Source organism: Pseudomonas algeriensis (genome assembly GCF_048847255.1).
In the GTDB taxonomy this organism is placed as follows: domain Bacteria; phylum Pseudomonadota; class Gammaproteobacteria; order Pseudomonadales; family Pseudomonadaceae; genus Aquipseudomonas.
Window position 1 is genome coordinate 57,672 of the sequence record NZ_JBKKRK010000009.1, and the last position, 57,671, is coordinate 115,342.

At 61.7% G+C, this 57,671-nt stretch carries 48 protein-coding genes, 2 tRNA genes and 1 pseudogene (2 of these 51 cut by a window edge); 39 read left to right on the top strand and 12 right to left on the bottom strand.

Features of this window, described 5'->3' with window-relative positions; genetic code table 11:
* Both thiC and cytX read left to right on the top strand, forming a co-directional pair.
* Window positions 1-877 carry the final stretch of a phosphomethylpyrimidine synthase ThiC gene (thiC, locus tag ACLK1G_RS15285; RefSeq protein WP_420766165.1) on the top strand. Its footprint begins 1,013 nt before the window's first position, so only the last 877 of its 1,890 coding nucleotides appear in the window; its start codon lies beyond the left edge, outside the window; it ends in the stop codon at window positions 875-877.
* A gap of 172 nt (window positions 878-1,049) precedes the next feature.
* Window positions 1,050-2,342 (top strand): putative hydroxymethylpyrimidine transporter CytX, encoded by a 1,293-nt coding sequence (gene cytX / locus ACLK1G_RS15290; RefSeq protein ID WP_420766166.1) that lies wholly within the window; start codon window positions 1,050-1,052, stop codon window positions 2,340-2,342.
* Here the strand turns inward: cytX and ACLK1G_RS15295 are convergent.
* Complete coding sequence (locus ACLK1G_RS15295; protein WP_420766167.1) at window positions 2,311-3,057, bottom strand: DUF3298 domain-containing protein; 747 nt, start codon at window positions 3,055-3,057, stop codon at window positions 2,311-2,313. The genes cytX and ACLK1G_RS15295 overlap by 32 nt on opposite strands.
* Window positions 3,058-3,271: 214 nt before the next feature.
* On the opposite strand from ACLK1G_RS15295, the gene ACLK1G_RS15300 reads away from it, so the two are divergent.
* The 8 genes from ACLK1G_RS15300 to ACLK1G_RS15335 all read left to right on the top strand — a co-directional run bounded on the left by ACLK1G_RS15300 (window position 3,272) and on the right by ACLK1G_RS15335 (window position 13,135).
* Window positions 3,272-3,889: an NUDIX domain-containing protein gene (locus ACLK1G_RS15300; protein ID WP_420766168.1), complete on the top strand. Its 618-nt coding sequence runs from the start codon at window positions 3,272-3,274 to the stop codon at window positions 3,887-3,889.
* Window positions 3,880-4,332 (top strand): DUF1249 domain-containing protein, encoded by a 453-nt coding sequence (locus tag ACLK1G_RS15305; protein ID WP_003186471.1) that lies wholly within the window; start codon window positions 3,880-3,882, stop codon window positions 4,330-4,332. Before ACLK1G_RS15300 ends, ACLK1G_RS15305 begins: the two co-directional genes overlap by 10 nt.
* A gap of 99 nt (window positions 4,333-4,431) precedes the next feature.
* Window positions 4,432-5,247: a 3',5'-cyclic-AMP phosphodiesterase gene (cpdA, locus tag ACLK1G_RS15310; RefSeq protein WP_420766169.1), complete on the top strand. Its 816-nt coding sequence runs from the start codon at window positions 4,432-4,434 to the stop codon at window positions 5,245-5,247.
* Window positions 5,248-6,345: 1,098 nt separating this feature from the next.
* Window positions 6,346-6,954, top strand: coding sequence for a YqiA/YcfP family alpha/beta fold hydrolase (locus ACLK1G_RS15315; RefSeq protein ID WP_420766170.1), 609 nt, complete (start codon window positions 6,346-6,348; stop codon window positions 6,952-6,954).
* A gap of 42 nt (window positions 6,955-6,996) precedes the next feature.
* Window positions 6,997-8,901: a DNA topoisomerase IV subunit B gene (gene parE, locus ACLK1G_RS15320; RefSeq protein WP_420766171.1), complete on the top strand. Its 1,905-nt coding sequence runs from the start codon at window positions 6,997-6,999 to the stop codon at window positions 8,899-8,901.
* A complete protein-coding gene (locus ACLK1G_RS15325; protein ID WP_420766172.1) occupies window positions 8,901-9,887 on the top strand; it encodes an esterase-like activity of phytase family protein in 987 nt (328 codons plus the stop codon). The genes parE and ACLK1G_RS15325 overlap by 1 nt, the downstream gene beginning before the upstream one ends.
* Window positions 9,888-9,986: 99 nt before the next feature.
* Window positions 9,987-12,251, top strand: coding sequence for a DNA topoisomerase IV subunit A (gene parC, locus ACLK1G_RS15330; protein WP_420766173.1), 2,265 nt, complete (start codon window positions 9,987-9,989; stop codon window positions 12,249-12,251).
* Between the two features lie 179 nt (window positions 12,252-12,430).
* Window positions 12,431-13,135: a PqiC family protein gene (locus ACLK1G_RS15335; protein WP_420766174.1), complete on the top strand. Its 705-nt coding sequence runs from the start codon at window positions 12,431-12,433 to the stop codon at window positions 13,133-13,135.
* A gap of 234 nt (window positions 13,136-13,369) precedes the next feature.
* Here ACLK1G_RS15335 and ACLK1G_RS15340 read toward each other — a convergent pair whose 3' ends face one another.
* Window positions 13,370-14,884, bottom strand: a complete 1,515-nt coding sequence (locus ACLK1G_RS15340; protein WP_420766175.1) for an AhpA/YtjB family protein — start codon at window positions 14,882-14,884, stop codon at window positions 13,370-13,372.
* Window positions 14,885-15,017: 133 nt separating this feature from the next.
* Between ACLK1G_RS15340 and serB the strand changes: the two genes are divergently transcribed.
* Window positions 15,018-16,232, top strand: coding sequence for a phosphoserine phosphatase SerB (serB, locus tag ACLK1G_RS15345; RefSeq protein ID WP_420766176.1), 1,215 nt, complete (start codon window positions 15,018-15,020; stop codon window positions 16,230-16,232).
* A 170-nt stretch (window positions 16,233-16,402) separates the two neighbouring features.
* On the opposite strand, the gene ACLK1G_RS15350 is transcribed toward serB, so the two are convergent.
* The 4 genes from ACLK1G_RS15350 to ACLK1G_RS15365 form a co-directional block, all read right to left on the bottom strand.
* On the bottom strand, window positions 16,403-18,163 hold the full coding sequence (locus ACLK1G_RS15350; protein ID WP_420766177.1) for a molecular chaperone: 1,761 nt from the start codon (window positions 18,161-18,163) through the stop codon (window positions 16,403-16,405).
* Between the two features lie 130 nt (window positions 18,164-18,293).
* Window positions 18,294-19,154 carry an archaetidylserine decarboxylase gene (asd, locus tag ACLK1G_RS15355; RefSeq protein WP_420766178.1) on the bottom strand — a complete coding sequence of 287 codons (861 nt, stop codon included), beginning with the start codon at window positions 19,152-19,154 and terminating at the stop codon, window positions 18,294-18,296.
* Between the two features lie 17 nt (window positions 19,155-19,171).
* Window positions 19,172-19,987, bottom strand: coding sequence for a rhodanese-like domain-containing protein (locus tag ACLK1G_RS15360; RefSeq protein WP_420766179.1), 816 nt, complete (start codon window positions 19,985-19,987; stop codon window positions 19,172-19,174).
* A gap of 42 nt (window positions 19,988-20,029) precedes the next feature.
* Entirely contained in the window at window positions 20,030-21,568 is a 1,539-nt protein-coding gene (locus tag ACLK1G_RS15365; RefSeq protein ID WP_420766180.1) for an HDOD domain-containing protein, read from the bottom strand.
* Window positions 21,569-21,734: 166 nt separating this feature from the next.
* On the opposite strand from ACLK1G_RS15365, the gene motA reads away from it, so the two are divergent.
* Window positions 21,735-22,586, top strand: coding sequence for a flagellar motor stator protein MotA (motA, locus tag ACLK1G_RS15370; RefSeq protein WP_198797221.1), 852 nt, complete (start codon window positions 21,735-21,737; stop codon window positions 22,584-22,586).
* A 3-nt stretch (window positions 22,587-22,589) separates the two neighbouring features.
* Window positions 22,590-23,648, top strand: a complete 1,059-nt coding sequence (gene motB / locus ACLK1G_RS15375; protein ID WP_420766181.1) for a flagellar motor protein MotB — start codon at window positions 22,590-22,592, stop codon at window positions 23,646-23,648.
* An 80-nt stretch (window positions 23,649-23,728) separates the two neighbouring features.
* On the opposite strand, the gene rsgA is transcribed toward motB, so the two are convergent.
* On the bottom strand, window positions 23,729-24,760 hold the full coding sequence (rsgA, locus tag ACLK1G_RS15380; RefSeq protein ID WP_053117887.1) for a small ribosomal subunit biogenesis GTPase RsgA: 1,032 nt from the start codon (window positions 24,758-24,760) through the stop codon (window positions 23,729-23,731).
* A gap of 118 nt (window positions 24,761-24,878) precedes the next feature.
* On the opposite strand from rsgA, the gene orn reads away from it, so the two are divergent.
* Window positions 24,879-25,421, top strand: coding sequence for an oligoribonuclease (gene orn / locus ACLK1G_RS15385; protein WP_420766315.1), 543 nt, complete (start codon window positions 24,879-24,881; stop codon window positions 25,419-25,421).
* Window positions 25,422-25,669: 248 nt separating this feature from the next.
* A complete protein-coding gene (locus tag ACLK1G_RS15390) occupies window positions 25,670-26,281 on the top strand; it encodes a trimeric intracellular cation channel family protein (protein WP_420766182.1) in 612 nt (203 codons plus the stop codon).
* Here the strand turns inward: ACLK1G_RS15390 and queG are convergent.
* Window positions 26,263-27,342, bottom strand: coding sequence for a tRNA epoxyqueuosine(34) reductase QueG (gene queG / locus ACLK1G_RS15395; RefSeq protein WP_420766183.1), 1,080 nt, complete (start codon window positions 27,340-27,342; stop codon window positions 26,263-26,265). The two genes, ACLK1G_RS15390 and queG, sit on opposite strands and share 19 nt — an antisense overlap.
* A gap of 63 nt (window positions 27,343-27,405) precedes the next feature.
* Here queG and ACLK1G_RS15400 point away from each other — a divergent pair, with 63 nt between their 5' ends.
* The 13 genes and pseudogenes from ACLK1G_RS15400 to ACLK1G_RS15460 all read left to right on the top strand — a co-directional run bounded on the left by ACLK1G_RS15400 (window position 27,406) and on the right by ACLK1G_RS15460 (window position 42,416).
* A complete protein-coding gene (locus ACLK1G_RS15400; protein WP_420766184.1) occupies window positions 27,406-28,905 on the top strand; it encodes an NAD(P)H-hydrate dehydratase in 1,500 nt (499 codons plus the stop codon).
* Window positions 28,893-29,363 (top strand): tRNA (adenosine(37)-N6)-threonylcarbamoyltransferase complex ATPase subunit type 1 TsaE, encoded by a 471-nt coding sequence (gene tsaE, locus ACLK1G_RS15405; RefSeq protein ID WP_420766185.1) that lies wholly within the window; start codon window positions 28,893-28,895, stop codon window positions 29,361-29,363. The genes ACLK1G_RS15400 and tsaE overlap by 13 nt, the downstream gene beginning before the upstream one ends.
* Window positions 29,364-30,794 carry an N-acetylmuramoyl-L-alanine amidase gene (locus ACLK1G_RS15410; protein ID WP_420766186.1) on the top strand — a complete coding sequence of 477 codons (1,431 nt, stop codon included), beginning with the start codon at window positions 29,364-29,366 and terminating at the stop codon, window positions 30,792-30,794.
* The gene (gene mutL, locus ACLK1G_RS15415; RefSeq protein WP_420766187.1) at window positions 30,791-32,704 is read left to right on the top strand and encodes a DNA mismatch repair endonuclease MutL; all 1,914 of its coding nucleotides are present in this window, start codon (window positions 30,791-30,793) and stop codon (window positions 32,702-32,704) included. The genes ACLK1G_RS15410 and mutL overlap by 4 nt, the downstream gene beginning before the upstream one ends.
* Window positions 32,704-33,675, top strand: coding sequence for a tRNA (adenosine(37)-N6)-dimethylallyltransferase MiaA (miaA, locus tag ACLK1G_RS15420; protein WP_420766188.1), 972 nt, complete (start codon window positions 32,704-32,706; stop codon window positions 33,673-33,675). Before mutL ends, miaA begins: the two co-directional genes overlap by 1 nt.
* Before the next feature lie 92 nt (window positions 33,676-33,767).
* Entirely contained in the window at window positions 33,768-34,028 is a 261-nt protein-coding gene (gene hfq, locus ACLK1G_RS15425; RefSeq protein ID WP_003186419.1) for an RNA chaperone Hfq, read from the top strand.
* A 12-nt stretch (window positions 34,029-34,040) separates the two neighbouring features.
* On the top strand, window positions 34,041-35,342 hold the full coding sequence (hflX, locus tag ACLK1G_RS15430) for a ribosome rescue GTPase HflX (RefSeq protein WP_420766189.1): 1,302 nt from the start codon (window positions 34,041-34,043) through the stop codon (window positions 35,340-35,342).
* An 85-nt stretch (window positions 35,343-35,427) separates the two neighbouring features.
* Window positions 35,428-36,603: an FtsH protease activity modulator HflK gene (hflK, locus tag ACLK1G_RS15435; RefSeq protein WP_420766190.1), complete on the top strand. Its 1,176-nt coding sequence runs from the start codon at window positions 35,428-35,430 to the stop codon at window positions 36,601-36,603.
* The gene (gene hflC / locus ACLK1G_RS15440; RefSeq protein WP_420766191.1) at window positions 36,603-37,472 is read left to right on the top strand and encodes a protease modulator HflC; all 870 of its coding nucleotides are present in this window, start codon (window positions 36,603-36,605) and stop codon (window positions 37,470-37,472) included. The genes hflK and hflC overlap by 1 nt, the downstream gene beginning before the upstream one ends.
* Before the next feature lie 323 nt (window positions 37,473-37,795).
* Complete coding sequence (locus ACLK1G_RS15445; RefSeq protein WP_420766192.1) at window positions 37,796-38,983, top strand: ATP phosphoribosyltransferase regulatory subunit; 1,188 nt, start codon at window positions 37,796-37,798, stop codon at window positions 38,981-38,983.
* 55 nt (window positions 38,984-39,038) lie between these two features.
* The gene (locus tag ACLK1G_RS15450) at window positions 39,039-40,331 is read left to right on the top strand and encodes an adenylosuccinate synthase (protein WP_003186407.1); all 1,293 of its coding nucleotides are present in this window, start codon (window positions 39,039-39,041) and stop codon (window positions 40,329-40,331) included.
* Window positions 40,332-41,456: 1,125 nt separating this feature from the next.
* Window positions 41,457-41,510: pseudogene (locus ACLK1G_RS15455) on the top strand (hypothetical protein); the annotation flags it as partial.
* Between the two features lie 201 nt (window positions 41,511-41,711).
* Entirely contained in the window at window positions 41,712-42,416 is a 705-nt protein-coding gene (locus ACLK1G_RS15460) for a methyl-accepting chemotaxis protein (protein WP_420766316.1), read from the top strand.
* A gap of 115 nt (window positions 42,417-42,531) precedes the next feature.
* On the opposite strand, the gene ACLK1G_RS15465 is transcribed toward ACLK1G_RS15460, so the two are convergent.
* The 4 genes from ACLK1G_RS15465 to ACLK1G_RS15480 all read right to left on the bottom strand — a co-directional run bounded on the left by ACLK1G_RS15465 (window position 42,532) and on the right by ACLK1G_RS15480 (window position 45,620).
* Complete coding sequence (locus ACLK1G_RS15465) at window positions 42,532-44,097, bottom strand: ABC transporter permease (RefSeq protein WP_420766193.1); 1,566 nt, start codon at window positions 44,095-44,097, stop codon at window positions 42,532-42,534.
* The gene (locus tag ACLK1G_RS15470) at window positions 44,097-45,107 is read right to left on the bottom strand and encodes an extracellular solute-binding protein (RefSeq protein ID WP_420766194.1); all 1,011 of its coding nucleotides are present in this window, start codon (window positions 45,105-45,107) and stop codon (window positions 44,097-44,099) included. The genes ACLK1G_RS15465 and ACLK1G_RS15470 overlap by 1 nt, the downstream gene beginning before the upstream one ends.
* Window positions 45,108-45,271: 164 nt before the next feature.
* Window positions 45,272-45,358: transfer RNA gene (locus tag ACLK1G_RS15475), tRNA-Leu, on the bottom strand.
* Between the two features lie 175 nt (window positions 45,359-45,533).
* Window positions 45,534-45,620 (bottom strand) — tRNA-Leu (locus ACLK1G_RS15480).
* A gap of 226 nt (window positions 45,621-45,846) precedes the next feature.
* On the opposite strand from ACLK1G_RS15480, the gene rnr reads away from it, so the two are divergent.
* The 11 genes from rnr to ACLK1G_RS15535 all read left to right on the top strand — a co-directional run.
* A complete protein-coding gene (rnr, locus tag ACLK1G_RS15485; RefSeq protein ID WP_420766195.1) occupies window positions 45,847-48,465 on the top strand; it encodes a ribonuclease R in 2,619 nt (872 codons plus the stop codon).
* Window positions 48,462-49,223, top strand: coding sequence for a 23S rRNA (guanosine(2251)-2'-O)-methyltransferase RlmB (gene rlmB / locus ACLK1G_RS15490; RefSeq protein ID WP_420766196.1), 762 nt, complete (start codon window positions 48,462-48,464; stop codon window positions 49,221-49,223). The genes rnr and rlmB overlap by 4 nt, the downstream gene beginning before the upstream one ends.
* Window positions 49,224-49,526: 303 nt before the next feature.
* A complete protein-coding gene (gene rpsF, locus ACLK1G_RS15495; protein WP_420766197.1) occupies window positions 49,527-49,955 on the top strand; it encodes a 30S ribosomal protein S6 in 429 nt (142 codons plus the stop codon).
* Window positions 49,956-49,983: 28 nt separating this feature from the next.
* On the top strand, window positions 49,984-50,214 hold the full coding sequence (rpsR, locus tag ACLK1G_RS15500) for a 30S ribosomal protein S18 (protein WP_002551829.1): 231 nt from the start codon (window positions 49,984-49,986) through the stop codon (window positions 50,212-50,214).
* Between the two features lie 36 nt (window positions 50,215-50,250).
* Window positions 50,251-51,144 carry a YybS family protein gene (locus ACLK1G_RS15505; protein ID WP_420766198.1) on the top strand — a complete coding sequence of 298 codons (894 nt, stop codon included), beginning with the start codon at window positions 50,251-50,253 and terminating at the stop codon, window positions 51,142-51,144.
* An 18-nt stretch (window positions 51,145-51,162) separates the two neighbouring features.
* Window positions 51,163-51,609 (top strand): 50S ribosomal protein L9, encoded by a 447-nt coding sequence (gene rplI / locus ACLK1G_RS15510; protein ID WP_003186385.1) that lies wholly within the window; start codon window positions 51,163-51,165, stop codon window positions 51,607-51,609.
* Between the two features lie 117 nt (window positions 51,610-51,726).
* Window positions 51,727-53,124, top strand: coding sequence for a replicative DNA helicase (gene dnaB / locus ACLK1G_RS15515; protein ID WP_420766199.1), 1,398 nt, complete (start codon window positions 51,727-51,729; stop codon window positions 53,122-53,124).
* A gap of 203 nt (window positions 53,125-53,327) precedes the next feature.
* Window positions 53,328-55,628, top strand: a complete 2,301-nt coding sequence (locus ACLK1G_RS15520) for a YgiQ family radical SAM protein (protein ID WP_420766200.1) — start codon at window positions 53,328-53,330, stop codon at window positions 55,626-55,628.
* 301 nt (window positions 55,629-55,929) lie between these two features.
* The gene (gene ssp4 / locus ACLK1G_RS15525; RefSeq protein ID WP_420766201.1) at window positions 55,930-56,856 is read left to right on the top strand and encodes an Ssp4 family T6SS effector; all 927 of its coding nucleotides are present in this window, start codon (window positions 55,930-55,932) and stop codon (window positions 56,854-56,856) included.
* On the top strand, window positions 56,853-57,314 hold the full coding sequence (locus ACLK1G_RS15530; protein WP_420766202.1) for a hypothetical protein: 462 nt from the start codon (window positions 56,853-56,855) through the stop codon (window positions 57,312-57,314). Before ssp4 ends, ACLK1G_RS15530 begins: the two co-directional genes overlap by 4 nt.
* Window positions 57,315-57,489: 175 nt before the next feature.
* Window positions 57,490-57,671, top strand: partial view of a transglutaminase family protein gene (locus ACLK1G_RS15535; protein WP_420766203.1) — the start only. The gene runs 3,112 nt beyond the window's last position; only the first 182 of its 3,294 coding nucleotides appear in the window; its start codon is at window positions 57,490-57,492; its stop codon lies beyond the right edge, outside the window.

Here is a 57,671-nt window from a genome sequence, read left to right on the forward strand (position 1 = left end):
CGCCAAGCGCGTCACCGGTATCGTCAGCCGTGGCGGTTCGATCATGGCCAAGTGGTGCCTGGCGCACCACAAGGAAAACTTCCTCTACACCCACTTCGAAGACATCTGCGAAATCATGAAGGCCTACGACGTCAGCTTCTCGCTGGGCGATGGCCTGCGTCCGGGCTCGATTGCCGACGCCAACGATGAAGCGCAGTTCGGCGAGCTGGAAACCCTTGGCGAGCTGACCAAGATCGCCTGGAAGCACGACGTCCAGTGCATGATCGAAGGCCCCGGCCATGTGCCGATGCAGTTGATCAAAGAGAACATGGACAAGCAGCTCGAGTGCTGCGACGAGGCGCCGTTCTACACCCTCGGCCCGCTGACCACCGACATCGCGCCGGGCTACGACCACATCACGTCCGGTATCGGTGCGGCGATGATCGGCTGGTTCGGTTGCGCCATGCTTTGCTACGTCACGCCGAAGGAGCACCTCGGCTTGCCGAACAAGGATGACGTGAAGACCGGGATCATCACCTACAAGATCGCCGCCCACGCCGCCGACCTTGCCAAGGGTCACCCGGGCGCGCAGATCCGCGACAACGCCTTGAGCAAGGCGCGTTTCGAGTTCCGCTGGGAAGACCAGTTCAACCTCGGCCTGGACCCGGACACCGCCCGTTCGTACCACGATGAAACCCTGCCGAAGGACTCGGCCAAGGTGGCGCATTTCTGCTCGATGTGCGGGCCGAAATTCTGCTCGATGAAAATCACCCAGGAAGTGCGTGAGTACGCGGCGAACCAGCGCATTGAAGCGGTGGACGTCGAAGTCGCCCAGGGGATGGCCGAGCAGGCGGAGCGGTTCAAGCAGGAAGGTAGTCAGCTTTACAAGAAAGTGTGATTTGAGCTGAAGAGGGCGGTGTTTTCACTGCCCTCATCGCGAGCAAGCTCGCTCCCACAGTGGGTTTCTGTTGTTCACAAGATTTGTGCACGCAGCAGGCCCCCCTGTGGGAGCGAGCTTGCTCGCGATAGCGGCCAAAAAAACAACAAATATTCCTCTGAGATAACCACCCTTGAACATCCAACCCAGCACCTACTCCCCCGACGCCGCAGTCCCCCTGGACAAACGCGTCTTCGGCGCTCGCGATCTTTTTTCCCTGTGGTTCTCCCTCGGCATCGGCCTGATGGTCTTGCAGGTCGGCGCCCTGCTCGCGCCGGGCCTGGGCCTGAGCGGTTCGTTGCTGGCGATTTTCCTCGGCACGCTGGTGGGCGTCCTGCTGCTGGCGGCGGTCGGGGTGATCGGCAGCGACACTGGCCTGTCGGCCATGGCCGCGCTGAAGCTCAGCCTTGGCGGCAAGGGCGCGAGCGTGCCGGCGTTATTGAACCTGCTGCAGCTGATCGGTTGGGGGTCGTTCGAAATCATCGTCATGCGCGACGCCGCCAGCCTGCTCGGTGCCCGGGCCTTCAGCGAAGGCAGCCTGGGCTCCAACCCACTGCTGTGGACGCTGTTCTTCGGCGCCCTGGCGACCCTGCTTGCCGTCAGCGGGCCGCTGACCTTTGTGCGTAAGGTGCTGCGTAAATGGGGCATCTGGCTGCTGTTGGCCGCGTGCATCTGGCTGACTTGGAACCTGTTCGCCAAGGCTGACCTGGCGGCACTCTGGGCCCAGGCGGGCGACGGCTCGATGCCGCTGGCGGTGGGGTTCGATATCGCCATCGCGATGCCGTTGTCGTGGTTGCCGCTGATCGCCGACTACTCGCGCTTCGGCAAACGCGCCAAGAATGTCTTCGGCGGTACGGCCGTGGGCTTCTTCATCGGTAACTTCTGGCTGATGAGCCTGGGCGTCGCCTACACTCTGGCATTCGCGCCGAGCGGCGAAGTCAACGCATTGCTGCTGGCCCTGGCCGGCGCCGGACTGGGCATCCCACTGCTGCTGATTCTGTTGGACGAGTCGGAAAACGCTTTCGCCGACATCCACTCGGCGGCGGTATCGACGGGTATGTTGTCGGGGTTGAAGGTCGAGCACCTGGCCTTGGCGATTGGCGTCATCTGCACCTTGATCGCCTGCTTCGCGCCGTTGGCGCAGTATCAGAACTTCCTGTTGCTGATCGGCTCGGTGTTCGCGCCGCTGTTCGGCGTGGTGCTGGTGGACCACTTCATCCTGCGCAAGCGCAGCAGCCAAGTGGTGTCAGCCGCGTTGCGCTGGCCGGCCCTGTTGGCCTGGTTGGGTGGGGTGAGCACTTATCACCTGCTGGCCAACTTCTACCCGGACATCGGTGCAACCCTGCCATCGTTGATCCTGGCAGGGTTGCTGCAACTGTTGCTGGGCCGGGCCTTCAGCTACGGCCGGGAAACAGCTCGGGCTTGAGGATGCCGTTGAGGCGTGGGTAGGCGATCTTCAATTCGATGTGGCCCAGGGCGTACGGCGCGATGGTGCTCACTTCGTACTTGAGGATCACCCCGCCGTAGGTCAGCGCGATGTGTGGGGTTTTCTGGAAGGACCACTGTTTCAGGAACTCGGGTTCCTGATCCAGCTTGGTACTGATCAGCCAGCTGTTGTGAGCCACTTGCGCGGCTTTCCAAAAGGCTTCCTCCTGGCCCGGCAGCAGCATGTCCGACAGCGTCAGCACTTTGTGCTGCTGGCGCGAATAGTTGATGAAACCGCGACCCGGCGTGCCATGGGCGCCGCCAGTGTCCAGATAGCTGGACAATTCGATAATCACCAAGCCGTCATGCTGCTCGCGTACCTTGGCCTGCAAATAGCTGCTGTTGCGCGGTGCGGCGCTGCGCAGGAACTGCTCGCGATAGGCGGCCAGCGTCGGAGCCGCAGGGGCGTCCGGGCTGGTGCGGGTCATTTGCAACAGGCGTTTTTCGATGATGCCGTCCAGGGCCGGCTCGGCGGGAAAGCGCAGGGTGTCGATGTTCACCAGCGGGCAGTCGGCACTGGCGCAACCGGGCTGCAATTGCTCCGACGCATCGCGAGTCGTCTCCAGGGGCGCTCGGTAATTGGGTTGGAAGAGGCTTTGGCAAGCACCCAGGGTCAGGGCGATGGCGGCCAGGGAAGCGATTCTAAAAAGCGACATGGGCGTCCTTCGTGGAACAGGGAAAGGCAAAAAGTTACCCGCTTCGACTGTCGGCAGGGCAATCAGTTCGCCACTAAGCTCATTAGAGTAATTTTAAAGGCAGCCGTCTATCCCGATGACCGGAAAGGGGCTGCATCAAACGGTACGGGCGCGTTAGGATGGCGCGAAGCCGAGGTTGGAACCTCGTACTGGATCACCGCACACGAGGATTGTCATGACTGATTTCGCCAACGCCACACCGAGCGCCGTGGAGATCGTCAAGCGCGAAAATTGCTTCAAGGGTTTCTACAAACTTGATCGCGTGCACCTGCGCCACGAATTGTTCGCCGGTGGCATGAGCCGCGAAATCAGCCGCGAGCTGTTCGTTCGCCATGACGCGGTGTGCGTGCTGCCCTACGACCCACAGCGCGATGAGGTGGTGCTTATCGAACAGTTCCGCGTCGGTGCCATGGGCAAGACTGCCAATCCCTGGCTGGTGGAACTGGTGGCCGGCCTGATCGACAAGGACGAGCAGCCGGAAGAAGTTGCTCATCGTGAGGCGCAGGAGGAAGCTGGGCTTGTCTTCGCCGCGCTCTGGCCGATGACTCAATATTTCCCATCGCCGGGCGGCAGTGACGAGTACGTGCATCTTTTTTTGGGGCGTTGCGACAGCTCGGGGGCGGGCGGCCTGCATGGCCTGCTGGAAGAGGCTGAAGATATCCGCGTGAAGGCCTGGGCTTTTGAAGATGCCCTTCAAGCGGTGCGCGACGGGCGAATTTGCAACGCGGCCAGCATCATTGCCTTGCAATGGCTGGCCTTGAACCGTGATGAAGTGAGGGGGCTATGGTCCTGAACAAGTTGCGCGATCGTTATCGCGTCGATCTGGTGGGGTTGCAGGCCGCCTGCGAGGCCAACTACGCCCGCCTGATGCGCTTGTTGCCGGACATGCGCAACGATCCGGCACCGCGCCGCATCGCTGTAACCCACGGCGACCAGATGCTGGGTGTATTGGCCCTGGAAGTGCTGCAAACCTGTCCTTACACCACCACTTTGCAGGTGCGCCAGGAACACAGCTTGCCCTGGCTGCCGGTGCCGCAGTTGGAAGTGCAGGTCTATCACGATGCGCGCATGGCCGAAGTCGTCAGCGCCGAACATGCACGACGCTTTCGCGGCATCTATCCTTATCCCAATGCGTCGATGCACCAGCCAGATGAAAAAGCCCAGTTGAACCTGTTCCTGGGGGAATGGCTGAGTCATTGCCTGGCGCTGGGCCACGAGTTCGAAGTCGTACGGTAGTTGTGAACCGGTTCCGGTTCGCGGGTTTCCCCTTTCGATCATCCCCCAGCATAATTGCCGCTTCATGCAACGGCGTGATTGCGCCTGGGAGAGAGCGATTTGCCGAGCGTATCCAGCTTGACCACGGCCGATGCGGTGCTGTTGGTCCAACTGTCTGACAGCCATTTGTTCGCCGATGCCGATGCATCGTTGCTGGGCATGAACACCCGTGACAGCTTGCGGTCGGTCATCGATTTGGTGCTCAAGCAACAGCCGGCCATCGACCTGATGCTCGCCACCGGCGACCTGTCCCAGGACGGCACGTTGCAATCCTACGAGTCGTTTCGACAACTGACAGCGCGTATCGATGCGCCGACGCGGTGGATTCCCGGCAACCATGATGAGCCGCAGGTGATGCTTGAGGCGGCGGTCAAGAGTACGTTGCTCGATCCGGTGGTGGACATCGGAAACTGGCGGGTAACGATGCTCGATTCCGCCGTGCCAGGTTCGGTGCCGGGTTTCTTGGCCGAGGAGCAATTGATTCTGTTGGCCAATGCCTTGAGCGAAGCGCCGGAGCGGCATCATCTGGTGTGTCTGCACCACCATCCGGTGTCGATTGGGTGCGCGTGGATGGAACCGATCGGGTTGCGTAATCCCGAGGCTTTGTTTGCGGTACTGGATCGCTTTCCCCAGGTGCGAGCGGTGCTGTGGGGGCATGTGCATCAGGAGATTGACGAGGTGCGCGAGGGGGTTCGTTTGTTGGCTTCGCCTTCGACCTGTATTCAATTCGAACCGGGCAGCGAGGATTTTGCGGTGGGCTCGCAGGCGCCGGGGTATCGGTGGTTGCGGCTATTGCCGGATGGGCGGTTGGAGACGGGGGTAGAGCGGGTGGTTGGGTTTGCTTTCACTCCGGACTATGGCTCCAACGGATATTGAGGACGAGGCGGCCTGACAGCCTGCCCATTTCTCACTGCTGTACTCCGATCCAATTGTGGGAGCGAGCCTGCTCGCGATGGCGGCTTGACGGAGTACATATCCGTTTCTGCGGTAATAGCGGCTTATGGTTCCGCCCTTACGGCGGCTCACTTTTTTTTCAAACGCCGAAAAAAAGTAAGCAAAAAAGGCTTGGCCCCACCACTCGGTGCCTCGCCAAGGCTCGGCATGCCCTCACTCCGGCATTGCTCCGTGGGCCCGCCGCGAAGGACCATCCAGGGTCCAGCGCGGCTATCCCGGCATCCATGCCGGGATGCCCACTCCACAATGCCTGCGTTCGGCCATCGTGGTTAACGGGGCCCCTAGATCAAAAGCCAAGCCGAGGCGGCCTTAGGGCCGACCTGGCTCTCGGTGGGACCGCGTTTCCCCTGTGGGAGCGAGCCTGCTCGCGAAGACGGCGGCACATACAACATGGATGCAAGCTGACCCACCGCCATCGCGAGCAAGCTCGGCTCCCACAGCAATCGGCAGTGGACACTGATCTTATGAACGACCAAAAACCTGTGTGGGAGCGAGCTTGCTCGCGATGACTGCCTGACAGTCGGCCTTGTTGACCGGGTAAATATCCGTTTCTGCGGTAACGGCGACTTAGGGTTCCGCCCTTACGGCGGCTCACTTTTTTTCAAACGCCAAAAAAAGTAAGCAAAAAAGGCTTGGGGTATGACTCACCCACATGGGTTACAAATCAGTTCACGCACATAGGTAACAGTTTTTAACTGGCAGGCTCGGCTCCCACTGCAATCGGCGGTGGACACTGATCTTATAAACGACCAAAAACCTTCGTCGAGCCGAGACTATGAGGATTCAAGGCTGACAAAGCCCCCGTGGCGAGGGAGCTTGCTCCCGCTGGCCTGCGGAGCAGGCCCCAGACCAGGCACAGCGTTCTGTCAGCCAGATGGGGCATTACCAGTTTGGGGCTACTGCGTAGCCCAGCGGGAGCAAGCTCCCTCGCCACTAAGGCGAAGTGTTATCGAAATCACCCCAAACCCCCACAAACTCCCTGTAAACTCCGGCCTTTGCCCAGCACCCAGGGAGTCGGCAATGTCGGGTTCGATCCTTTATATCCATGGCTTCAACAGCGCCCCGGCGTCGACCAAAGCCTGTCAATTGGTCGACGTGATGGCTCGCCTTGGCCTCAGCGACCAATTGCGGGTGCCTGCCTTGCATCACCACCCTCGCCAAGCGATGGAGCAGATGGAGCAGGCGATTGCAGAACTGGGCCGGCCGCTGCTGGTCGGCAGCTCGCTCGGCGGCTACTATGCGACTCACTTGGCCGAGCGCCACGGGCTCAAGGCCCTGTTGGTCAATCCTGCCGTGAGCCCGCATCGGATGTTCGACGGGTACCTGGGAACGCAGAAGAATTTGTACACCGACGAAACCTGGGAGTTGACCCACGACCACGTCACGGCCCTGGCCGAGCTGGAAGTGCCGGCGCCCCGGGATCCGCAGCGCTTTCAGGTATGGTTGCAAACCGGTGACGAAACGCTGGATTATCGCCACGCCCAGCAATACTACCGGGCCTGTGCCTTGCGCATCCAGGCCGGCGGTGACCACAGTTTTCAGGGGTTTGCCCGACAGTTGCCGGCGTTGTTGAGTTTTGCCGGCATTGGCGCCGATTTGTATCAGGCGATCGACTTCACGTCGCTGTGAGCCATCGCCCCCTTTTTCATTGAACACTGACGACGAGACCCCATGGCCACTCCCAGCGCTAGCTCTTATAACGCAGACGCCATCGAAGTCCTCTCGGGCCTCGACCCGGTGCGCAAGCGCCCCGGCATGTACACCGACACCAGTCGGCCGAACCACCTCGCCCAGGAAGTCATCGACAACAGTGTCGACGAAGCCTTGGCTGGGCATGCGAAGTCGGTGCAGGTCATCCTGCACGCCGATCACTCGCTGGAAGTCAGCGATGACGGCCGCGGCATGCCGGTGGACATTCACCCTGAAGAGGGCGTGTCGGGCGTCGAGCTGATCCTCACCAAGCTCCACGCCGGCGGCAAGTTTTCCAACAAGAACTACCAGTTCTCCGGCGGCCTGCACGGGGTGGGTATTTCCGTGGTCAACGCCTTGTCGACCCAGGTGCGGGTGCGGGTCAAGCGTGACGGCAATGAATACCAGATGACGTTCGCCGACGGCTACAAGGCCACCGAGCTGGAAGTGGTCGGCACTGTCGGTAAGCGCAACACCGGGACCAGCGTGTATTTCGCCCCGGACCCGAAGTATTTCGATTCGCCGAAGTTCTCCGTCACCCGCCTCAAGCACGTGCTCAAGGCCAAGGCTGTCTTGTGCCCGGGGCTTTTGGTCAGTTTCGAAGACAAGGCCACCGGCGAGAAGGTCGAATGGCATTACGAGGACGGCCTGCGTTCCTACCTGGTGGACGCGGTCAACGGTTTCGAATGCCTGCCCACCGAGCCGTTCTGCGGCAGCCTGGCGGGTAACAAGGAAGCCGTGGATTGGGCGTTGTTGTGGCTGCCCGAAGGTGGCGAAAGCGTTCAGGAAAGTTACGTCAACCTGATTCCGACGGCCCAGGGCGGCACGCACGTCAACGGCTTGCGCCAAGGCTTGCTCGACGCGATGCGCGAGTTCTGCGAGTTCCGTAACCTGCTGCCCCGTGGCGTGAAGCTGGCGCCAGAAGACGTCTGGGAGCGCATCGCCTTCGTCCTGTCGATGAAGATGCAGGAGCCGCAATTCTCCGGCCAGACCAAGGAGCGACTGTCGTCCCGTGAGGCGGCGGCCTTCGTTTCCGGCGTGGTCAAGGACGCGTTCAGCCTCTGGCTCAACGCCAACCCGGAAACCGGCCTGGCCCTGGCGGAGCTGGCGATCAACAACGCCGGCCGTCGCCTCAAGGCCAGCAAGAAAGTCGAGCGCAAGCGCATCACCCAAGGACCGGCGTTGCCGGGCAAGCTCGCCGATTGCGCCGGGCAGGATCCGATGCGCTCCGAGTTGTTCCTGGTGGAAGGTGACTCCGCCGGTGGTTCGGCCAAGCAGGCGCGGGACAAGGAGTTTCAGGCGATCCTGCCGCTGCGGGGCAAGATCCTCAACACCTGGGAAGTGGACGGCAGCGAAGTGCTGGCCAGCCAGGAAGTGCATAACATCGCGGTGGCCATTGGCGTCGACCCCGGCGCCGAGGACATGAGCCAGCTGCGCTACGGCAAGATCTGCATCCTTGCCGACGCCGACTCTGACGGCCTGCACATCGCCACGTTGCTCTGCGCCTTGTTCGTCCAGCATTTCCGCCCGCTGGTGGATGCCGGCCACGTCTATGTGGCGATGCCGCCGCTGTACCGCATCGACTTGGGCAAGGAAATCTACTACGCCCTGGACGAAGCGGAGCGCGACGGCATTCTCGACCGCCTGGTCGCCGAGAAGAAACGCGGCAAGCCGCAGGTCACCCGATTCAAAGGCCTGGGCGAGATGAACCCGCCGCAGCTGCGTGAAACCACCATGGACCCGAACACCCGTCGCCTGGTGCAGTTGACCCTGGACGACTTCGCGGCAACGTCGGAAATCATGGACATGCTGCTGGCGAAAAAACGTGCAGGCGACCGCAAGACCTGGCTCGAATCCAAGGGTGACCTGGCTGAGGTCCTGGCCTGATGCGCAAGGGTTTCGCCCTGGCGCTGTTGCTGTGGGCGGGGGGGGTAGTGGCCGAGCCGGCGCCGGAGCTCACGTTGTTGTCCGAGCATGTCGTCGAAGGCATGCGCGGCGGCAATTTGTCTGGGCTGGCCTTGTGTGGCAACGAAATGTGGACTGTGTCCGATCGCGACGATGACCGGATCTATCGCCTCCAGCCGGTCGATGCGCCAGTCTGGGCGGCCGAAGTGGTCGAGATCGAAGTGCCGATGGTGCCGGACAGCGGTTTGCCGTGGGGCTTGAGGTCCCGCACATGGGCGGCGTCGTTCCTGCGCGGTGGCGAATTGGATTTCGAAGGCATCAGTTGCGACAGCGCAGGCAATCGCTATGTGGTCAGCGAGTCCCATGCCGCCGTCCTGCAAATCCCGCCGACAGGCGCTGCATCGTGGTTGAAAATCGCCCCGACGATGATTCGTCAAGCCCGGGGCAGTGGCATGTTGTTGCATTTCAATTCGCTGTTCGAAGGCCTTGCGGTCAACCCGGCCGGGGATCACATCTGGCTGGCGGCCGAGCGTGAACGGCGCGGCCTGCTGTTGATCAAGCGCCAGCAAACTGTCTGGGACTGCGACGGCAATTGTGTGTTGCTTAGCGAAGCGGGGCAGCAGATGCAGCCGCCTCAATTCCCCAAGGCCAAGGCGGTTTCACGGGATTTCGCCGATCTGTCATTGTTCAACGGCAAGCTGTTTACCCTGGAGCGCAACGCCTTCCAGATATGCCGGCGGGATGCGCGGACGGCCGAGGTCGAGCGCTGCTGGTCGTTCGCAGCCGAGGCCTTGCAGGACGCTCGTCGTTTTTCCCAGCCCTACGGACTGGCCGAAGCGCTGGTGGTGGACGCCACCGGCGCGTGGATTGGCCTGGACAACAACGATGGAGCCCGTGCCGATGGCGAGCGGCGGCCGGTGATCTGGCGCTTCGCCGCGCCGGACAGCGGCTGGGGCGCCTCGCCATGACCCGGCAATCGCCGGGCACCAGCGCCCTCCAAGCATTTGAATTTATCCTGCGCGACGGCAATGCGCCGTTGCGCCAGACAACGAACTGATGAGGCCCGCATGAGCGATATTCTTGCAGACAGCTTGGACGGCGTAGAACGCCGGTCGCTGGCTGACTTCACCGAAAACGCCTACCTCAATTACTCCATGTACGTGATCATGGACCGCGCCTTGCCGCACATCGGCGATGGCCTGAAACCGGTTCAACGGCGGATCGTCTACGCCATGAGCGAATTGGGGCTGGATGCTGACTCCAAGCACAAGAAATCGGCCCGTACCGTCGGTGACGTGCTCGGTAAGTTCCACCCCCACGGCGACTCGGCCTGCTACGAAGCGATGGTGCTGATGGCCCAGCCGTTCAGCTATCGCTACACGCTGGTGGACGGGCAGGGCAACTGGGGTGCGCCGGATGATCCCAAGTCCTTCGCGGCCATGCGCTACACCGAGGCGCGGTTGTCGCGCTATTCCGAGGTGCTGCTCAGCGAACTGGGCCAGGGCACCGCGGACTGGGGCCCTAACTTCGACGGCACCCTCGACGAACCCCTGGTGTTACCGGCGCGTTTACCGAATATCCTCCTCAACGGCACCACCGGCATCGCCGTCGGCATGGCCACCGACGTGCCCCCGCATAACCTGCGGGAAGTGGCCACTGCGTGCGTGCGTTTGCTGGACGAGCCGAAGGCCACGGTGGAGCAGCTCTGCGAGCATATCCAGGGGCCGGATTATCCGACCGAAGCGGAAATCATCACGCCCCGCGCCGATCTGCTGAAAATCTATGAAACCGGTCGTGGTTCGGTGCGCATGCGGGCCGTTTATCACATCGAAGACGGCGACATCATCGTCACGGCGCTGCCCCATCAGGTCTCCGGGGCCAAGGTGTTGGAGCAGATTGCCGCGATGATGCAGGCAAAACCGTCGAAAGCGCCCCAGGTGGCCGACCTGCGTGACGAATCCGACCACGAGAACCCATGCCGCATCGTGATCATCCCAGTCAACAGCCGGGTCGACCACGAAGCGCTGATGCAGCACCTGTTCGCCAGCACGGACCTGGAGTCCAGCTACCGGGTCAACATCAACATCATCGGCCTGGACGGCAAGCCGCAGCTCAAGAACCTGCGGGCGTTGCTGGTGGAGTGGCTCGAATTCCGGGTCAAGACCGTGCGCCGGCGCCTGCAATTCCGCCTGGACAAGGTCGAGCGCCGCCTCCACCTGTTGGACGGTTTGCTGATTGCCTACCTCAACCTGGACGAAGTGATCCACATCATCCGGACCGAGGAGCACCCCAAGGCCAAGCTGATCGAGCGTTTTGCGCTGAGCGAAATCCAGGCCGACTACATCCTCGACACTCGCCTGCGCCAGTTGGCGCGCCTGGAAGAGATGAAGCTGCGTGCCGAGCAGGACGAACTGCTCAAGGAGCAAGCCAAGCTGCAAGCCTTGCTGGGCAGCGAAGCCAAGCTCAAGAAGCTGGTGCGCACCGAGCTGCTGAAGGACGCCGAAACCTACGGCGACGACCGTCGCTCGCCGATCGTCGAGCGCGCCGAAGCCAAGGCGTTGAGCGAGCACGACCTGCTGCCGAACGAGAAGGTTACCGTCGTGCTCTCTGAAAAAGGCTGGGTGCGCTCGGCCAAGGGGCATGATATTGACGCCGCCGGGCTTTCCTACAAGGCCGGGGATGGCTTCAAGGCCTTGGCGCCGGGGCGTTCGAACCAGTTTGCGGTGTTCATCGACTCCACCGGGCGGAGTTATTCGGTCCCGGCCCACACCTTGCCATCGGCCCGTGGACAGGGCGAACCGCTGACCGGTCGTCTGACGCCACCACCGGGTGCAACTTTTGAATGTGTGCTGATGCCTGATGATGACGGGCTGTACGTTATCGCGTCGGACGCCGGGTACGGGTTCGTCGTCAAGGGTGAGGATCTGCAAGCCAAGAACAAGGCGGGCAAGGCGCTGTTGAGCCTGCCGAACAACGCCAAAGTCATCGCGCCTCGCCCAGTCATCGACCGCGAGAGCAATTGGCTGGCGTCGGTGACGACAGAGGGCAGGTTGCTGGTGTTCAAGATCAGCGATCTGCCACAGCTCGGTAAAGGCAAGGGCAACAAGATTATCGGTATTTCCGGCGAACGGGTGGCGAGTCGCGAGGAATATGTCACGGATATTGCAGTGATACCGGAGGGTGCCACGCTTGTGCTGCAGGCTGGAAAGCGTACGCTTTCATTGAAAGCGGACGATCTTGAGCATTACAAAGGTGAACGTGGTCGGCGGGGCAACAAGCTTCCAAGAGGTTTTCAGCGGGTGGATGCACTGCTCGTCGAAAACCTCAATTGAGCGTGCTAGAGGGCTCGGTCCGCGATTAAAAGCCGCGGATCGGTGCTTTGGCGCTGGAGTCGGGACGCATATTCACGGATGATAGGCCCTTTCAAGCGCCGGCGTGGCCGAGCGTTCTTCAATAATGACCGAGTATTTTTCACTGTGGTAAGCCTTGTGGCCGCCACCTGGACGAGACGATGACTGCTCTGCGCCTTCCTATTTTGTGGCTCGCCGGCCTGCTTGGCCTGGCGGGCTGCAGCATGAACCAGCCGGTGTCGCTGTACCAACTGGACAGCGGTACCCCGGCCCAGCCTGCACAAAGCACAGGCATGGCCGTACTGCTTGGCCCGGTTCTGATCGCTGACTACCTGCAGCGTGAAACCTTGTTGCAACGTCAACCGGACGGCAGCCTGCAAGCCGCCACCGATGGTCGTTGGGCCGGCAGCCTGTCTTCGGACATCGATCAATTATTGCTGCGTCAGGTGGCCGGACACCTGGACAGCCAGCGCGTGGTACTGGCCCCCGCTACCCAGGGGTTCACTCCGGACGTACAGGTCTTGTTGTCGATTACCCGTCTGGACTCAGGCAAATCCCAACCTGCGGTACTGGATGCCCAGTGGCGGCTGATCGATCGTCGCGGCACGGTTCGCGAAAACCGTATCGTGCACCTGCAGGAGCAGCATGCAGGCACCACCGCGGCGCAGGTCCAGGCTCAAGGCGTGCTTTTGCAGCGCCTGGCCGAGCAACTGTCCGTGTCGCTCAAGCCGCTGGCCAACCAACCCCCTATCGCGGAAGTCCCGCGCAAGGCGGCGCCCGCTCCGGCCAAGCCGGTGGAAAAGGAAAAGGACAAGATTCCCATGGCCCTGCCGATTCGTACGGACATGGAAGTGTTTCGGTTCTGACGATTTGATGACTGCCAGACAAAGCCCGCGTTGATGCGGGCTTTGTTGTTTCTGCCGGTTGGAATATCTGGTGTCTGTGCTGGCCTCATCGCGAGCAAGCTCGCACACAGGGGACCTACGGTCGTATGAAGATCCCTGTGGGAGCGAGCTTGCTCGCGATAGGGCCAGCGAAGGCAACAAAAAACCCGCAGACGATTACTCATCTGCGGGTTTTATTATTTCAGGGCCGAGACCTCAGGCCTGACGCTCATGCATGCGCGCCAGTTGCCGCTCCAGCATCGATGGATATGGCTCCATCAATCGTTCCACACAGCAAGCGCCTTCCGGGCTGGCGATGGGGCGGATGCGGGTGCGTTGGCGGATCAGGGCGTCATCGTTGATCTTGCGCTCCACCAGCAACAAGTTGCGGCTGTGCTGGGAGAGGGCCAATGCGTCCTGGGCGGTTTCGGTGAGCAGCAGGTCGATCTGGCTCAGGCCGAACAGGCCGTCGCCCAAGGTCAAGCCCAACTGCAATTGCAGGGTGATGCCGCTGTCGGCGACTTCGATTTGCAATTGATGACCCAGCGCGCGCAGCAGTTCACCGCAGCAAATGGCGTTGGTCAGGTAGTCGTCGCCGCTGTCTTCGGCATGGAAGAGCATCAGCGTACTGCCGTCATTGAGGGTATGCAGTTCACCTTGATAAAGCGATGCGGCTTGGTCAAGGCAGTCGCGATAGCGTTCGAGCAGCTCCTTCAGGCGCGCCTGGGGCAGGCGGCGCAGCTGATCCTGGGCACCCAGTTGAACGGCCAGCACAGCGCTGTGCTGGGGCACGTTCGAGGCGGGGCGGGCAGCCGGTTGAGGAGCGCCGGTCACCGCCTCGTCGCGCAAATCGGCAAAGGCGTCGTCGTCTTCCTCGTCTTCGACCGTGCGCACCACATGGCGCGGCGCAGGGCGGGAGGCGGGCATCGGTGCGCTTTCGTCAAAGCCCGGGTCACGCAGGTTGCGCACCTCGAAGCCCGGCTCGGCATCGTCCTCGTCGACGTAGTCGATGTCTTCAGGCTCCGGCACCGGCTCAGGTTCCGGCGCGAAGCTGGCGTGAAGTTGCCGGGCCAGGTCGCCGATCTCATCCTGGCGCTGGGTCGCCGGCGTATGTTCATCGATGTCCCGCAGCCAGACGCGCAATTGCAGCAGCGGCGTGGAGATGTGCCGTCCCAGGCGCAGGCTCAAGGCCAGCGCCAGCGCCAGCAGGATTGCGCTGAGGATGCCCATGCTTTGCAGGCTGATGGTCATCGGTTGCTGGAACTGGTCCATGTCCAGGCTGATGCGCAGTTGCCCGGCTGTCACGTCCTGGAAAGTGATCTTGCTCTGGTACATGCCGCCGGTCTCGCCCAGCAGGCCAGGTTTAGGGCGCTGGCCGGCCTCCGCGAGGATGCGGTTGTCCACGCTGTAGATGGCGGCGTGGGCGACCAGTTTGTTCTTGGTCAGGTTGTTGAGCAGCACGTTGAGGCTGAGGATGTCGTTGGACACCAGCAACTCGGTGGCGGAGGTGGCGGTCTGGGTGGTCAGGCTTTCACCCAGGGCGTCCGCCTGCTCATGCATGGCCTGCTTGAATTGCAGGCCCATCACGCAGGCATAGATGACCAGGGCCAGGGCGACCAGGATCACGTTATGGCTGGCGATGCGCAATGCAATCGGCACGCGGCGATGGCGCAATGCACGGAAGATCAGCAGGAAGAAGTTGTCGGTTTTGACTGGCGTGGGCCGGTTCACTGAGCTCGGCTCTTTGTCCGTGAAATTGACGCGCAGTATAGCGACAGGCCCATGGCCGGCAAAGCACTGGCGGTGCCCGATGGTCACTGAATGTGGGTAGAATGCGGTTTTTTTCCACCTGCGGGGGTGCGCCTTGCGCGAAATCGTCCTGATAAACATCACTGGCAGCGACCGTCCGGGTCTGACTGCGGCCATTACCGGCGTTCTGGCCCAGGGTGGTGTGACCATTCTCGACATCGGTCAGGCGGTGATCCACGACACGCTGTCGTTCGGCATCCTGGTTGAAATTCCGGACGCCGAACAAAGCAAGTCGGTGCTCAAGGACATCCTGTTCACGGCCTACAAGCTTGACCAGCAGGTGCGTTTCACTCCGGTATCCGAAGCCGATTACCAGCATTGGGTAGCCGGCCAGGGCAAGAAGCGCCACATCGTGACGTTGTTGACCCGCAAGGTGACCGCCGAGCAGTTGCAACGGGTCAGTTCGATCACCGCCCAATACGGGCTGAACATCGACCATATCGACCGACTCTCCGGGCGTATGCCGCTCGATACTCCGGCTGACCAGGGCAAGGGCTGCATCGAGTTTTCCGTGCGCGGCGAACCGGCCGATCCCCAGGCGCTGCGGGCCGAATTCCTCAGCGTGGCCCAGGAGCTGAACGTCGACATCGCGTTCCAGGAAGATTCGCTGTTCCGCCGCAACCGTCGCCTGGCGGTGTTCGACATGGATTCGACGTTGATCGAAGCCGAAGTCATCGACGAATTGGCCAAGGCGGCTGGCGTGGGCGATAAGGTCTCGGCGATAACCGAGCGGGCCATGGCCGGCGAGCTGGATTTTCGTGCCAGTTTCAAAGAACGCCTGGCGCTGCTCAAGGGCCTGGACGTCAGCGTGCTCGATTCCATCGGCGCCTCACTGCGGCTGACCGAGGGCGCCGAAACCCTGTTCGCCGAACTCAAGCGCCTGGGCTACAAAACCGCCATCCTGTCCGGCGGCTTCACCTATTTCGCCAAACAGTTGCAGGCCAAGCTCGGCATCGACTACGTGTTCGCCAATGAACTGGAAGTGGTGGACGGCAAGGTCACCGGCGTGGCCGTCGAGCCGATCGTCGATGCCCAGCGCAAGGCGGACCTGCTGCGCGAATTGGCCGAAAAAGAAGGCCTTCGCCTGGAGCAGACCATTGCCGTGGGCGACGGAGCCAACGACCTGCCGATGTTGGCCATCGCCGGCCTGGGCGTGGCGTTCCGGGCCAAGCCGCTGGTCAAGCAATCGGCCCGGCAGGCGATTTCGACCTTGGGGTTGGATGGGGTGTTGTACCTGTTGGGCTTCCGGGATCGCGACGGGCAGGTTTGAGCAATTCGCCGATCGTTGGATTTCGCATACCCGCGGCGAGGGAGCTTGCTTTCGCTGGCCTGCGCAGCAGGCCCAATACGGCCCACCTGAAACGCCTGGGTGTCAGGTTTCGGGGCCGCTTTGCGGCCCAGCGGGAGCAAGCTCCCTCGCCACGGAATAGTTGTTGTTCCTTAGAGCGACTTCCACAACGAATCGAAATCCCCCTCTTGCGTGCCGTCACCCCCGTTCGCCGCTGATTCGTCCTGGCGATAAGCGAACTGGTTGAAACTGTGGGTGCTGGTCACTCGTCGATCGAGCCCGGCGCGCCGTTCCTCGCCATTGGTGTTGATCAACACCTGCTGGCCTTCCTGGAAAGGCAGGCGCGGGGCGATTACGGTGGGGGGCAAGTCGATGGCGCTGATCTCCGGAAGCAGCAGCCCGCGCAGATAGTGCCCTTGCTCGTTTTGCTCTCGAAGCAATTGCAGGCCGCACGGCTGGGCATGGGGCGCGACCAGTTCGATCCCCATCTGCATGGCGCCATTGCGCACCTGGCGAATCCAGCGCACCACGGCGATGCTCCAGCTCTGGTCGTTGGCGTCCCGGATACCCACCATTTCCCCAGCCTGTAGTTGTTCCGGCACCTCCTTCGGCCAGCCAAGGCAGTAACCTCCCGGGCTGTGGTTGATGATCGGCAAGTCGTAGGTGGGGAAATGGTGCTGGTTGTCGGAGCTTGCGGCGTCATCATCGGCCGGATTGACCGGGTATTCGATTTCTTCGTAGGGCAAAAGCTCACTGTCACCGCTGGGCGCTGCGTCGAAGGCTTGGTCCCAGGTATCGTTTTTCCGGGTGGGCGACGCCTCGAAGCGGGCCTTGCGGGTGGCCGGGTTCTTCAGGATTTCACTGAATGAGCGTTCGCCGCCAAGGTAATAATGCAAGGCGCTCATGCCCACGCACAGGGTCAGTGTGCCGTTGCCCTCGGTGCGCTGGAAACTGCGCTCGGCAGCTTCGCCCCAGGCGGCTTGCAGATGATGCAAGGTGTCGGCGCTCATGCCGGCCGGTACCGTCAACGTCGACTCGACCAGTTGCGCCAAGTGGGTGGTAATGGCACGCACCAGCGGCTGTGGGTCGAAACCCAGCAGCGTGGGTTGCTGTTCCGCCCGGAATTTCGAGCGGTAGCGCGGACCGACATCCAACTGCGGCGCGACCGCGAACAGGCTGGAGGCGGTCACGGCCGGGTCCAGCTTGACCCCTTGGCTCCAGGGTTCGAGCACTTCGGCCAATCGGGCAATCTGGCTCTGGCGCAATTGGTTGCTGCGCGAGGCGCCCAGCAATAGCGCGACGACGTAGGTTTGCTCGACGTTCAGTTGGTGAACCTGGCTGGCCAGTTCATCGCTGACGGCCAGGTGCTGCAGTTTATGCTGGCAAGCGATCCGGTACAGCTGATGCAGATCGAGCCAGAGCCCCTCGGGCACAGGGCTGTACAACTGGCTGGAGCGTAGCAACGTGCTATTGAGCGCGTGGACTGCCCGTTGCGCTGCGGTAGCCAGCAGGCGCGCCCGGTCCTTGGAAAATTTCGACGAGATACGCCCGACGATCTGTTTGTAGCCCATCGCCAGGTGGGCTTGCAGGGCCTGGCACAGGTTGACGATCTTGCGCGATCGCTCATCCAGCACGATGGCCTGCTGCAGGAAGTGCCGCTCAAGGTGCTTGCAGACGTAATAAACCTCTGGTCGCAGCAGCTCCAGCAGTTGCAGGCGATTATCGCTGGGGGTCAGCAGTTGGTTCAGCTCGCCGAGTGCCTGGTACAGCAGGCGAGCGGTTTCGCCGATGTTGGCCTTGGGCAGATTGGCGATCCAACGCTTGAGGTCGCGTGGCGCGGCATCGCAGAAAGACAGGCGCGACTGGGTCGGTGTCAGGACGCGCAGTAGCTGGAGAGGGCTGGTCTCATTCATGCCGTGGACGGGCTCCGGCGGGAAATGAAAAGGATGTTTCCAACTCTAGCAGCTGTAGGCGAAAGAGGTGCTCTGTGATTGTCGGATACCCAGTGGGAGCGAGTTTGCTCCCACTGGGTGAGTTTTTGGGTCAGGCGTTCGGCAGTGCCAGGGCCTGGCCCATCTGCACCGGCGAGCCCGCCACGAGGTCTTCGGCCCATTTCACCTGGTCTGGTCCAAACAGCACGATAGCGGTCGAACCCAACTTGAAGCGGCCCAGTTCGGCGCCTTTTTCCAGGTGGATCGGCGCGCGAGCGGCCTCATCGTAGCGGAAAGTCTTCAATTCGCGCTTGGGCGGTGTCACCAGGCCGGCCCAGACGGTTTCGATGGAGGCAACGATCATCGCGCCCACCAGCACCACGGCCATCGGCCCGCGCTCGGTGTCGAAAATGCACGCGACGCGTTCGTTGCGGGCGAACAGCTCCGGGACGTTTTCGGCGGTGGTCTGGTTGACCGAGAAAATCCGTCCTGGGATGTAGACCATTTCCCGCAGGGTGCCGGCCAGCGGCATGTGTACGCGGTGGTAGTCCTTGGGCGACAGGTAGATGGTGGCGAAGTCGCCGCCCATGAATGGCGCCGCGTTGGCCGCATCCCCGCCCAGCAGTTCCAGCACGCTGAAACTATGGCCCTTGGCCTGGAACACCCGGCCATGCTCGATCGGGCCGAGTTGGCTGACGGCGCCGTCGGCGGGGCTGAGGATCGCGCCGGGCGTTTCGTCCAGGGGACGCGCACCGTCTTTCAATGCGCGGGTGAAAAACGCGTTGAAGTGTTCATAGGCAGTGAGGTCTTCCACCAGCGCCTGGGACATGTCCACCTGGTAACGCTTGGCGAACCAGGCCGTGAAGGCGTTCTTGAACCAGCGAACGCGACACTCGGCGATGCAGCCGGCCAGCCGCGACAGCAGGTGGTGCGGCAGCAGGTATTGGGAGAGGATGAACAAGCGGTTTTTCATTAACTGTCCTTAAATCTTCAAAGCTCGATGGGCGTGTCGGGATGATTGCCCCATTCGCCCCATGAACCGGCATAGCCCTTGACCCGCGGATAACCGAGCGCCTTGGCCACCAGATAGGTGAAGCCAGAGCGGTGGTGGGTCTGGCAGTGGGTGATGACTTCTTTATCGGGCGTGATGCCCAGCTGTTCGAGAATCTGCGGCATGTCCTTGCGGATGCGCAGGCTGCGCGCAGGATCCATGCCGGCCGTCCATTCGAAATTGACCGCGCCGGGGATGTGTCCGCCCCGGGCCGCCACGACTTTTTCACCGGAATATTCCAGCGGGCCGCGCGCATCCCAGATCGCCAGGTCTTTCGAGCCAAGACGGCTTTGCAGGTACTCGCGAGTGGCGGTGGGTTCGTCGTGCAGCACCAGGCTGACATCGCCGGCGGCCGGCGCCGGGGTGTCGATCGACACCGGCAGGCCCTGGTCCAGCCAGGACAACAGCCCGCCGTCGAGATAGTGGTAATTGGAGTGCCCGATCACGTCGAGCAGCCAGATAAAACGCCCGGCCCAGCCGCCGCCTTCGTCGTCATACACCACATAGACCGCGCCAGGGTTATGCCCGAGTTCGCCGAACAGCGTTTCCAGGTCGGCCTTCGCCGGCAACAGTCCCGGCGCCGGGGGCTGGCCCAGTTGCGTGCGTTTGGGATCGACGAAGCGCGCGCCAGGAATATGGCCGGTGCTGTAGCGCGCCGCGCTGGTCAGGTCCACCAGAATCAGATTGGGAGCATCGAGGCGCGGCAAGAGCTCGTTGGGCTCGATTACCAGCGGCAAGCCAGAGAAGTCAGGCATGTGAGGTCTCCTGGGGCGCAAAGGGAAAGGATTGTAGCAAGTTCAGCGGCCACGGTTGGTAAAGCTGTGCAGGGCCCTTTCGATGCATTGCACGGTTTTGCCGAAAGCCTGAACGGTCACGTCCGAGAACGGACCGCCACCCTGGTCCGCGACCACTAGCATGATCACCCGTCCATTACACGTCAGTGAGCGCAACAGCAGGTGCTCGCCTCGGAACAGGGCGCGAAGGCCCGGAGGCAGCAAGGCGGAAAACTGGGCGTTGTTCTCTGGAGTCAGGCGAACCTGGGCCTGTTGAGCCAGTAGTCGCTGCAAGACCTTGCTTTGGCTGATGGAGAAGCTCATCGCCGCCGCTTCCTTGGGCAGGCCGGCGGTCTGATGCACACGAACGCTGGTCTGGCTGCGATCGGGCATTAAAATCATCACCCGGCGCATGCCGCACGCCACCAGGGTATCTCGCGCCGAAGTGGTCAGGTGCATGGCGTTGCTGAAAGGGCTCGGTTCCACCAGCAGCGCGGCGCATTGCTTGCGCCATTGGGACAGGTCCTGGGCGCTGGGCGGGGCGGCGGGCAACAAGCCGGGATGCACGCGGCGGCTGCCCGGGGGCCAGATCAGTGCCACGGCGGGGTGCCAGAGGTCCGGCATGGTGTGCTGGCGAGCACTGTTGGCGGCTTGTTGGTGCAGTTGCTGCTGAAGTTCGTCCATCGGCATTTGCAGATACAGGCTGGTGAGGTATTGCCAGCGAGCGCTGTGCGGGCTTTCCCAGGCCTCTTGCGCCGACAGTGCCAGACCATTGGCCAGCAGCACTGTATTGGCGGGTTGATTGAGCCAGCGCCGCAGCGTCGGGTCGTCGTCCAGGCGATTCTGCTGGCGTAGCGGATGTTCGCTGTCGCGGGCGATGCGCAGCACTTTCATCAGTTCGCGGCGTTCATTCAGCAACAGGCGATAGCCTTGCGCCACCCAGATGGGCAGGCGCCACGCCTCCACCAGCGCGAGGCAGATGTTCAGTAGGCTGACGCCGAACAGTTCGCGCTCGACCTGTCTGGCCGGCTGGCGTTTATGGACGACCCGCAGCTCCCATTCCGCCAGCAAGCGTGGATGGGTCAGGGCCAAGGGCCAGAGCGGCGACAGGAACAACAGGCTGCCCCAGTGGATGTCCTGCCACAGCCGCGCCAGGCGGCTGGCGAAAAAACCATTGGCCTGTTGTGTGGCGTGCTGGCTGATCAATTGCAACTGGCGCAGGGCGACCGGTATCTGGTGCGCCGGTAGCGAAGGCAGGCGCGCGAGCAATTCCTCGGTGCGCTTGAGGCCGAGGCGGTTGATCGCCACTTCGAGGTTTTCAGCCGGCTCCGCCAGGCTGCCGTGGGTGTGGTGGTTGGCTTCGCGGATGACGCTCAGGGCCAGCGCGGGGCTGTCCTGCATCAATTCGGCGATGTCGCGCAACGAGCGGCGGCTGTCGGAAATGGCCTTGCAGACCAGGTCATGACTGGCCTGGGGCACCGGCAAATGGACGCCTTCGAGCAGCTTTACCCAGCCTTCGATCGTGGTCGGTCTTGGAGTTGGAACGTTCGTTTCGTTAGCCATGGTTGGACGTGATCTTCGCATGAGGTATCTACGCCCGGAACGGGGCAAATTGGCTTTTCGCCGGAACTGGCTATAGTCTGGCGCAGTTTTGCCGATAAGTAGAAGAAGAGATTTTTCAGCTTCCGAATATGACCTTGAACCCGACTTAAATAAGTACTTTCTATCTATGGCTAAAATTATCGGCATCATTGTCGTGTTCGCGAGCGTGCTCGGCGGATACGTGCTTTCCCATGGCAAGATCGCTGCGCTGATCCAACCGTTCGAGGTGATGATCATCGGCGGTGCGGCTCTTGGCGCATTCCTCCAGGCGAACCCTGGCTATATGACCATGCATGTGCTCAAGAAATCCTTGAGCATGTTCGGCTCGCGCTTCAGCCACACCTTCTATCTTGAGGTGCTGGGGCTGGTCTACGAGATCCTCAACAAGAGCCGCCGCGAAGGCATGATGGCGATCGAGGGCGACATCGAAGACGCCGCCGCCAGCCCGATCTTCGCCAAGTACCCTTCGGTGCTGAAAGACGAGCGCATGACCGCGTTCATCTGCGATTACCTGCGCATCATGTCGTCCGGCAACATGGCGCCCCATGAGCTGGAAGGCTTGTTCGACATGGAGCTGTACAGCCTCAAGGAAGACCTGGAGCACCCATCCCACGCAGTCAACGGCATCGCCGACGGCATGCCCGGCTTCGGTATCGTTGCGGCGGTATTGGGTATCGTGGTGACCATGGCGTCCCTGGGTGAAGGCGACCAGGCTTCCATCGGCCTGCACGTGGGTGCGGCACTGGTGGGTACCTTCTTCGGTATTTTGGCCGCGTACGGTTTCTTCGGCCCGCTGGCCCACTCCCTGGCCCATGACGCCAAGGAAGAACTCAATGTCTATGAAGCCATCAAGGCTTCCCTGGTGGCCTCGGCCTCGGGCATGCCACCGTCCCTGGCGGTGGAGTTCGGCCGCAAGGTCCTGTACCCGGCGCACCGTCCAAGCTTTGCCGAGCTGGAACAAGCGGTTCGCGGTCGCTAAGCCATGGAAAACAATCAGCCGATCATTGTAAAGCGCGTCAAGCGCATAGCTGGCGGGCATCACGGCGGCGCCTGGAAAATCGCTTTCGCTGACTTTGCCACGGCGATGATGGCGTTCTTCCTGGTGCTGTGGCTGCTGTCCACGGCGACGCCGGAACAGAAGATCGCGATCGCCGGTTACTTCAAGGACCCGGTAGGTTTTTCCGAGAGCGGCACGCCGTACATCATCGATCTGGGCGGCTCGCCTGTCCTGGCGCCGGAAAATACCCTCAACCCCGAGGTCAAGTCCCAGCCCCAGCCCGACAAGGCGACCGTCGACGCCAATGAGGCCGAGGGCATGGCCGAGCAGGTCGAGCGCGAGCGCCTGGAATTGCTCCTGCAAGAGTTGCAGAACAAGGTCGAAGAAAATCCCGAATTGCAGAAGTTCAAGGACCAGATCCTGTTCGAGATCACGCCGAACGGCCTGCGCATCCAGATCATGGACGCCGATAACCGGCCGATGTTCGACTCTGGCAGCGCGCGGCTCAAGCCGTATTTCGAAGACATCCTGCTGGCCATGGCCGACACCATCAAGGCGGTGCCGAACAAGATCAGTATCAGCGGCCATACCGATGCCAAGCCGTACGTGGGCAAAGGCGATTTCGGTAACTGGGAACTCTCGGCCAACCGCGCCAACGCGGCACGTCGCGCCCTGGTGGCGGGCAGCTATCCGGATGAGCAAGTGGCACGGGTGGTCGGTTATGCGTCTTCGGCACTGTTCGATCGCCAAGACCCTTTCAATCCGGTCAACCGGCGTATCGATATCGTGGTGTTGACCAAGAAGGCCCAAAAAGCCATCGAGGGTTCACAAGCAGACGATTCGGTGCCCGATTCGGTGCCCGGTTCGGCCCAAGGCGAGGGCGCGCCAGGTGAAGTGTCGGTGCCACCGGCCGCGCCAGGTGCAGCGGTCGATCCGAACGCCTTGCCGGCGGACCAGCAGCCGGTGCCGGCCCACGAGTTGCGCGAACGCCTGAACCTGTTCGACGACGCCGCACCGAAACCGGCCGAGCCGCCGGCGCAGTGATCCACAAAAAAGCCGACATCATTGTCGGCTTTTTTGTGGATATCGGTTTACTTGAGACTCGTCACCATAGTGATCAGCTGTCAGTAACTGCTCTCCGGCAGGCTGGCAATGATCGAGCGGTAACTGTTCATCCGTTGCTGGTGCACGCGGCCTTCTTCCAGTGCCTTGAGCAAGGCGCACCCGGGTTCGCGATCATGCTTGCAGTCGCGGAAGCGGCAGGTGCCGATCAGCTCGTTGAATTCGATGAAGCCGGCTTCGACATCCGCCCGGCTGACGTGGCCCAGGCCGAATTCGCGGATGCCCGGCGAGTCGATCAGTTCGCCGCCGCCGGGAAAGTGGAACAGCCGCGCGGTGGTTGTGGTGTGTGTGCCCTGGCCGGACAGCTCGGACAACGGCCCGACGCGGGTCTCGACCTCCGGCAGCAGGCTGTTGACCAACGAAGACTTGCCGACGCCGGACTGGCCGACGAACACGCTGATGCGTCCGTCCAGTTGCCGCTGCAATTGTTCCATGCCGTTGCCGTGATGGGCCGAGACCTCCAACACTGGGTAACCCAGGTCCCGATAGACCGACAGCAGTGCATTCAGCGCCGGGGCGTTGTGCTCATCGATCAGGTCGAACTTGTTGAGCAGCAGCAGCGGACGGATGCCGGCGTGTTCGGCCGCTACCAGGTAACGGTCGATCAGGTTGGCGTGGGGCTCGGGCAACGGAGCGAACACGATGACGATCATGTCGACGTTGGCGGCCACTGGCTTGAGTTGGCCCCGGCTGTCGGGACGGCACAGCTCGGTGTGCCGGGGCAATTGCGCGACGATCACGCCGATGCCCTGGTTGCCGGCACGCCAGACCACTTGGTCGCCGGTCACCAGCGCTGGCAGGTTGGCGCGCAGGTGGCAGCGGAACACCTGGCCGGCCAGTTCGCCTTCCTGGGCCTCGACCTCGACCTGCACACCGAAGTGAGCGATCACCAGGCCGGTCTGCTCGGGGCCCAGGTCACCGCCTTCCAAGGCTTCGACAGCGCTGGATTCGCGCTTGGCGGCACGGGCGGCACGCTCGCCCTGGATCTTTTCGATGCGCCAGTTCTGACGACGATTGAGTTGGCGTTTGGCCATGGGTGTTCCGTATGAAGAAATACATCGATTGGTTTAAAACGGCGGCGAGTTTAGCACGCCCAAGGGGCTGCCTAAGCTAAACTGCGCAGCTAAGCCGAGGAGCTCCCCCATGCAAAACCTGCAAAACCCGCAGAACCTGATCTGGATCGACCTGGAAATGACCGGTCTGAACCCTGACACCGACGTCATCATCGAAATGGCCACCATCGTCACCGACAGCGATCTCAATACCTTGGCCGAAGGGCCGGTGATCGCAATCCATCACAGTGACGAGATCCTGGCCGGCATGGACGAGTGGAACACCCGCCAACACGGCGGCTCGGGCCTGACCCAACGGGTGCGCGAGAGCAAGATCAGCATGGCCGAGGCTGAAGCCCAGACCATCGCTTTCCTCGAGCAATGGGTGCCGAGGGGCAAGTCGCCGATCTGCGGCAACAGCATCTGCCAGGACCGTCGCTTCCTGTACACCCACATGAAATCCCTGGAAAGCTATTTCCATTACCGCAACCTTGACGTCTCCACGCTCAAGGAACTGGCCGCTCGCTGGGCTCCCGAAGTGCGCGACAGTTTCCAGAAAGGCAGTACGCACCTGGCCCTGGACGACATCCGCGAATCCATCGCCGAGCTGAAGCATTACCGCAAGCACTTCATCAAGTTCTGAGCCAACCCCAAGCGATTGGCGGGCAAGCTTTTGTGGCGAGGGGATTTATCCCCGTTGGGCTGCGGAGCAGCCCCTTGACCTGATGTCTGGTTGTGTCAGGCCGGTCGGTGTTGGTTGTATTTGGGGCTGCTTTGCAGCCCAGCGGGGAAAAATCCCCTCGCCACGCTCCGGCAGCCGGCGGATCTTGCCCTCTTTTGGTGCCCGCCCAAACTGGCTAGACTGCGCGCCTTCCCGCAAGGACCGCCACCATGTTGCTGATGCTGTATCTGATCGCCATTACCGCCGAAGCCATGACCGGCGCGCTATCCGCCGGGCGGCGTGGCATGGACTGGTTTGGTGTGGTGCTGATCGCCTGCATCACGGCGCTGGGTGGTGGCTCGGTGCGCGACGTGTTGCTCGGTCACTACCCGCTCACATGGGTCAAGCATCCGGAATACCTGGTGCTCACCACCGCGGCTGCGATGCTCACGGTGTTCCTGGCGCGCTGGATGCGTCACCTGCGCTCGCTATTTTTGGTGCTCGATGCCGTGGGGTTGGTGGCATTCACGCTGATTGGCTGCATGACTGCGCTGGAAATGGGCCATGGCATGTTGGTCGCCTCGGTGAGCGGCGTGATCACGGGGGTATTTGGCGGCATCCTGCGGGATATCTTCTGTAACGATATTCCGCTGATCTTCCGTCGCGAGCTCTACGCCAGCGTCTCGTTTGCCGCCGCGTGGTGCTATTTGTTATGCGTCTACCTGCAATTGCCCAGCGAGCAGTCGATCCTCATCACATTGTTTGGCGGTTTTCTGCTGCGGCTCCTGGCGATTCGTTTTCACTGGGAAATGCCTAAATTCGTCTATAACGACGAAGTCTGACGCGTGGCGTGCTGGCGCAGCGCCCATTCCACGTGTTCGCGCACCAGTTCCGACGGATAATCGCGCCGCGCCTCCAGCGCTTGCAGCACGGGAATCGTTGACGGCGCGTTGCCCAGGCCCACCGCCAGATTGCGCAGCCAACGTTCGTACCCAGCACGGCGCAACGGTGAACCTTCGGTACTGCTGAGGAATTTTTCCTCATCCCACATGAACAGCTCCGCCAGCCCGGCGTTGTCCAGGTTGTGCCGTGGCTTGAAGTCGCTTTCGCCGGATGGCCGGGCGAAGCGGTTCCATGGACAAACGATCTGGCAGTCATCGCAACCGAACACCCGGTTGCCGATCAAGGGCCGCAGATCCTCCGGAATGGCGTTCTTCAACTCGATAGTGAGGTATGAAATGCACCGTCGAGCATCCAGTACATAAGGGCCGACGAAGGCATTGGTCGGACAGATGTCCAGGCAAGCGGTGCATTTTCCACAATGCTCGGTGCCGTGTGGCGGGTCCACCGGTAAAGGCAGGTCGACAAAAAGCTCGCTGAGGAAAAAATAACTGCCGGCCTTGCGGTTCAGGACCAGGGTGTTCTTGCCGATCCAACCCAGGCCGGCCTGTTCGGCAATGGCTTTTTCCAGCACCGGCGCGCTGTCGACGAAGGCGCGATAGCCGAAGGGGCCTATGGCCTCTTGGATTTTTTCCGCCAGTTGCTGCACGCGCTTACGGATCAATTTGTGGTAATCGCGGCCCAACGCATAACGCGAAACGTAGGCTTTTTCCGGTTCGCCAAGTAATTGGGCCATTTGGGTGTCGCCCGCCAGGTAATCCATGCGCAGCGACACCACCCGCAGCGTGCCGGGCACCAGTTCTTCTGGGTGCGAGCGTTTGCTGCCATGGGCGCCCATATAGTCCATTTCGCCGTGGTAGCCGGCCTCGAGCCAGCGTTGCAGATGTTGTTCATGCTCGGCCAGGTCCAGGCCGCTGATGCCGACCTGCTGGAAGCCCAGCTCGCGGCCCCATTCCTTGATGGATTGGGCGAGGGTGGCAAGGTCTGTGGGAATGGCAGGCATGAGGCGAGAGAAACCGGAGCTGAGATGCGTATAATTCTGCCAGACATCGGAGCCCGAAGACGCATGCCGCAGACTAAAGATGATTTTCCCGACGCGCTGTACAGCGCCGCGCAGGTCCGGGCCTTGGATGCACAGCTGATCGCGGCAGGCACCAGCGGCTTCGAACTGATGCAGCGTGCCGCCCGCGCCACGTGGCGAGCTATCGTGCGACGTTGGCCGCAAAGCGCTGAATTGACCGTGCTGGCCGGGCATGGCAACAACGCCGGCGATGGCTACCTGGTCGCTGCCCTGGCCCGCCGAGCCGGCTGGTCGGTACGGGTCCTGGCCGTGGGCGAGCCCCGGCGCCTGTTGGGTGATGCCGCCAATGCCCATGCAGAGGCCGTGGCCGTGGGTGTGCCGGTGGAGCCTTGGTCGGACGATAGCGAGCTGCGGGGAGTGCTGCTCGACGCGCTGCTCGGCACCGGGACCACCGGCGAAGTGCGCGAGCCTTATATCCGGGCGATCGATACGATCAATGTCAGCGGTTTGCCGGTCGCGGCGGTGGATATACCCTCGGGGCTGTGTGCGGACACCGGCCGAGTGCTCGGGACCGCCGTGGCGGCTGACCTGACCGTGACGTTCATCGGCTTGAAGCTTGGCTTGTTCACCGGGGATGCGGCGGATCGAGTCGGTGAGTTGGTGTTCAACGACCTGCACGCCGACCCTGACATTGTTGAGTCGGCGCCTTCCAGTGCCCGCCTGCTCCTGCCTGTTAATCTGCCGCGCCTGACGCCTCGCCCGCCCACGTCCCACAAAGGCAAGTTCGGTCACGTGCTGTTGATCGGCGGCGACCGGGGTTTCGGCGGCGCGATCCAGATGAGCGCCGAAAGTGCGCTGCGCTGCGGCGCGGGCATGGTTTCGATGGCCACCCGCAGCGAGCACGTCGCCTCGGCGCTGGTCCGTTTGCCTGAGGTGATGGTGCAGGGCACTCATTCGGCCAATCAATTGATGGGCTTGCTCAAGCAGGCCAACGTCCTGGTGGTCGGCCCGGGCTTGGGCCAGGCTGCCTGGGGACGCAGCCTGCTGTCGGCGGCGGCCAATGCTGCGCTGCCCCAGGTGTGGGACGCCGATGCCCTGAATCTGTTGAGCCTTGGCGCGGTCAGCCTGCCCGAACATTGCGTCATTACCCCGCATCCGGGCGAGGCGGCGCGATTGCTGGGGATATCCACGGCTCAGGTGCAGGCCGACCGCTCGGCGGCGGCCCACGCCTTGAGCCAGAAATACACAGCTACCGTGATCCTCAAGGGGGCCGGCAGCTTGATCGCCAGCCCGGACGGCCGCCTGGCGGTTTGTACCCAAGGCCACCCGGCCATGGCCACCGCCGGCCTGGGGGATGTGCTCGCCGGGGTCGTCGGCGCGTTGCTGGCCCAGGGGCTGGAAGCGTTCGAGGCCGCATGCCTGGCGGTCTGGCTGCATGCCAGCGCGGGCGTCCAGTGCGGTCGCTCGGGCCGGGGATTGGCGGCGACCGATCTGATCCCGGCCATTCGTCAGTTGTTGGAGGAGCATTCACCGTGTCTGAAGTAACCCTGTACGTGGCGGACGAACAAGCCATGACACAATTTGGCGCGCGTATCGCGCAAATCACCGCAGGGCATGGCTTGATCTTTCTCGAGGGCGACCTCGGCGCGGGAAAAACCACCTTGTCCCGTGGCATCATCCGTGGTCTCGGGCACGTCGGCTCAGTCAAGAGCCCTACTTTCACCCTGGTCGAGCCCTACGAGATCGGCGACCTCCGGGCGTTTCATTTCGATCTGTATCGGCTGGTCGATCCCGAAGAGCTGGAGTTCCTCGGCATCCGTGATTACTTCGAAGATGACGCCTTGTGCCTGATCGAATGGCCCCAGAAAGGTGCAGGCTTTTTGCCAAAGCCGGACCTGACCATTACCATTGGCGCGCAGAATGGCGGGCGTTCGCTGAAACTGACACCGCAAGGCTCGCGTGGCGAGTCGTGGTGTGCCGCCTTGGCTTTGGAAACTAATTAAATGATGGGGTTTGGTATGCGCTTTCGCGCGGTGGTTGCTGTCGTAGGACTGTTGCTTACGGCACTGGCCGTCGATGCTGTGGCTGAGACAAAGGTCAACAGCGTTCGCCTCTGGCGGGCGCCGGACAATACCCGGCTGGTGTTCGACCTGACAGGCCCGGTGCAGCACAGCGTATTCACCCTGACCGCCCCGGATCGCCTGGTGATCGACATCAATGGCGCGTCCTTGGGCGCGCCGCTGAACGTGCCCACCGCCAACACTCCGATTACCGCCATGCGCTCGGCCCAGCGTACGCCGACCGACCTGCGGGTGGTCGTCGACCTGAAACAAGCGGTGACCCCGAAGAGCTTCACCCTGGCGCCCAACGCCCAGTACGGCAACCGGCTGGTGGTGGACCTGTTCGATAACCCGGCCGATGCCGCGCCGACACCGCCGCCGCCGACCAAAGTCGCCACGGTGCCCGCCGTGCCGGTCACGCCCACTGAACCCGCGATCAAGCTGCCACCGGCCCCGGCCGGCAAACGCGACATCATTGTGGTTATCGACGCCGGCCACGGTGGCGAAGACCCTGGCGCCTCGGGTTCGCGAGGGCAGCGTGAGAAGGACGTGGTGCTGTCCATCGCCCGCGAACTGCAGCGCCAGGTCAACGGCATGAAAGGCTTCCGCGCCGAACTGACCCGCACGGGCGACTATTTCATTCCCCTGCGCGGACGCACGGAAATCGCCCGCAAGAAGGGCGCGGACCTGTTCGTCTCGATCCATGCCGACGCCGCACCCTCCAAGGCTGCGTTTGGCGCCTCGGTATTTGCCTTGTCCGACCGTGGTGCCACTTCCGAGACCGCCCGCTGGCTGGCCGACAGTGAAAACCGTTCCGACCTGATCGGCGGTGCTGGCAACGTCAGCCTCGACGACAAGGACCGGATGCTCGCCGGTGTGTTGCTGGACTTGTCGATGACCGCCTCGTTGACCTCCAGCCTGAACGTCGGCCAAAAAGTGCTGAGCAACATCGGCCGCGTCACGCCATTGCACAAGCAGCGGGTCGAGCAGGCCGGGTTCATGGTGCTCAAGTCGCCGGACATCCCGTCGATCCTGGTGGAAACCGGGTTCATTTCCAACGCCAACGAAGCCTCTAAACTGTCGTCGTCAAGCCACCAGCAGGCCTTGGCCCGATCCATCAGCAGTGGCGTGCGGCAGTTCTTCCAGCAGAATCCACCGCCCGGCACCTACATCGCCTGGCTGCGCGATTCGGGCAAGATCGCCCTGGGCCCGCGCGACCATCGAGTCAACCCGGGCGAAACCCTGGCGATGATCGCCGTGCGCTACCAGGTGTCGCCCGCGACCTTGCGCAGCGCCAACAATCTGCAAAGTGACGAGCTGAAGATCGGGCAGACCCTGACCATTCCTGGCAACGAAGTGGCGGCCAAGCAATGAGCGATGACGTGATCGACAGCACCGCCCGCATCGAACTGCTCAGCCCTCGGCTGGCGAACCAGATCGCCGCCGGCGAAGTGGTCGAGCGCCCCGCGTCGGTCATCAAGGAGCTGCTGGAAAACAGTCTCGACTCCGGGGCCAAGCGCATTGACGTCGATGTCGAGCAGGGCGGGGTCAAACTGTTGCGGGTGCGCGACGACGGTCGCGGCATTCCCGCCGATGACCTGCCGCTGGCCCTGGCGCGTCACGCGACCAGCAAGATTCGTGACCTGGAAGACCTCGAACGGGTCATGAGCCTGGGGTTTCGTGGCGAGGCGCTGGCGTCCATCAGTTCGGTGTCGCGCCTGACGCTCACGTCCCGCACCCGAAACGCCGATCAGGCCTGGCAGGTCGAGACCGAAGGCCGCGACATGGCTTCCCATGTGCAACCCGCCGCTCATCCGGTGGGCACGTCGGTTGAAGTACGGGACTTGTTCTTCAATACCCCGGCCCGGCGCAAGTTCCTCAAGGCCGAGAAAACCGAATTCGATCATTTGCAGGAAGTCATCAAGCGCCTGGCCCTGGCACGGTTTGACGTGGCGTTTCACCTGCGCCACAACGGCAAGACCATCCTCAGCCTGCACGAGGCCAACGATGATGCGGCTCGCGCCCGGCGTGTGGGCGCGGTGTGTGGCGCGGGTTTTCTGGAGCAGGCCTTGCCCATCGAGGTGGAGCGCAATGGCTTGCACCTGTGGGGTTGGGTCGGCTTGCCGACGTTTTCCCGCAGCCAGGCGGACCTGCAATATTTCTACGTGAACGGCCGTGCGGTGCGCGACAAATTGGTGGCCCATGCGGTGCGCCAGGCCTACCGCGATGTGCTGTTCAATGGTCGACATCCCACCTTCGTGCTGTTCTTCGAAGTCGACCCATCGGTGGTGGACGTCAACGTCCACCCGACCAAGCACGAAGTGCGTTTCCGTGATGGACGCATGGTCCACGATTTCCTCTATGGCACGTTGCATCGAGCCCTGGGCGATGTTCGGCCGGAAGATCAGTTGGCGGCCCCGGCGGCCGTGGCCGGCATGGTCCGGCCAACCGGGCTGGAGGCCGGCGAGTTTGGCCCCCAGGGGGAAATGCGCCTGGCGGCCCATGCCCTGCTGGAGCAACCCCAGCCCCAACCAGCCTACAACACAGGCGGAAGCGGCGCTGGCAGTGGTTATCAGTATCAATACACGCCGCGCCCACAATCCAATGTGCCGGCAGCCGAGGCCCAGGCCGCGTATCGCGAGTTCTTCAAGCCTCTGCCTGAAACCGCTGCGGCGACATTGCCCGACGGTCAGGGAGATATACCACCGTTGGGTTATGCCCTGGCGCAGCTAAAAGGCATCTACATCCTTTCCGAAAACGCCCAGGGCCTGGTCCTGGTGGATATGCACGCCGCTCACGAGCGGATCATGTACGAGCGATTGAAGATCGCCATGGCCAGCGAAGGCTTGAGCGGCCAACCGTTGTTGGTTCCCGAATCCCTGGCCGTCAGCCAGCGCGAAGCCGATTGCGCTGAAGAGCACATGAGCTGGTTTCAGCGCCTGGGCTTCGAGCTACAGCGCCTGGGCCCGGAAACCCTGGCGATCCGGCAGATCCCGGCCTTGTTGAAACAGGCCGAGGCCAATCGCCTGGTCAGCGACGTGCTGGCGGACCTGATGGAATATGGCACCAGCGACCGGATCCAGGCGCACTTGAACGAATTGCTCGGCACCATGGCCTGCCACGGCGCGATCCGCGCCAACCGGCGCCTGGCCTTGCCAGAAATGAACGGCCTGTTGCGGGACATGGAAAACACCGAACGCAGCGGTCAATGCAACCATGGCCGGCCGACCTGGACCCAACTGGGCCTGGACGACCTGGACAAACTGTTCCTGCGCGGTCGTTGATGAGCCAGTTGCCACCCGCGATTTTCCTGATGGGGCCGACGGCCGCCGGCAAGACCGACCTGGCCATCGAACTGACCAAGGTCTTGCCCTGCGAGTTGATCAGCGTCGATTCGGCGCTGGTCTACCGGGGCATGGACATCGGCACCGCCAAACCGTCGAAAGCTTTGCTGGCTGAATACCCCCATCGGCTGATCGACATCCTCGACCCGGCCGAAGCCTATTCGGCGGCTGATTTTCGGCGTGATGCGCTCCAGGCCATGGCCGAGATCACTGCGCGAGGCAAGATTCCGCTGCTGGTGGGCGGTACGATGCTGTACTACAAAGCCCTGGTCGATGGCCTGGCGGACATGCCGGCGGCCGATCCCGAGGTGCGCGCACAGATCGAAGAAGAGGCTGCGCGCCTTGGCTGGCAAGCGCTTCACGAACAATTGGCGGTGATCGATCCTGAATCGGCGGCGCGCATTCACCCCAACGACCCGCAGCGGCTCAGCCGGGCCCTGGAGGTTTATCGGGTGAGCGGCCAGAGCATGACGGCCCTGCGGCAGCGACAATCTGCGCAAAGTACTGAAGCAGCCGCTTCGGGACTGCAACAATTGCCCTATACTGTCGCGAATCTGGCCATCGCTCCGGCGAACCGGCAAGTGCTGCATCGGCGGATTGAACAAAGATTCACATTAATGTTGGAACAGGGATTCATAGACGAGGTCGTAGCCCTGCGTGAGCGAAGTGACCTGCATGCCGGGTTGCCGTCTATACGTGCGGTGGGTTATCGACAAGTCTGGGACTACCTGGACGGCAAGCTGACGTCAGCCGAGATGCGCGAGCGTGGAATCATTGCCACGCGCCAATTGGCGAAACGCCAGTTCACCTGGCTGCGCAGCTGGACTGACTTGCATTGGCTTGACAGCCTTGATTGCGACAATCTGCCACGCGCCTTGAAATACCTCGGGACCATCTCCATATTGAGCTGAGTCCTTGCAATTGCCGTCTATCCTTGGGGGTGTGACGGCCCAAGCCATCTGAATTCCGATTTTTATAATTGATCCTTAAAGGAGTGCGGCACATGTCAAAAGGGCATTCGCTACAAGACCCTTACTTGAACACTTTACGTAAAGAGAAAGTTGGGGTGTCCATCTATCTGGTCAACGGGATCAAACTGCAAGGCACGATCGAGTCGTTCGACCAGTTCGTCATCCTGCTGAAGAACACCGTCAGCCAGATGGTCTACAAACACGCTATCTCGACAGTGGTGCCGGTTCGTCCGATTCGTCTGCCTAGCGCAACCGAATCCGAAGGCGGTGACGCTGAGCCGGGTAACGCTTGATAGGAGCCTCCTTTGTTCTTTGAGCGCCACGGTGGTGGTGAGCGGACCATTCTCGTTCACTTGGAAGGACAGGACCCTGAGGCGCGCGAAGATCCGCAGGAGTTTCAGGAATTGGCAATTTCGGCCGGCGCCGAGACCGTCGCGTTTTTCAACGTGCCGCGTCATCGGCCAACCGCCAAATTCCTGATCGGCAGTGGCAAGGTCGAGGAGTTGCGCGACCTGGTCAAAGCCGAGCACATCGATCTGGTGATTTTCAATCACATCCTCACGCCCAGTCAGGAACGCAACCTCGAACGTGTCTTCGAGTGCCGCGTGATCGACCGCACCGGGCTGATTCTCGATATCTTCGCCCAACGCGCGCGTACCCATGAAGGCAAGCTCCAGGTCGAACTGGCCCAGCTTGAGCACATGAGCACGCGGCTGGTCCGCGGCTGGACTCACCTTGAGCGCCAGAAAGGCGGTATCGGCCTGCGGGGCCCGGGTGAAACCCAGCTGGAAACCGACCGGCGCCTGCTGCGGGTTCGCCTGCGCCAGATCAAAGGGCGGCTGGAGAAAGTCCGCAGCCAGCGCGAGCAATCGCGGCGCGGCCGCAAGCGGGCCGACATCCCGACGGTTTCACTGGTGGGTTATACCAACGCCGGCAAATCAACCCTGTTCAACAACGTCACCCAATCCGATGTCTATGCCGCCGACCAGTTGTTCGCCACGCTCGACCCGACCTTGCGTCGGCTCGACCTGAGCGACCTCGGGCCCATCGTGCTGGCCGATACCGTGGGTTTCATCCGGCATTTGCCGCATAAGCTGGTCGAGGCTTTCCGGGCTACGCTCGAAGAGTCGAGCAACTCCGACCTGCTGCTGCACGTGATCGATGCCGCCGAACCGGACCGGATGCTGCAGATCGAACAGGTCATGGTGGTGCTGGGAGAGATCGGGGCCCAGGACTTGCCGATCCTCGAGGTATACAACAAACTCGATTTGCTCGAAGGCGTGGAGCCGCAGATCCAGCGCGATGCCGACGGAAAGCCGCAGCGGGTCTGGCTTTCGGCCCGTGATGGCAGTGGCCTGGACCTGCTCAAACAGGCCGTGGCGGAACTGCTGGGCGATGACCTGTTTGTGGGCACCTTGAAGCTGCCGCAGCGTTTTGCCCGGCTGCGTGCGCAGTTTTTCGAGTTGGGGGCGGTGCAGAAAGAAGAACACGACGAAGAAGGCATCTGCCTGCTGGCCGTTCGCCTGCCTCGGTCGGAACTGAACCGGCTGGTCAGTCGCGAAGGGCTCCAGCCGATGGAATTCATCGAGCAACACACTTTGCAATAAAAGCCTGAGAAAGCTGTGTCAGGCATTCTGTAGCATTGGCCGGCGCGCCGTGGGTGCGTCTTTGCTTTATCAGATGGAGAGCGCTATGGCTTGGAATGAGCCGGGTGGCAACTCGAATAACCAGGATCCCTGGGGCGGCAAGCGTCGTAACAACGGCGACCGCAAGGGACCACCGGATCTCGACGAGGCCTTCCGCAAGCTGCAGGACAGCCTGAACGGTTTGTTCGGTGGTGGTAGGAAACGCGGTGACGATGGCGGCAGCCGTCCGGGCAAGGGCGGCGGTTTCGGCCTGCTCGGCATCGGCCTTGTCGTGCTCGCGGCTGTCTGGCTGTACAGCGCGGTGTATGTCGTGGACGAGCAGGAGCAGGCCGTGGTGCTGCGGTTCGGCAAATACTACGAAACCGTCGGCCCGGGCCTGAACATCTATTTCCCGCCGATCGACCAGAAGTACATGGAAAACGTCACGCGCGAGCGTGCCTACTCCAAGCAGGGCCAGATGCTGACCGAAGACGAGAACATCGTCGAAGTGCCGCTGACCGTGCAGTACAAGATCACCAACCTGCAGGACTTCGTGCTCAACGTTGACCAGCCGGAGATCAGCCTGCAACACGCGACTGAAAGCGCCCTGCGCCACGTGGTGGGTTCTACCGCCATGGACCAGGTGCTGACCGAAGGTCGTGAGCTGATGGCCAGCGAAATCAAGGAGCGCCTGCAACGGTTCCTCGATACCTATCGCACCGGTATCACGGTCACCCAGGTCAACGTACAGAGCGCAGCGGCACCGCGCGAAGTGCAGGAAGCCTTTGACGACGTGATCCGCGCCCGTGAAGACGAGCAACGCTCGCGCAACCAGGCCGAAACCTATGCCAACGGCGTTGTGCCGGAAGCCCGTGGTCAGGCCCAGCGCATCATCGAAGATGCCAACGGTTATCGCGACGAAGTGGTTTCCCGCGCCAAGGGTGAGGCTGATCGCTTCACCAAACTGGTAGCCGAGTATCGCAAGGCGCCTGAAGTCACGCGCCAGCGCCTGTACCTGGACACCATGCAGGAAGTCTTCAGCAACACCAGCAAGGTCCTCGTGACCGGCAACAAGGACGGCCAGAGCAATCTGCTGTACCTGCCGCTGGACAAGATGGTCGAGAGTGGTCGCAACACCGGCACACCGCCAACCGGCGCGGCGGCAGCCGCCAGCAATGAAGCCAATGCCCGCGCGGCGGCGGACCTGCAGCAACAGCAAGCACGTACCAGGGAGAGTCGCTGATGAGCAATAAATCGCTGATCGCCCTTATTGTCGGCGTCGTCGTGGCGATCGCTGCCTGGAACTGCTTCTATATCGTGGCTCAGACCGAGCGCGCGGTGTTGCTGCAATTCGGTCGCGTGGTCCAGGCTGATGTCCAGCCAGGGCTGCATGTGAAGGTGCCGTACGTTAACAAGGTGCGCAAGTTCGATGCGCGCCTGATGACGTTGGACGCACCGACGCAGCGCTTCCTGACGCTGGAAAAGAAAGCCGTGATGGTCGATGCCTACGCCAAGTGGCGCGTGAAGGATGCCGAGCGCTTCTACACCGCGACCTCTGGTCTCAAGCAGATCGCCGACGAACGTTTGTCCCGTCGCCTGGAGTCGGGCCTGCGTGACCAGTTCGGTAAACGTACCCTGCACGAAGTGGTGTCCGGTGAGCGCGACGCGCTCATGGCAGACATCACCCGCTCGCTGAACGCGATGGCGGAAAAAGAGCTGGGTATCGAAGTGGTCGACGTCCGTGTCAAGGCCATCGACCTGCCGAAGGAAGTGAACCGCAGCGTGTTCGAGCGCATGAGCACCGAACGTGAGCGTGAAGCCCGCGAGCACCGCGCAAAAGGTAACGAGCTGGCCGAGGGCATCCGTGCCGACGCCGATCGTCAACGCCGCGTGCTGCTGGCCGAAGCCTATCGTGAATCGGAAGAGGTCCGTGGTGATGGTGATGCCCAGGCCGCTGCGATCTACGCCAAGGCCTATGGCCAGGACCAGGAGTTCTACGCGTTCTACCGTAGCCTGCGTGCCTACCGTGAAAGCTTCGCGAACAAATCCGACGTCATGGTCCTGGACCCAAGCAGTGACTTTTTCCATTACCTGGAAAAGGCCAAGCCTTGATGCGACGTTGACCTGAAGCACTCCGCCCGGCGGCTAAAACGTCGGGCGGGGTGATCCTTTGGGAAAACGTGTGTATGATGCGGCAGCCGGGAAATTCCCGGCTTTTTTGCGTCTGCGCGTTCGATTGTGGTTTATACGGTGCAGGCGTCGGGTTGAATGACCCGACAGGTTTTTCGAGGAAAGTGCTTGGCGAGGCCGATCCAGGGCCATTCGTCACGTCGCCCTTGCGCGTTGTTTGCGGTTTTTCGCATGACGCGGGCATTTTCTGCTTCACTCAAGGCCAGCCCGAAAGCTGGCCGCCCGGACCATAGGGGAATGGCGTAATGGCAACGGTAGACCGCTGGCTGCTGCCAGATGGCATCGAAGAAGTACTGCCACCGGAAGCCGCGCGTATCGAAGTAGCGCGTCGGCAGGTGTTGGATCTGTTCCAGAGCTGGGGTTACGAATTCGTCGTGACTCCGCATATCGAGTACCTGGAATCCCTGCTGACCGGCGCGGGCCAGGACCTGGATTTGCGCACCTTCAAGGTTATCGACCCGCAATCGGGCCGGCAGATGGGCTTTCGGGCCGACATCACGCCACAAGTGGCACGCATCGATGCCCACACATTGCGCCGCGAAGGCCCGAGCCGTCTGTGCTACGCCGGCAGTGTCCTGCATGCCCAGCCGCGTGCCTTGTCGTCTTCGCGCAGCCCGATCCAGTTGGGCGCCGAACTCTATGGCGACGCCAGCCCAGTCAGTGACGTGGAAGTCATCAGCCTGATGTTGGCCATGCTGCAACTGGCCGACGTGCCGGATGTCCACATGGACCTGGGCCATGTCGGCATCTACCGTGGCCTGGCCCGTGCGGCCGGTTTGTCCGGTGAAGTGGAGCAGCGGTTGTTCGACGCCTTGCAGCGCAAGGCCATCGATGAAGTCATCAGCCTGACCGAAGGGCTGCCGAGCGACCTGTCCGGCATGTTGCGGGCATTGGTGGATCTTTGCGGCGGCCGTGAAGTGCTGGGCGCGGCCCGCGAACGCTTGGCCGGCGCGCCGGCACCGGTGTTGGCGGCGCTGGACGACCTGTTGGCGATTGCCGAGCGTCTGTCGGTGCGTTTCCCGGAGCTGCCGCTGTATTTCGACCTGGGTGAGCTGCGCGGCTATCACTATCACACTGGCGTGGTGTTCGCAGTGTTTGTACCGGGCGTTGGCCAGTCCATCGCCCAGGGCGGTCGCTACGACGACATTGGCGCCGACTTCGGTCGCGCCCGTCCGGCGACCGGCTTCTCTACCGATTTGAAAACCCTGGTGACCCTGGGGCGTGCTGAAATCGAGTTACCGTCCGGCGGTATCTGGATGCCTGACAGTACGGATGCGGCACTCTGGCAGATGGTCTGCCAGTTGCGCAGTGAGGGTCAGCGTGTCGTCCAGGCCTTGCCTGGGCAACCTTTGGCCGCCGCCCGTGAAGCGGACTGCGACCGGCAATTGATTCAGCAGAACGGGCTTTGGCAAGTATTGCCGCTGGCTTCTTGAGTTTTCCTGCCGGCCTGGAGCCGGCACCAAGTTTGCGCGAATGAGGACAAGTGTTATGGGTAAGAATGTCGTAGTCCTGGGCACCCAGTGGGGTGATGAGGGCAAAGGCAAGATCGTTGATCTGCTGACCGAACATGCTGCCGCCGTAGTGCGCTACCAAGGTGGCCACAACGCCGGTCACACCCTGGTGATCGACGGTGAAAAAACCGTTCTGCACCTGATTCCATCGGGCGTGCTGCGCGAAGGCGTGCAGTGCTTGATCGGCAACGGTGTGGTGGTGGCGCCCGACGCCCTGCTGCGGGAAATCATCAAGCTGGAAGAGAAAGGCGTACCGGTGCGCGAGCGCCTGCGCATCAGCCCGTCCTGCCCGCTGATCCTGTCCTATCACGTTGCGCTGGACCAGGCCCGTGAAAAGGCCCGTGGCGAGCTGAAGATCGGCACCACCGGCCGCGGCATCGGCCCGGCCTATGAAGACAAGGTGGCCCGTCGTGGCCTGCGGATCGGTGACCTCTTCCACCGTGAGCGTTTCGCCGCCAAGCTGGGCGAGTTGCTGGATTACCACAACTTCGTGCTGGTCAATTACTACAAAGAGCCGGCCATCGACTTCCAGAAGACCCTGGACGAGTGCATGGAATACGCCGAGTTGCTCAAGCCGATGATGCTCGACGTCACCGCCGAGCTGCACGAGCTGCGCCGCGCCGGTAAGGACATCATGTTCGAAGGTGCCCAGGGCTCGCTGCTGGACATCGACCACGGCACCTATCCGTACGTCACCAGCTCCAACACCACCGCTGGCGGCATCGCCACCGGTTCGGGTTTTGGCCCGATGTACCTGGACTACATCCTGGGCATCACCAAGGCCTACACCACCCGCGTCGGTTCGGGGCCGTTCCCGACTGAGCTGTTCGACGACGTCGGTGCGTTCCTGGCCAAGCGTGGCCACGAGTTCGGTGCAACCACCGGTCGTGCCCGTCGTTGCGGCTGGTTCGACGCCGTCATCCTGCGTCGCGCCATCGACGTCAACAGCATCTCGGGCCTTTGCCTGACCAAGCTGGACGTGTTGGACGGCCTGGAAACCATCAACATCTGCGTGGGTTACAAGAACCAGGACGGCGCTGTCATCGACGCACCGACCGACGCCGACAGCTACATCGGCCTGGAGCCGGTTTACGAGCAGATGCCAGGCTGGACCGAGTCCACCGTGGGTGCCAAGACCCTGGAAGAGCTGCCAGTGGCCGCGCGCAACTACATCAAGCGCGTCGAAGAGTTGGTCGGCGCGCCGATCGACATTATTTCGACGGGGCCGGACCGCAACGAAACCATCGTTCTGCGTCATCCTTTTGCCTGATAAGTTATTGATGTAACAAGCAAAGGGCTCCTTATGGAGCCCTTTGTCGTTTCTGCCTGTCGGGCGGCATGACACTTGCTACGCATCTCCATTAAGGCACCCCTTCCAGGCGTGCCATCAAATTAATGGCGTTTGGTAGAGGGATTTCACGTGTCGGCCGTTCTCTCACTGTTACAAAGCCGTTTGCTGCGGCCTGTTTTCGTTACCCTCGGTATCGCCCTTTTGGTGCAGGTGCTGGTGGCCGTTGCGCTGACCCGAAGCACGGTCACCGCGCTTGAGTCCGACCTGGGCGCGCGCCTGGGCGTTGACAGCCAGAAACTGGCGGGTGAGTTGGAGCAGGCTGGGCGAGAAGTCACCTCCAGCCTGGACAGCTTGTCCACCAGTACCCGCCAGCGATTGACCGCGGGGTTGTCTTCCCGTCTGAAGGAAGAGCAGGCTCAACTGCGTGCGACCCTGGAAAAAGACCTGAGGGATTCCGCCAATGATATGGCGCAGCTTCTGGCCTCGGTCGCGCCCCGGGCGATGTGGGACAGCGACGTGCCCACCCTGTCCGAATTCGCCCGTCGGGCCCAGCGCAATCCCAATGTACTGTTCGTCATCTATGACGACGCCGCAGGGGAACACCTGACTCGCTACCTGAACCGGGAAAATCCGATCAACAAGGCCCTGCTGGAAAAGGGCAAGGGCGATCGGGCGCTGGATAAAGTATTGGATGCGGCGAAGAACGATCCATCGGTTTATTACCTCGAAGCGTCGATCAACCCTAATGGCGTCGAGATCGGCAAGGTGCTGATGGGCGTTTCCACCGCCTCGGTGGAAACCGACCTCAAGGCGCTCGACCAGCGCTTCTCCGCGCTGATTGCCAGCAGCGATCAATTGGTGGGCGACAGCCTCAAGGGCGCGGCTGCCGACAGTGCCGCAGCCATGCGTGGCCGCCTGGGCTCGGCGCAGGCCACCGCCACCGATATGCAGACCAATACCGCCGTCACGGTTCAAGAAGCCGCAGAGACCTTGCGTTGGCGCATCGGCCTGGGCCTGGCGTTGGTAGGGTTGGGCGTGTTGGTGTTGTTGGCCGTGGTGCTGGGGCGTCGGGTGGTCAATCGCTTGAAGTTGTTGATCGCCGCGATGAACGATCTGGCGGCGGGCGAGGGTGACCTGACCAAGCGCGTGCAAATAAACAGCAAAGACGAAATCGGCGACATGGCTTCGGCGGTCAACCGCTTTGTGGATAAATTGCAACCCATCGTGCGCGAGGCGGGCGATGTGGCCCAGCGTACCGGTCAGGAGATCGGCGCGATGACGCTGCGCAACTCGGGCGCCGACGCGGCGGCCGGCATGCAGCGCGATGAAGTGGCCGAGAGCCTGCGTGCGCTGTCGCAGATGGCCGATGAGGCTCAATCGGAAAGCCAGGCGATGCAGGCGGCCTTGCAACAGGTAGCGGAGATCCGTCAGGCCACCGATGAAACCACCCGCACGTCAGCCAAGGTCGGCGGCTTGATCGAAGCGTTGGCCGGGCAGGTCGACACGGGGGCGAAAGTCATCGAGCGGCTGGCCCAGCAGAGCGAGCAGATCGAAGTCGTGTTGACGGTGATCCATGGTATTGCCGAGCAAACCAACCTGTTGGCGCTGAACGCGGCCATCGAGGCGGCGCGCGCCGGGGAGACCGGACGCGGCTTCGCGGTGGTGGCGGATGAAGTGCGGGCGCTGGCAAGCAAGACCCAGAGCTCGACGGGCGATATCCAGGCGCACATCGTGGCCTTGCAACAAGGCGCGCGCGAAGCCGTGGCGGCCATCGGCCAAGCGGGACGGCAGGCCAATGAAGGTCTGTCAGTGTTGCGTGACAGCGCGCGGCTGCAGCAGTCGGTGCAGGCGTCGGTCGAGCAGGTTCACGCGGCCATCGGCTTGGCGACTCAAGCAGCCGCGCATCAAGCCCAGGGCGCGCAAGCGGTACGCGGCCGGGTTGAGACCATCCACGCCCAGGCCGAGAAGGCTGCCCAGGCGGTGGTCGAGACCACGGCCAGCGGCAAGGTGCTGGATAAACTGGCGGCGCAGTTGAAGGCCAGCCTGGGTCAGTTCAGGGCTTGATTCGAGGTTGTGGCGGGCCCTTCGCGAGCGGGCTCGCTCCCACAGGTTTATTGCCGTTTACAAAACGGGTGTCCACACCAACTTTGTGGGGGCGAGCCTGCTTGCGAAAGCGGACTCAGCGACTCAGATACATCCGCGTCGTCAGCAAATAGACTGGCAACCCCGACACCAGAATCAACAGCGCCGCATAGGGCGCCGCCGCTGCGAATTCCACATTCGACGTATGTGCCCAGACCGCCGTCGCCAACGTATTGAGTCCGGTCGGGCTCAGCAACAGCGTCGCGGTCAATTCCTTCATCGCATCCAGGAACACCAGGGCGAACGCCGCGCCCAGGGCCGGGAAGATGATCGGCAGGGTCACCCGACAAAACGCACCGAGCGACGAAGCCCCCAACGTCCGCGCCGCTTCTTCCAGTTGTGGGGCGGCCTTGTTCAGCGCCGTACGCACCGGTGCTTGGGCCAGCGGCAGGAACAGCAGCGCATAGGCAATCAGTAGCAGGCCGGAAGTCTGGTACAGCGCGGGCACGTAGTGCAGGGCGAAATACACCAGGCTCAGGGCGATGACCAGGCCCGGCAGCGCGTGCAGCAAGTAGGGCAGGCGCTCGGCCCAGATCGCCAGCCGCCCCTTGTGGCGCACCACCAGCAGGCCCACCGGTACCGCCAATACGAGGCAGAGGGCGGCGCCGCCCAGCGAAAGCGCCAGGGACGACAGCAGCGCTTCGCCGATCTCGCCCGCCGGGAATGCCGCGGAAGTGCCCACGGCCAGCCAATACGCCAGCATTCCTAGCGGGATACCGCTGCCGATGATCGCCAACGCCAGGCAATACAGTTGACCGCAAAGCATCCACCGGCCCAGGCGTACTTGTTCGGCCTGGCGTGCCGCGCCTTGCCCGGTGCGCACATGGCGCCCCTTGCCGCGCACCCGCAGTTCCAGCCACAACAGGACCAGGCACAGCGTCAGCAACACCGCCGACAACATGGCGGCATTGGCGTTACTGAATTCCAGCTCGAATTGTTGATAGATGGCTGTGGTGAAGGTCTGCAGCCCGATGATTGACAGTGCGCCGAACTCCACCAGCATGTGCAGGGCAATCAGCAACGAACCGGCCAGCAGCGAAGGCCAGAGCAGCGGGAGCGTGACGCGAAAGAACACGCCCCAGCGATTTTGCCCCAGGGTGCGGGCAGACTCTTCAAGGGACGGGTCGAGGTTGCGCAGCGTTGCGGCCGCGGGGAGGAAAATCAGTGGGTATTTGGACAGGGTCATCACCAGGATCGCCCCGCCCAATCCCTCGAATTGCGCACTGAGGGATACCCAGGTGAAGCTGCTGACAAACGCCGGCACGGCGAACGGCAGGCACAAGACAACGCCCCAGATCCGACGCCCCGGCAGGTTGCTGCGTTCCAGCAGCCAGGCCAGGGACAGGCCGACGATGCCGCAGGCCAGCGTGACGCCGGCCATCAACGCCAAGGTGTTGCGCAGCAAGCCGAATACATAGGGCCGCCACAACAGATGCAGTGCCTCGGTCCAGCCGGCCTGCCAGGTCTTGGTGACGACGTAGAGCAGTGGCAGCAGGCTCAGCAAAACGAGCAGCAGCACGGGCAGCAGCAACCCGATCGAGGGGCGCTTGCGCCGGGGCACGTAAACCCCGGCTGGAGGAGAGGCGCTCAGCGACGACGTCATCAGTTCAAGCCGACTTCACGTTCCAGCTCCAATGCTTCTTCGGCGTTACCCAGGTCGGCGGGCGTCACTTTTGGCGGCTCCAGTTCATTGAACGGCTTGAGGCCGCGATCCGACGTCATGCCCTTGTGCAAAGGATATTCGGCGGACGTCTGGGTAATCACCCGCTGCCCCTCCTCGCTGGCCATATAGGCAAGCAACTGTTGGGCCTCCTTGGGGTGTTTGCTGGATTTCAGTGCCGCGGCGCTGGAGACGGTGACCAGGCCACCGGCATCACCGCCAGTGAAGTAATGCAGCTTGGAATCCAGCTGTCCCTTCTCCCGCTGCAGGGCGAACCAGTAGTAATTGTTCACCAGGACCGTTGCCACTTCACCGTTCTCCACGGCTTTGAGGGCGACCATGTTGTTGCTGTAGACCTTGCCGAACGCACGTAGCCCGGTGAGCCATTCTTCGGCGGCTTCCTTGCCGTGCAATTTGATGATCGCAACGGCTTGTTCCTGGAATGCGCCGCTGGTCGGTACGAAGCCGACCTTGCCTTGCCATTGTGGCTGGGCGAAATCGAGGACGGTTTTCGGCAGGTCCTTTTCATCGATCAGTTTGGGGTTATAGGCAACCACGCGAACGCGAGCGGTCACGCCCATCCAGGAGCCGTTGCTGGCGACATAATCCTTGGGAAGCACGTTGAGGGTCGCATCGTCGATCTTCGCCAGCAGACCTTGTTCACCAAGTTTGTTCAGCGGCGGCGATTCTTCGGTATAGATCACATCGGCCGGGGAGCGGTCGCCTTCCTCGACGACTTGGCTGGCGAGCTGGTTGCTGCTGCCCTTGCGAACGTTGACGTGGATACCAGTCTTGGCTTCGAAGGCCTTGGCCAGTTCATCGCCGACTTCTTTGTGTTGGCCGTTATAGAGTGTCAGTTCAATTTTGTCGGCGGCTTGGGTGAGGGGTGTTGCGAGGGTCAGGCCGAGCAGGGTGCAGGTCAGGGCGCGGCGCAGGGTGGTTCGAAACATCATTCGCGGGGTTCCTCACTGTCGTGTAGCAAAAACTTGTAACAATGATAAACGATATTGTTTCTCATGTGCGTTGTGGCGAGGGAGTTTTCGGGTGCCGGAAACGCAAAAACCCGCTTTCGCGGGTTTCTGTGAGGTTCAAGGCGTATAACCTTGAAGCTTGAATTTGGTGCCCAGAAGAAGACTCGAACTTCCACGACCTTGCGGTCACCAGCACCTGAAGCTGGCGTGTCTACCAATTTCACCATCTGGGCAGCATCTGCAGCGTTGCCGCTGTTGATGTGGCGCACTATACGGAGCGCGTTTTGATCTGTAAACCCCTGTTTTTATTTTGATAATTGCCAAACACATTCCAGGGGCCTGAAACGCAAAAACCCGCTTTCGCGGGTTTTTGTGAGGCTGGCAGGCCGTTGACCTGCTGCTCGAAATTGGTGCCCAGAAGAAGACTCGAACTTCCACGACCTTGCGGTCACCAGCACCTGAAGCTGGCGTGTCTACCAATTTCACCATCTGGGCAATATCGGCAACGTGAGTGCGTCGTCGATGGCGCGCACTATACGGAGCGTGTTTTTAACTGTAAACCCCCAGGAACAAAAAAAACGCTAAATTTCACGAGCGGTGCAATCAGGGGCTTCAAAGGCCTGTCGAAAGACTTTAGAAAAGGCATCTGCTGCTTGAAATTTCCCGTTTCATTACGCCTATGCCAAACTAACCCGCATATAGACAAGGTGAAAACTCTCTAATGGCCGATTGGCAGTCCCTCGATCCCGAGGCCGCTCGTGAAGCGGAAAAATATGAAAACCCTATTCCTAGCCGCGAACTGATCCTGGCGCATCTCGCCGATCGGGGTTCGCCTGCTAGCCGTGAGCAACTGGTCGAAGAGTTCGGCCTGACCACCGAGGACCAGCTCGAAGCCCTGCGCCGCCGTCTGCGTGCCATGGAGCGCGATGCTCAACTGATCTACACCCGGCGTGGCACCTATGCTCCGGTCGACAAGCTCGACCTGATCCTGGGCCGTATCGCCGGTCACCGCGACGGTTTCGGTTTCCTGATCCCCGACGATGGCAGCGACGATCTGTTCATGAGCCCGGCGCAGATGCGCCTGGTGTTCGATGGCGACCGTGCGCTGGCCCGGGTGTCCGGCCTGGACCGGCGCGGGCGCCGTGAAGGCGTGATCGTCGAAGTGGTGTCCCGTGCGCACGAAACCATCGTGGGACGTTATTTCGAGGAAGGTGGCATCGGCTTCGTCGTCGCCGACAACCCGAAGATCCAGCAGGAAGTGCTGGTCACCCCAGGTCGCAACGCCAACGCGCAGATCGGGCAGTTCGTCGAGGTGAAGATCACTCACTGGCCAACCCCGCGCTTTCAGCCTCAGGGCGATGTGGTGGAAGTGGTCGGCAACTACATGGCGCCGGGCATGGAAATCGACGTTGCCCTGCGCACCTACGACATTCCTCACGTCTGGCCTGAAGCGGTCCTGAAAGAGGCCGCCAAGCTCAAGCCGGAAGTCGAAGAGAAGGACAAGGAAAAGCGCATCGACCTGCGTCACCTGCCGTTCGTCACCATCGACGGTGAAGACGCCCGGGACTTCGACGATGCGGTCTACTGCGAAGCCCGGCCCGGCAAGTTGCGCCTGTTCTCCGGCGGCTGGAAGTTGTATGTGGCCATTGCCGACGTTTCCAGCTACGTGAAGCTCGGCTCGGCGCTGGACGCTGAAGCTCAGGTGCGCGGCAACTCGGTGTATTTCCCCGAGCGCGTCGTGCCGATGTTGCCAGAGCAACTGTCCAACGGCTTGTGCTCGCTCAACCCCCATGTCGATCGCCTGGCCATGGTTTGCGAGATGACCATCTCCAAAGCCGGCGAGATGACTGACTACTGCTTTTATGAAGCCGTGATCCATTCCCACGCGCGCCTGACCTACAACAAGGTCAGCGCGATGCTGGAAACGCCGAAGCTGGCCGAGTCGCGCAAGCTTCGTGGTGAATACACGGATGTGCTGCCGCACCTCAAGCAGCTCTATTCGCTGTACAAGGTATTGCTGGCGGCGCGTCACGTACGGGGCGCGATCGATTTCGAAACCCAGGAAACCCGGATTATCTTCGGTACCGAGCGCAAGATCGCCGAAATCCGGCCGACCGTGCGCAACGATGCCCACAAGCTGATCGAGGAATGCATGCTGGCGGCCAACGTCGCTACCGCCGAGTTCCTGAAGAAGCATGAAATCCCTGCCTTGTACCGGGTCCACGACGGCCCGCCGCCGGAGCGCCTGGAAAAATTGCGGGCCTTCCTCGGTGAGCTTGGCTTGTCCCTGCACAAAGGCAAGGAAGGTCCGACGCCGAAGGATTACCAAGCCCTGCTGGCGAGTATCAAGGACCGTCCGGACTTCCACCTGATCCAGACTGTGATGCTGCGTTCTTTGAGCCAAGCGGTGTACAGCGCCGACAACCAGGGCCACTTCGGCCTGAACTACGAGGCGTACACCCACTTCACGTCGCCAATCCGTCGCTATCCCGATCTGCTCACGCACCGGGCCATCCGCAGCGTGATCCATTCGAAGATGAACACCCCGCACGTCAAGCGTGCCGGTGCGATGACCATTCCGAAGGCGCGTATCTACCCGTACGACGAAGCGGCTCTGGAGCAACTCGGCGAGCAGTGCTCGATGAGTGAGCGGCGCGCCGACGAAGCGACTCGCGACGTGGTGAACTGGCTCAAGTGCGAGTACATGAAGGATCGCGTTGGCGAGTCGTTCCCGGGCGTGATCACCGCCGTGACCGGGTTTGGCCTGTTCGTCGAGTTGACCGATATCTACGTCGAAGGCCTGGTGCATGTCACCGCGCTGCCGGGTGACTACTACCACTTCGACCCTGTGCATCACCGCCTGGCCGGCGAACGCACCGGTCGCAGCTTCCGTCTTGGCGATACCGTCGAAGTACGGGTGATGCGCGTCGACCTGGATGAACGCAAGATCGACTTCGAGATGGCGGAAAAAACCATCAGCGCACCGATCGGCCGCAAGAAGCGTGGCGCCGAAACCACAGCGCCTGCCGCCAAGACCGCCGCCGAGCCCGCACCGTCCAAATCCGGACGTCGCGGTCCGGCCAAGGAAAAGGCCGGCGAAGCCTATCGTCCGAGCGATGCGGCGGCGAAAAACGCCGAATTGCGTAAGAGTCGCGAGATGAAACAGGCCTTGCTGGCCGAAGCCAAGAGCGGCGGTAAAGCGGCGTCCGGGAGCAAGGCCGGACGGTCGGCTCCGGAGAAGGCGAGCAGCAAGCCGAGCAAACACCGTAAAGGCCCGCCGAAAGCAGGCTCGGCCCCTGCCAAGAGTGGCGGGGCGCGTAAACCCAAGGCCAAATCATGAGTCAGTTGGAAAAAATCTACGGCGTGCATGCCGTGGAGGCGTTGTTGCGTCACCACCCCAAGCGGGTCAAGCAGATCTGGTTGGCGGAAGGTCGTAGCGACCCGCGGGTCCAGACCTTGGTCGAGCTGGCCGGCGAAAACCGCGTTGCGGTCGGTCAGGCCGAGCGGCGCGAGATGGACGCCTGGGTCGAAGGGGTGCATCAAGGCGTCGTGGCCGAGGTCAGCCCGAGTCAGGTCTGGGGCGAGGCGATGCTCGACGAGCTGCTCGATCGCACCGAAGGCGCGCCGTTGTTGCTGGTACTGGATGGCGTGACCGACCCGCACAACCTCGGCGCCTGCCTGCGTTCGGCGGACGCCGCCGGTGCGTTGGCGGTGATCGTGCCCAAGGACAAGTCCGCGACATTGACGCCGGTCGTGCGCAAGGTCGCTTGTGGCGCTGCGGAAGTTATCCCGTTGGTGGCAGTGACCAACCTGGCGCGCACCCTGGAAAAGCTCCAGCAGCGCGGCTTGTGGGTTGTCGGCACTGCGGGCGAGGCCGAGGTCAGTATTTATGACCAGGACTTGACCGGCCCTACCATCCTGATCATGGGCGCCGAAGGAAAGGGCATGCGCCGTCTGACCCGCGAGCATTGCGATTACCTGGTCAAGCTGCCGATGGCCGGCAGCGTCAGCAGCCTCAATGTCTCGGTCGCCACCGGTGTGTGCCTGTTCGAGGCCCAGCGCCAGCGTGGCGCCAAGTCGGCCGCCAAAAAAAACTGATCTTGCAGTAACCTCTGTGGGAGCGAGCCTGCTCGCGAAAGCGGTCTGACATTCGGCATCTATGTTGAATGAGATACCGCTATCGCGAGCAAGCTCGCTCCCACATTGGTTTTGTGTAAGGGGCAAATGCGGTTGTTCAAATAATCACCAATTGCCTTGCGCCGCCCTCGACCCTTCTCTACAATTGCGCCCCTTGCTGTGATGGCAGGCACTTATGTGTCTAGCGTCCTCAAGTCCATAAGTGTCATTCACTCCTTGTCTGACCGTTTTTGAGCGGCAGGCTACAACCCGTAAGGAGCATTCATGCGTCATTACGAAATCATCTTTTTGGTCCACCCGGATCAAAGCGAGCAAGTCGGCGGCATGGTTGAGCGTTACACCAAGCTGATCGAAGAAGACGGCGGCAAAATCCACCGTCTGGAAGATTGGGGCCGTCGTCAACTGGCCTACGCAATCAACAATGTTCACAAGGCTCACTACGTGATGCTGAACGTTGAGTGCACCGGCAAGGCCCTGGCCGAGCTGGAAGACAACTTCCGCTACAACGATGCAGTGATCCGTAACCTGGTCATCCGTCGCGAAGAAGCCATCACTGGCCAATCCGAGATGCTCAAGGCTGAAGAAAACCGCAGTGAGCGCCGTGAGCGTCGCGACCGTCCTGAGCATTCTGACAGCGCCGAAGGCGATGACAGCGATAGCGACAGCGACAACAGCGATAACGCTGACGAGTAATCCACGGACCTTTTAAGGAGCCAATCACATGGCACGTTTCTTCCGTCGTCGTAAATTCTGCCGCTTCACCGCTGAAGACGTGAAAGAGATCGATTACAAAGATCTCAACACTCTGAAAGCCTACGTATCCGAGACCGGCAAAATTGTTCCAAGCCGTATCACCGGTACCAAAGCTCGTTATCAGCGTCAGCTGGCCACCGCTATCAAGCGCGCCCGCTTCCTGGCCCTGCTGGCCTACACCGACAGCCACGGCCGCTGAGACCGGGCAGTCGACAAGTAGTAAGGGATTGAATGCATGCGCGCCTTAGCTGACTTCATCATGCGGGGACGTATGCAGGCCACTCTGGTAGTGGCTGGATGTGCGGCATTGCCGTTGTTGTACTGGTTGGGTGCTGCCGCCGGGAGTCTTGTACTCCTGCGGCGCGGATTGAGGGACGCCTTGGGCGTTCTTGCTCTGGGACTTCTGCCAGCCTTGCTCTGGTGGATGTATTCCGCGGACCCGCGTGCAGTCATGGTGCTGCTGGGGTCTTCGGCGCTGGCGTTGGTGTTGCGCGCCAGCGAATCCTGGAACCGCGTGCTGCTGGTCAGCATAGCGATAGGTGTGGTGTTTTCAGTGGTGCTCGGGGTGGCTTTTGCGCCCCAGATCGAGATGCTGTCGCAGGCTTTGATAAAAATCCTGCCCGAGGCACTCGGTGATCTCTACCAACGGATGTCGGTAGAAGAGCAGGCGCGTTTCGCGTCCCTGATCGCCCCCGTCCTGACCGGACTGATTGCGGCCTTGTTGCAGATCGTCAGTGTGCTGAGCCTGGTTATCGGGCGCTACTGGCAGGCGTTGTTGTACAACCCGGGTGGTTTTGGTCGCGAGTTTCGCGCCATCCGTTTCCCGCTTGGGCTGGCGATGTTGCTGTTGGCGGGCATGCTTCTGGGGCCGAACTTCGGTCCGCAGATGGCAATGCTCACGCCGTTGTGCAGTGTACCGCTGGTCTTTGCCGCCCTGTCCCTGATTCACGGGCTGGTGGCGCAAAAGCGACTGGCCAGATTCTGGCTGGTGGGGTTGTACGTCACGTTGCTGCTGTTCATGCAGCTGATCTATCCGTTGCTGGTGGTCCTGGCCATCGTCGACAGCCTGATTGATTTTCGCGGTCGTATGGCGCCGAAAGACGCCGACAACGCGAACGGTGAAGGTTAAAAGTTAGAGGATTTTCACATGCAACTGATCCTTCTGGAAAAAATCGCCAACCTGGGCAACCTGGGCGACAAAGTAAACGTTAAGGCCGGCTACGGTCGTAACTACCTGCTGCCTTTCGGCAAGGCCACCGCTGCGACCGCTGCCAACCTGGCTGCGTTCGAAGAGCGTCGCGCCGAGCTGGAAAAAGCCGCCGCAGACCGTAAGGCATCGGCTGAAAGCCGTGCTGCCCAACTGGCCGAGCTGGAAGTGACCATCACTGCCACCGCTGGCGACGAAGGCAAGCTGTTCGGTTCGATCGGTACTCACGACATCGCTGACGCACTGACCGCCTCCGGCGTTGAAGTTGCGAAAAGCGAAGTTCGTCTGCCGAACGGCACCATCCGCAACGTAGGCGAATTCGACGTAGCCGTGCACCTGCACGCCGAAGTTGAAGCCACCGTACGCGTTGTCGTGGTAGCAGCCTAAGCAACACCTGTCGGCTGGCACCCTCGGGTGCTTGCCGGTAACATCGGGCACGATCCTGTCTACAGGTCGTGCCCTTTGTCTTTCTGCAATTGCTGAATTTCATAACCAGACGTGGCCATGAACGAAATCACCGCCCCCGAGCAATATGATCTGCAAACCGCTGCCCTGAAGGTGCCTCCGCATTCCATCGAGGCCGAACAGGCCGTGCTCGGTGGCCTGATGCTGGACAACAACGCCTGGGAGCGTGTGCTCGATCAAGTTTCCGACGGCGATTTCTACCGGCATGACCACCGCCTGATTTTCCGCGCGATCGCCAGGCTGGCCGACCAGAACATGCCGATCGACGTCGTGACCCTGGCCGAGCAATTGGACAAGGAAGGGCAGACGTCCCAAGTCGGCGGCCTCGGTTACCTGGGCGAACTGGCGAAAAACACACCGTCGGTCGCCAACATCAAGGCGTACGCACAGATCGTGCGCGAGCGGGCAACCTTGCGTCAGCTGATCGGCATCAGCACCGAGATCGCCGACAGCGCGTTCAACCCGGAAGGACGCACCGCCGCCGAGATCCTCGACGAAGCCGAGCGGCAGATCTTCCAGATCGCCGAGGCACGACCGAAAACCGGCGGCCCGGTGAGCGTCAACGACCTGTTGACCAAGGCCATCGACCGCATCGACACCTTGTTCAACACCGACAACGCCATCACCGGTCTGTCCACTGGCTACACCGACCTCGACGAGAAGACCAGCGGCCTGCAGCCGTCCGACCTGATCATCGTCGCCGGCCGTCCGTCCATGGGTAAGACGACCTTTGCGATGAACCTGGTGGAAAACGCCGTGCTGCGCAGCGACAAAGCGGTGCTGGTGTACTCCCTCGAGATGCCAGGCGAATCGCTGATCATGCGTATGCTCTCGTCCCTGGGGCGTATCGACCAGACCAAGGTCCGTTCCGGCCAGCTGGAAGACGACGATTGGCCGCGCCTGACCTCGGCGGTCAACCTGCTCAACGACCGCAAGCTGTTCATCGACGACACGGCGGGGATCAGCCCATCGGAAATGCGCGCCCGGACCCGCCGCCTGGTGCGTGAGCACGGCGACATCGCGCTGATCATGATCGACTACCTGCAATTGATGCAGATCCCCGGGTCCAGCGGTGACAACCGGACCAACGAGATTTCCGAGATCTCCCGTTCCCTCAAGGCCCTGGCCAAGGAATTCAACTGCCCGGTGGTGGCCCTGTCCCAGTTGAACCGCTCGCTGGAACAGCGTCCGAACAAACGCCCGGTGAACTCCGACTTGCGGGAATCCGGAGCGATCGAGCAGGACGCCGACGTGATCATGTTCGTCTACCGTGACGAGGTGTATCACCCGGAGACCGAGCACAAGGGTATCGCCGAAATCATCATCGGCAAGCAGCGGAACGGCCCGATCGGCTTTGTTCGCCTGGCCTTCATCGGCAAATACACACGCTTCGAAAACCTGGCGCCGGGTAGCTACAATTTTGATGATGACGAATAACCTGTTTTCTTGATCAGCCTTTGTGGCGAGGGAGCTTGCTCCCGCTGGGCTGCCAAGCAGACCCAGTTGTACTTGTAATCGAGCTGTGTGGGATATCCGGCGGCTGCGCAGCCGGACGGGAGCAAGCTCCCTCGCCACAATTGGTTATTTTTTGTGCTATATTCCGCGCCCGCGATTTTTCATCCTTTATACCGGTCATCGACATGCAAGCAGCCAAGCCGTTATTTGACTATCCCAAGTACTGGGCCGAATGTTTCGGCCCGGCGCCGTTCCTGCCCATGAGCAGGGAGGAGATGGATCAGCTCGGCTGGGATTCGTGCGACATCATCATCGTGACCGGTGATGCCTACGTCGATCACCCGTCGTTTGGCATGGCGATCATTGGTCGTTTGCTGGAAGCCCAGGGCTTTCGTGTCGGTATCATTGCGCAGCCGAACTGGCAGTCCAAAGACGATTTCATGAAGCTCGGCGAGCCCAACCTGTTTTTCGGTGTCGCGGCCGGCAACATGGACTCGATGATCAACCGCTACACCGCCGACAAGAAAATCCGTTCCGATGACGCCTACACCCCAGGTGGCCTGGCGGGCAAGCGGCCGGACCGTGCGAGCCTGGTCTATAGCCAGCGCTGCAAGGAAGCCTACAAGCACGTACCCATCGTGCTGGGCGGTATCGAAGCGTCCCTGCGCCGCATTGCTCACTACGATTATTGGCAGGACCGGGTGCGCAACTCGATCCTGATCGACGCCTGCGCCGACATCCTGCTCTACGGCAACGCCGAGCGAGCGATCGTCGAAGTCGCCCAGCGCCTGTCCTACGGCCACAAGATCGAAGACATCACCGATGTGCGTGGCACCGCCTTCATCCGCCGTGACACGCCGCAAGGCTGGTATGAAGTCGATTCCACGCGCATCGACCGTCCGGGCAAGATCGACAAGATCATCAACCCGTACGTGAATACCCAGGACACCGCTGCTTGCGCCATCGAGCAAGAGAAGGGGCCGGTTGAGGACCCGAGCGAAGCCAAGGTCGTGCAGATCCTGGCGAGCCCGAAGATGACCCGCGACAAGACCGTGATCCGCCTGCCGTCGGTGGAAAAGGTCCGTGGCGACGCGGTGCTCTACGCCCACGCCAACCGTGTGTTGCACCTGGAAACCAACCCGGGGAACGCCCGTGCGCTGGTGCAGAAGCACGGCGAAGTCGACGTCTGGTTCAACCCGCCGCCCATTCCGATGACCACCGAAGAAATGGATTACGTGTTTGGCATGCCTTACGCACGTGTTCCTCATCCAGCGTACGGCAAGGAGAAAATCCCGGCCTACGAGATGATCCGTTTCTCGGTGAACATCATGCGCGGCTGCTTTGGTGGCTGCACCTTCTGCTCGATCACCGAGCACGAAGGGCGGATTATCCAGAACCGTTCCGAAGAGTCGATCATTCGCGAGATCGAAGAGATCCGCGACAAGGTTCCAGGCTTCACCGGTGTCATCTCCGACCTCGGCGGCCCGACCGCGAACATGTACCGCATCGCCTGCAAGAGCCCGGAAATCGAATCCGCGTGCCGCAAGCCGTCCTGCGTGTTCCCCGGCATCTGCCCGAACCTGAACACCGACCATTCTTCGCTGATCCAGCTGTACCGCAGCGCCCGGGCCTTGCCTGGGGTGAAGAAGATCCTGATTGCCTCCGGCCTGCGTTACGACCTGGCGGTCGAGTCGCCGGAATACGTCAAGGAGCTGGTGACGCACCACGTCGGCGGTTACCTGAAGATCGCCCCGGAGCATACCGAGGAAGGCCCGCTCAACCAGATGATGAAGCCGGGCATTGGCAGCTATGACAAGTTCAAGCGGATGTTCGAGAAGTACACCAAGGAAGCGGGGAAAGAGCAGTACCTGATTCCGTACTTCATTGCCGCCCACCCAGGCACCACCGACGAAGACATGATGAACCTGGCGCTGTGGCTCAAGGGCAACGGCTTCCGCGCCGACCAGGTGCAGGCGTTCTATCCGTCGCCGATGGCCACGGCCACCGCCATGTATCACTCGGGCAAGAACCCGTTGCGCAAGGTGACCTACAAGAGCGACGCGGTGACCATCGTCAAGAGCGAGGACCAGCGCCGTCTGCACAAGGCCTTCCTGCGCTATCACGACCCGAAAGGCTGGCCGATGCTGCGCGAGGCGCTGACCCGCATGGGCCGCGCCGACCTGATCGGGCCGGGCAAGCATCAGTTGATCCCGCTGCATCAGCCCTCGACCGACAGCTACCAGAGCGCTCGTCGCAAGAACTCGACGCCGGCTGGGAGCCACAAAGTGGGCAAGGAAACCACGAAGATCCTGACCCAGCACACCGGCCTGCCTCCGCGCGCCAGTGATGGCGGCAATGCCTGGGACAAGCGCGAGCAGGCCAAGGCCGCCGCGTTCGCCCGCAACCAGAAGGCCGCCAAGGAGCGCAAGGACGCGGCCAAGGGCAAGGGGCCCAAGCCGGCGCGCAAGCCTGTCGTGCCGCGCTGATCATCCCGCCACCTCGTAAAACGCCAGCTTAAATGCTGGCGTTTTGCTTTCTAGCGGGCGTGCTGGCTGTTTGTTATCGTGGCGACCGCCAACGGCGTGACGGCGGATGCATAGCTTTTTGTGGCGAGGGAGCTTGCTCCCGCTGGGCTGCGAAGCGGCCCCAACAATCCCATGCAATGTTCCCAGGCAGACCGTGCCGGCCGGTTTACGACGGCTTCGCCGCCGAGCGGGAGCAAGCTCCCTCGCCACAGGGGTTCAGCGTGGAAAGAATTAAATCCATCGATTTTCAAGGACGATTCATATGAGCAGCGCTACAACGGGCATCGGCATGGACCTGAACTTCTCCCAGTTCATGGCCCGCAAACGCATTGAAAGCCAGGTCAACCTGCCACGTCTTTTCGCCGCCATCGATGCCGACCCCAACATTGCCGGGGCGGGCGTGGTGTACATCGATTCCGAGTACAACGTAGTGACGCTGCGCGAATTCAAGCCGATTTGCAGCATCGCGCCCAAGCGAATCATCTTGCGCGAGGCCAAGAAGTACATCGCCCCGCAGCAATTCATCGATCAGGTAAAAAGCAGCCCGCGTGAGTCAAAGCTCGGGACTGAGTCGATGAATGCCGGTTTTTCCTGTGTCGCCGCTGTCATCGGTTGGGTGGTGGTGTTCAGTGGGAGCGTCGCTGTGCCGTTTACGGCGGGGGCCAGTGCCTTTGTCGTTGCGCTGGGCGCCGCTGCCGCGACGGCCAGTACCGCGCAATGCGTCATAGGCGGGATGCGGGTGGCGAATGAGTTGACCAATCCTACTGGCAACGATGAGATGAACGACGCCGATTGGTACAACATCGTAAGCCCCATTCTTGACGGTGTTTCCCTTGTCGGCGTCGGTGGCTCGGCTCTCACGACTGTTCGGCTGCTAAAGGCCAGCAAAGCAGCGGGCACCGGGAAGAGCTGGTATCAGTTGCTCAAAGGCCTGAGTCGTCAGGAGCGCAGTAAACTGACCAAGGAATTGTTGACCCTGAAAGATCCGAGTCTTACCGCCAAGCTGCTTAAACTGCAGCAACGAGCGGGCGCCTTGCCCAAGCGTTATTCCTCCGCTGAAATCAGGCATGCCACGCTGACTCAGATAAAGGATTCTCTCGGCGGCGCTTTGGGGATCATCGGCAGTTATACCGGTGATGGCGCCGTGAAGACTGTTGCCGTCGGGCTGTATGAGGAGTTCACGGAATGATCGGCGGCGGATCACTGAGGCAGTTCCTCGCCCGTTATTTTCCGGTGTTCATGGGGGCGATCTTTCTGGGCTGCTTTTCCGGGTCTACGCTGCTCGTTTTGTGCGCAGGTACTTATTGGCGTGCCTTGGAGCCTTCCGTCAGGAGCAACTACGTTGGTCTCGGCACTTTGGCTCTAGTGAGTGTCCTGGTCTTGGGCAATCTCATGATCGCACGCGGGCGCGCCTGGGCGATCTGGTGCGTGGCGGGTTATTTCCTCGCTTGCCTGGCGGCGGTGCTGCCGACGTTCGCTTATGGACCGCACCAAGGTGTTTACGTGTTTGCAGTGCTGTTGCCGCTACTGGGGCTATTGCTGCTCAATAGCAAACGCCACCGGGAAATGCGCAGCGAACTCATCGAAATCCGTCACCAACGCGAACGCATCATCCAGTCCGCCAAGGCCTCGCGCCCGCGCCGCTGAGTCGATTCGCTACCCTCTGCGCCGCATTTATGTGCGGCCTTCGCAGATCAATACAGGCATCGCGCGGTTTTAGTGCTCTACTGCCCTGAGTAGAGGTTGAAAGTGTCCGGCCTGCCTGCATGGCATAAGTCTTGCGCCGCTTTCGATAACGCCCAGGCTCCGCAGGAGGCACGCCGTGTCGATCCATGTCGCTTTGCACCATGTCACACACTATCGCTACGAGCGCGCTGTCGAACTCGGTCCACAGATCGTTCGCCTGCGTCCGGCGGCCCATAGCCGCACGCGCATTCTTTCGTACGCGCTGAAGGTTTCCCCCGATCAGCATTTCATCAATTGGCAGCAGGATCCCCAGGGCAA

Excerpts from the sequence above, each read along its gene's own strand:
- ACLK1G_RS15295 (WP_420766167.1), bottom strand. The coding sequence starts at position 3,057 with ATGTCGCTTTTTAGAATCGCTTCCCTGGCCGCCATCGCCCTGACCCTG.
- ACLK1G_RS15300 (WP_420766168.1), top strand. The coding sequence starts at position 3,272 with ATGACTGATTTCGCCAACGCCACACCGAGCGCCGTGGAGATCGTCAAG.
- ACLK1G_RS15305 (WP_003186471.1), top strand. The coding sequence starts at position 3,880 with ATGGTCCTGAACAAGTTGCGCGATCGTTATCGCGTCGATCTGGTGGGG.
- ACLK1G_RS15315 (WP_420766170.1), top strand. The coding sequence starts at position 6,346 with ATGTCGGGTTCGATCCTTTATATCCATGGCTTCAACAGCGCCCCGGCG.
- parE (WP_420766171.1), top strand. The coding sequence starts at position 6,997 with ATGGCCACTCCCAGCGCTAGCTCTTATAACGCAGACGCCATCGAAGTC.
- ACLK1G_RS15325 (WP_420766172.1), top strand. The coding sequence starts at position 8,901 with ATGCGCAAGGGTTTCGCCCTGGCGCTGTTGCTGTGGGCGGGGGGGGTA.
- parC (WP_420766173.1), top strand. The coding sequence starts at position 9,987 with ATGAGCGATATTCTTGCAGACAGCTTGGACGGCGTAGAACGCCGGTCG.
- ACLK1G_RS15335 (WP_420766174.1), top strand. The coding sequence starts at position 12,431 with ATGACTGCTCTGCGCCTTCCTATTTTGTGGCTCGCCGGCCTGCTTGGC.
- ACLK1G_RS15350 (WP_420766177.1), bottom strand. The coding sequence starts at position 18,163 with ATGAATGAGACCAGCCCTCTCCAGCTACTGCGCGTCCTGACACCGACC.
- asd (WP_420766178.1), bottom strand. The coding sequence starts at position 19,154 with ATGAAAAACCGCTTGTTCATCCTCTCCCAATACCTGCTGCCGCACCAC.
- ACLK1G_RS15360 (WP_420766179.1), bottom strand. The coding sequence starts at position 19,987 with ATGCCTGACTTCTCTGGCTTGCCGCTGGTAATCGAGCCCAACGAGCTC.
- ACLK1G_RS15365 (WP_420766180.1), bottom strand. The coding sequence starts at position 21,568 with ATGGCTAACGAAACGAACGTTCCAACTCCAAGACCGACCACGATCGAA.
- motA (WP_198797221.1), top strand. The coding sequence starts at position 21,735 with ATGGCTAAAATTATCGGCATCATTGTCGTGTTCGCGAGCGTGCTCGGC.
- motB (WP_420766181.1), top strand. The coding sequence starts at position 22,590 with ATGGAAAACAATCAGCCGATCATTGTAAAGCGCGTCAAGCGCATAGCT.
- rsgA (WP_053117887.1), bottom strand. The coding sequence starts at position 24,760 with ATGGCCAAACGCCAACTCAATCGTCGTCAGAACTGGCGCATCGAAAAG.
- ACLK1G_RS15390 (WP_420766182.1), top strand. The coding sequence starts at position 25,670 with ATGTTGCTGATGCTGTATCTGATCGCCATTACCGCCGAAGCCATGACC.
- queG (WP_420766183.1), bottom strand. The coding sequence starts at position 27,342 with ATGCCTGCCATTCCCACAGACCTTGCCACCCTCGCCCAATCCATCAAG.
- ACLK1G_RS15400 (WP_420766184.1), top strand. The coding sequence starts at position 27,406 with ATGCCGCAGACTAAAGATGATTTTCCCGACGCGCTGTACAGCGCCGCG.
- ACLK1G_RS15410 (WP_420766186.1), top strand. The coding sequence starts at position 29,364 with ATGATGGGGTTTGGTATGCGCTTTCGCGCGGTGGTTGCTGTCGTAGGA.
- mutL (WP_420766187.1), top strand. The coding sequence starts at position 30,791 with ATGAGCGATGACGTGATCGACAGCACCGCCCGCATCGAACTGCTCAGC.
- miaA (WP_420766188.1), top strand. The coding sequence starts at position 32,704 with ATGAGCCAGTTGCCACCCGCGATTTTCCTGATGGGGCCGACGGCCGCC.
- hfq (WP_003186419.1), top strand. The coding sequence starts at position 33,768 with ATGTCAAAAGGGCATTCGCTACAAGACCCTTACTTGAACACTTTACGT.
- hflK (WP_420766190.1), top strand. The coding sequence starts at position 35,428 with ATGGCTTGGAATGAGCCGGGTGGCAACTCGAATAACCAGGATCCCTGG.
- hflC (WP_420766191.1), top strand. The coding sequence starts at position 36,603 with ATGAGCAATAAATCGCTGATCGCCCTTATTGTCGGCGTCGTCGTGGCG.
- ACLK1G_RS15445 (WP_420766192.1), top strand. The coding sequence starts at position 37,796 with ATGGCAACGGTAGACCGCTGGCTGCTGCCAGATGGCATCGAAGAAGTA.
- ACLK1G_RS15450 (WP_003186407.1), top strand. The coding sequence starts at position 39,039 with ATGGGTAAGAATGTCGTAGTCCTGGGCACCCAGTGGGGTGATGAGGGC.
- ACLK1G_RS15460 (WP_420766316.1), top strand. The coding sequence starts at position 41,712 with ATGGCCGATGAGGCTCAATCGGAAAGCCAGGCGATGCAGGCGGCCTTG.
- ACLK1G_RS15465 (WP_420766193.1), bottom strand. The coding sequence starts at position 44,097 with ATGACGTCGTCGCTGAGCGCCTCTCCTCCAGCCGGGGTTTACGTGCCC.
- ACLK1G_RS15470 (WP_420766194.1), bottom strand. The coding sequence starts at position 45,107 with ATGATGTTTCGAACCACCCTGCGCCGCGCCCTGACCTGCACCCTGCTC.
- rnr (WP_420766195.1), top strand. The coding sequence starts at position 45,847 with ATGGCCGATTGGCAGTCCCTCGATCCCGAGGCCGCTCGTGAAGCGGAA.
- rlmB (WP_420766196.1), top strand. The coding sequence starts at position 48,462 with ATGAGTCAGTTGGAAAAAATCTACGGCGTGCATGCCGTGGAGGCGTTG.
- rpsF (WP_420766197.1), top strand. The coding sequence starts at position 49,527 with ATGCGTCATTACGAAATCATCTTTTTGGTCCACCCGGATCAAAGCGAG.
- rpsR (WP_002551829.1), top strand. The coding sequence starts at position 49,984 with ATGGCACGTTTCTTCCGTCGTCGTAAATTCTGCCGCTTCACCGCTGAA.
- ACLK1G_RS15505 (WP_420766198.1), top strand. The coding sequence starts at position 50,251 with ATGCGCGCCTTAGCTGACTTCATCATGCGGGGACGTATGCAGGCCACT.
- rplI (WP_003186385.1), top strand. The coding sequence starts at position 51,163 with ATGCAACTGATCCTTCTGGAAAAAATCGCCAACCTGGGCAACCTGGGC.
- dnaB (WP_420766199.1), top strand. The coding sequence starts at position 51,727 with ATGAACGAAATCACCGCCCCCGAGCAATATGATCTGCAAACCGCTGCC.
- ACLK1G_RS15520 (WP_420766200.1), top strand. The coding sequence starts at position 53,328 with ATGCAAGCAGCCAAGCCGTTATTTGACTATCCCAAGTACTGGGCCGAA.
- ssp4 (WP_420766201.1), top strand. The coding sequence starts at position 55,930 with ATGAGCAGCGCTACAACGGGCATCGGCATGGACCTGAACTTCTCCCAG.
- ACLK1G_RS15530 (WP_420766202.1), top strand. The coding sequence starts at position 56,853 with ATGATCGGCGGCGGATCACTGAGGCAGTTCCTCGCCCGTTATTTTCCG.